This is a genomic window from Candidatus Frackibacter sp. WG13 (assembly GCF_900114655.1).
Taxonomy (GTDB): Bacteria; Bacillota; Halanaerobiia; order Halobacteroidales; family Acetohalobiaceae; genus Frackibacter.
In genome coordinates, this window is the sequence record NZ_FOTT01000025.1 from 1 (window position 1) to 47,616 (window position 47,616).

At 35.5% G+C, this 47,616-nt stretch carries 43 protein-coding genes and 1 pseudogene; 41 read left to right on the top strand and 3 right to left on the bottom strand.

The annotated features are described in order from the left end of the window. From BM077_RS11595 to BM077_RS11640, 10 genes are all read left to right on the top strand, one after another. Positions 1-336 (top strand): group II intron maturase-specific domain-containing protein (locus BM077_RS11595; RefSeq protein ID WP_304441019.1); only part of this gene is annotated, 336 nt, incomplete at its 5' end. A gap of 165 nt (positions 337-501) precedes the next feature. Continuing rightward, positions 502-2,322 carry a GTP-binding protein gene (locus BM077_RS11600; RefSeq protein WP_089750597.1) on the top strand — a complete coding sequence of 607 codons (1,821 nt, stop codon included), beginning with the start codon at positions 502-504 and terminating at the stop codon, positions 2,320-2,322. Positions 2,323-2,615: 293 nt separating this feature from the next. Beyond that, complete coding sequence (locus tag BM077_RS11605) at positions 2,616-2,864, top strand: DUF2061 domain-containing protein (protein ID WP_218124689.1); 249 nt, start codon at positions 2,616-2,618, stop codon at positions 2,862-2,864. 110 nt (positions 2,865-2,974) lie between these two features. Beyond that, positions 2,975-3,637 (top strand): PilZ domain-containing protein, encoded by a 663-nt coding sequence (locus tag BM077_RS11610; protein WP_089750594.1) that lies wholly within the window; start codon positions 2,975-2,977, stop codon positions 3,635-3,637. Between the two features lie 124 nt (positions 3,638-3,761). Further along, positions 3,762-4,055, top strand: a complete 294-nt coding sequence (locus tag BM077_RS11615; protein ID WP_089750592.1) for a hypothetical protein — start codon at positions 3,762-3,764, stop codon at positions 4,053-4,055. A gap of 73 nt (positions 4,056-4,128) precedes the next feature. Further along, positions 4,129-4,800, top strand: coding sequence for a PrsW family intramembrane metalloprotease (locus BM077_RS11620; RefSeq protein WP_089750590.1), 672 nt, complete (start codon positions 4,129-4,131; stop codon positions 4,798-4,800). A gap of 79 nt (positions 4,801-4,879) precedes the next feature. Continuing rightward, positions 4,880-6,271, top strand: coding sequence for an NAD(P)/FAD-dependent oxidoreductase (locus tag BM077_RS11625; protein ID WP_089750588.1), 1,392 nt, complete (start codon positions 4,880-4,882; stop codon positions 6,269-6,271). A 168-nt stretch (positions 6,272-6,439) separates the two neighbouring features. Next, a complete protein-coding gene (locus tag BM077_RS11630) occupies positions 6,440-8,038 on the top strand; it encodes a spore germination protein (protein ID WP_089750586.1) in 1,599 nt (532 codons plus the stop codon). A 14-nt stretch (positions 8,039-8,052) separates the two neighbouring features. After that, positions 8,053-9,345 (top strand): Ger(x)C family spore germination protein, encoded by a 1,293-nt coding sequence (locus BM077_RS11635; RefSeq protein WP_089750584.1) that lies wholly within the window; start codon positions 8,053-8,055, stop codon positions 9,343-9,345. 30 nt (positions 9,346-9,375) lie between these two features. Then, entirely contained in the window at positions 9,376-9,615 is a 240-nt protein-coding gene (locus tag BM077_RS11640; RefSeq protein WP_089750582.1) for a CLC_0170 family protein, read from the top strand. A 111-nt stretch (positions 9,616-9,726) separates the two neighbouring features. On the opposite strand, the gene BM077_RS11645 is transcribed toward BM077_RS11640, so the two are convergent. Continuing rightward, the gene (locus BM077_RS11645; RefSeq protein WP_089750580.1) at positions 9,727-10,236 is read right to left on the bottom strand and encodes a TlpA family protein disulfide reductase; all 510 of its coding nucleotides are present in this window, start codon (positions 10,234-10,236) and stop codon (positions 9,727-9,729) included. 225 nt (positions 10,237-10,461) lie between these two features. Between BM077_RS11645 and pcrA the strand changes: the two genes are divergently transcribed. The 30 genes from pcrA to BM077_RS11790 all read left to right on the top strand — a co-directional run bounded on the left by pcrA (position 10,462) and on the right by BM077_RS11790 (position 45,409). Continuing rightward, on the top strand, positions 10,462-12,612 hold the full coding sequence (gene pcrA, locus BM077_RS11650; protein ID WP_089750579.1) for a DNA helicase PcrA: 2,151 nt from the start codon (positions 10,462-10,464) through the stop codon (positions 12,610-12,612). 33 nt (positions 12,613-12,645) lie between these two features. Then, positions 12,646-14,283, top strand: a complete 1,638-nt coding sequence (locus tag BM077_RS11655; protein WP_089750577.1) for a putative manganese-dependent inorganic diphosphatase — start codon at positions 12,646-12,648, stop codon at positions 14,281-14,283. Positions 14,284-14,307: 24 nt separating this feature from the next. Next, positions 14,308-16,551 (top strand): sigma 54-interacting transcriptional regulator, encoded by a 2,244-nt coding sequence (locus BM077_RS11660; protein WP_090095266.1) that lies wholly within the window; start codon positions 14,308-14,310, stop codon positions 16,549-16,551. A 383-nt stretch (positions 16,552-16,934) separates the two neighbouring features. Then, positions 16,935-17,381, top strand: coding sequence for an NADH-quinone oxidoreductase subunit NuoE (nuoE, locus tag BM077_RS11665; protein ID WP_089750573.1), 447 nt, complete (start codon positions 16,935-16,937; stop codon positions 17,379-17,381). Between the two features lie 19 nt (positions 17,382-17,400). Beyond that, a complete protein-coding gene (nuoF, locus tag BM077_RS11670; protein WP_176941722.1) occupies positions 17,401-19,062 on the top strand; it encodes an NADH-quinone oxidoreductase subunit NuoF in 1,662 nt (553 codons plus the stop codon). After that, positions 19,059-20,774 carry an NADH-dependent [FeFe] hydrogenase, group A6 gene (locus BM077_RS11675; RefSeq protein WP_090095268.1) on the top strand — a complete coding sequence of 572 codons (1,716 nt, stop codon included), beginning with the start codon at positions 19,059-19,061 and terminating at the stop codon, positions 20,772-20,774. The genes nuoF and BM077_RS11675 overlap by 4 nt, the downstream gene beginning before the upstream one ends. 527 nt (positions 20,775-21,301) lie before the next feature. Beyond that, positions 21,302-21,892 (top strand): 4Fe-4S dicluster domain-containing protein, encoded by a 591-nt coding sequence (locus BM077_RS11680; protein WP_089750567.1) that lies wholly within the window; start codon positions 21,302-21,304, stop codon positions 21,890-21,892. Between the two features lie 3 nt (positions 21,893-21,895). Continuing rightward, positions 21,896-22,771 (top strand): CoB--CoM heterodisulfide reductase iron-sulfur subunit B family protein, encoded by an 876-nt coding sequence (locus tag BM077_RS11685; RefSeq protein WP_089750565.1) that lies wholly within the window; start codon positions 21,896-21,898, stop codon positions 22,769-22,771. A 1-nt stretch (position 22,772) separates the two neighbouring features. Continuing rightward, on the top strand, positions 22,773-24,497 hold the full coding sequence (locus tag BM077_RS11690) for a CoB--CoM heterodisulfide reductase iron-sulfur subunit A family protein (protein ID WP_218149530.1): 1,725 nt from the start codon (positions 22,773-22,775) through the stop codon (positions 24,495-24,497). Between the two features lie 3 nt (positions 24,498-24,500). Beyond that, a complete protein-coding gene (locus tag BM077_RS14230; RefSeq protein WP_218149532.1) occupies positions 24,501-24,707 on the top strand; it encodes a 4Fe-4S dicluster domain-containing protein in 207 nt (68 codons plus the stop codon). Further along, complete coding sequence (locus tag BM077_RS14080; RefSeq protein WP_176941721.1) at positions 24,704-25,150, top strand: hydrogenase iron-sulfur subunit; 447 nt, start codon at positions 24,704-24,706, stop codon at positions 25,148-25,150. Before BM077_RS14230 ends, BM077_RS14080 begins: the two co-directional genes overlap by 4 nt. Beyond that, on the top strand, positions 25,143-26,102 hold the full coding sequence (locus BM077_RS11700; protein WP_089750562.1) for an NADH-quinone oxidoreductase subunit B family protein: 960 nt from the start codon (positions 25,143-25,145) through the stop codon (positions 26,100-26,102). Before BM077_RS14080 ends, BM077_RS11700 begins: the two co-directional genes overlap by 8 nt. Before the next feature lie 15 nt (positions 26,103-26,117). After that, the gene (locus tag BM077_RS11705) at positions 26,118-27,575 is read left to right on the top strand and encodes a Ni/Fe hydrogenase subunit alpha (protein WP_176941720.1); all 1,458 of its coding nucleotides are present in this window, start codon (positions 26,118-26,120) and stop codon (positions 27,573-27,575) included. Beyond that, positions 27,575-28,066, top strand: coding sequence for a hydrogenase maturation protease (locus BM077_RS11710; protein WP_089750559.1), 492 nt, complete (start codon positions 27,575-27,577; stop codon positions 28,064-28,066). The genes BM077_RS11705 and BM077_RS11710 overlap by 1 nt, the downstream gene beginning before the upstream one ends. Beyond that, positions 28,059-28,400 carry a hydrogenase maturation nickel metallochaperone HypA gene (gene hypA, locus BM077_RS11715; protein ID WP_089750557.1) on the top strand — a complete coding sequence of 114 codons (342 nt, stop codon included), beginning with the start codon at positions 28,059-28,061 and terminating at the stop codon, positions 28,398-28,400. The genes BM077_RS11710 and hypA overlap by 8 nt, the downstream gene beginning before the upstream one ends. Positions 28,401-28,805: 405 nt before the next feature. Next, positions 28,806-29,471 (top strand): hydrogenase nickel incorporation protein HypB, encoded by a 666-nt coding sequence (gene hypB, locus BM077_RS11720; protein WP_089750555.1) that lies wholly within the window; start codon positions 28,806-28,808, stop codon positions 29,469-29,471. Further along, the gene (locus BM077_RS11725; RefSeq protein ID WP_089750552.1) at positions 29,462-29,692 is read left to right on the top strand and encodes a HypC/HybG/HupF family hydrogenase formation chaperone; all 231 of its coding nucleotides are present in this window, start codon (positions 29,462-29,464) and stop codon (positions 29,690-29,692) included. Before hypB ends, BM077_RS11725 begins: the two co-directional genes overlap by 10 nt. Further along, on the top strand, positions 29,667-30,785 hold the full coding sequence (gene hypD, locus BM077_RS11730; protein ID WP_089750550.1) for a hydrogenase formation protein HypD: 1,119 nt from the start codon (positions 29,667-29,669) through the stop codon (positions 30,783-30,785). The genes BM077_RS11725 and hypD overlap by 26 nt, the downstream gene beginning before the upstream one ends. Beyond that, positions 30,785-31,795, top strand: coding sequence for a hydrogenase expression/formation protein HypE (gene hypE / locus BM077_RS11735; RefSeq protein WP_445082268.1), 1,011 nt, complete (start codon positions 30,785-30,787; stop codon positions 31,793-31,795). The genes hypD and hypE overlap by 1 nt, the downstream gene beginning before the upstream one ends. Positions 31,796-31,808: 13 nt before the next feature. Continuing rightward, entirely contained in the window at positions 31,809-34,106 is a 2,298-nt protein-coding gene (gene hypF, locus BM077_RS11740) for a carbamoyltransferase HypF (RefSeq protein ID WP_089750546.1), read from the top strand. Positions 34,107-34,280: 174 nt separating this feature from the next. Continuing rightward, complete coding sequence (locus tag BM077_RS11745) at positions 34,281-35,261, top strand: GDP-mannose 4,6-dehydratase (protein ID WP_089750544.1); 981 nt, start codon at positions 34,281-34,283, stop codon at positions 35,259-35,261. 183 nt (positions 35,262-35,444) lie between these two features. Then, the gene (locus BM077_RS11750; RefSeq protein ID WP_089750543.1) at positions 35,445-36,806 is read left to right on the top strand and encodes a glycosyltransferase family 39 protein; all 1,362 of its coding nucleotides are present in this window, start codon (positions 35,445-35,447) and stop codon (positions 36,804-36,806) included. A gap of 144 nt (positions 36,807-36,950) precedes the next feature. Next, positions 36,951-37,994, top strand: a complete 1,044-nt coding sequence (locus BM077_RS11755; protein ID WP_089750541.1) for a Fe(3+) ABC transporter substrate-binding protein — start codon at positions 36,951-36,953, stop codon at positions 37,992-37,994. Positions 37,995-38,068: 74 nt separating this feature from the next. Next, positions 38,069-39,724 (top strand): ABC transporter permease, encoded by a 1,656-nt coding sequence (locus BM077_RS11760; RefSeq protein WP_089750539.1) that lies wholly within the window; start codon positions 38,069-38,071, stop codon positions 39,722-39,724. Next, on the top strand, positions 39,708-40,427 hold the full coding sequence (locus BM077_RS11765; protein WP_089750537.1) for an ABC transporter ATP-binding protein: 720 nt from the start codon (positions 39,708-39,710) through the stop codon (positions 40,425-40,427). Before BM077_RS11760 ends, BM077_RS11765 begins: the two co-directional genes overlap by 17 nt. A 41-nt stretch (positions 40,428-40,468) precedes the next feature. Further along, positions 40,469-41,344 carry a lysylphosphatidylglycerol synthase transmembrane domain-containing protein gene (locus tag BM077_RS11770; protein ID WP_089750535.1) on the top strand — a complete coding sequence of 292 codons (876 nt, stop codon included), beginning with the start codon at positions 40,469-40,471 and terminating at the stop codon, positions 41,342-41,344. Positions 41,345-41,356: 12 nt separating this feature from the next. Next, entirely contained in the window at positions 41,357-42,808 is a 1,452-nt protein-coding gene (locus tag BM077_RS11775; protein ID WP_089750533.1) for an alkaline phosphatase family protein, read from the top strand. 53 nt (positions 42,809-42,861) lie between these two features. Beyond that, the gene (locus BM077_RS11780; RefSeq protein WP_089750600.1) at positions 42,862-43,617 is read left to right on the top strand and encodes a glycosyltransferase family 2 protein; all 756 of its coding nucleotides are present in this window, start codon (positions 42,862-42,864) and stop codon (positions 43,615-43,617) included. A gap of 52 nt (positions 43,618-43,669) precedes the next feature. Continuing rightward, on the top strand, positions 43,670-44,302 hold the full coding sequence (locus tag BM077_RS11785; protein ID WP_089750531.1) for a hypothetical protein: 633 nt from the start codon (positions 43,670-43,672) through the stop codon (positions 44,300-44,302). Positions 44,303-44,314: 12 nt separating this feature from the next. Next, positions 44,315-45,409, top strand: coding sequence for a hypothetical protein (locus BM077_RS11790; RefSeq protein WP_089750529.1), 1,095 nt, complete (start codon positions 44,315-44,317; stop codon positions 45,407-45,409). 137 nt (positions 45,410-45,546) lie between these two features. Here the strand turns inward: BM077_RS11790 and pdxT are convergent, their stop codons facing one another. Both pdxT and pdxS read right to left on the bottom strand, forming a co-directional pair. After that, the gene (gene pdxT / locus BM077_RS11795; protein ID WP_089750527.1) at positions 45,547-46,131 is read right to left on the bottom strand and encodes a pyridoxal 5'-phosphate synthase glutaminase subunit PdxT; all 585 of its coding nucleotides are present in this window, start codon (positions 46,129-46,131) and stop codon (positions 45,547-45,549) included. Positions 46,132-46,153: 22 nt separating this feature from the next. Further along, the gene (gene pdxS / locus BM077_RS11800) at positions 46,154-47,032 is read right to left on the bottom strand and encodes a pyridoxal 5'-phosphate synthase lyase subunit PdxS (RefSeq protein WP_089750525.1); all 879 of its coding nucleotides are present in this window, start codon (positions 47,030-47,032) and stop codon (positions 46,154-46,156) included. Between the two features lie 352 nt (positions 47,033-47,384). On the opposite strand from pdxS, the pseudogene BM077_RS11805 reads away from it, so the two are divergent. Then, positions 47,385-47,616: pseudogene (locus BM077_RS11805) on the top strand (IS110 family transposase); the annotation flags it as partial.

The window sequence follows — 47,616 nt, forward strand, 5'->3', positions numbered from 1 at the left end:
AATGAAGACAAGAGATATTGGAATGTATTCCCGAGTAAGAAATCCCTGAAAAAGTTAAGAAGGAAAATAGGAAGTTATTTAAAGAAATCTGGCCATCTGGTGCCAATGAGAATCGCAAATGAACTAAACTCAAAAATTAGAGGCTGGATAAACTATTTTTCCATAGAAGGGGTAAGTTATCCAAATAAAGCAAAAAGGAATATAGAATGGTACCTAAAGTGTAGGTTAGGCAGGTACTATAAAAGGAAAAGTCAGAGAAGAAGCAAGCTCTATAGTAAAGGAGCATACAAGGTATTAGTTGAGAAATACGGATTAATAAAACCTAGTGCTTATTAAACTGACACTTGTGAAAGCTTTAGATGAAGTCTAAAGGGAAGCCGTATGAGGGAAAATCTCATGTACGGTTTGAAGAGGACTGTCTGATAACTTTAATTAGAGTTATCAGCTTTTACTCGACTGTCAAAAATTGTTTCTTATCAAAATAACAGAGGAGAGTCGTTGATGACTGATATAGTAGATAATCAAAAAGATGATTTAAATATAGTTATTGCTGGTCATGTTGATCATGGGAAGAGTACTATTATTGGGCGGTTATTGGCTGATACTGATTCTTTACCTGATGGTAAGTTGGAGCAGGTTAAGGAGACTTGTCGGCGGAATTCTAAGCCGTTTGAGTATGCATTTCTTTTGGATGCATTGAAGGATGAGCAAGCACAGGGGATTACTATCGATTCGGCGCGATGCTTTTTTGAGACTGATATGAGGCAGTATATTATTATCGATGCGCCGGGACATATTGAGTTTTTGAAGAATATGGTGACGGGGGCATCTAGAGCTGAGGCGGCTTTATTAGTGATTGATGCTAATGAAGGTGTACAGGAGAATTCTCGACGTCACGGTTATATGTTATCGATGTTAGGGATTAAGCAGGTGACGGTTTTAGTTAATAAGATGGATTTAGTTGATTATGAGCAAGAGGTATTTGAAGAGATAGTCGAAGAGTATACTGAATTTTTGCAGCAGATAGATATTGAACCTGATTCTTTTGTGCCGGTTAGTGGTATCGAAGGCGATAATATAGCTAGTCTATCGGATAAGACAGCTTGGTATGAAGATAAGACTGTCTTAGAAGTATTAGATAGCTTTAAAGCTGAAGAATTACCAGCGGATAAGCCGTTTAGAATGCCGGTCCAGGATGTTTATAAGTTTACTAAAGGTGGCGATAATCGACGGATCGTTGCTGGTAAGATAGAAGCTGGTCAAATGAGTGTTGGGGATGAAGTTGTCTTCTATCCATCGGGGAAACGAAGTAAAGTTAAGTCTATCGAAGCCTTTAGTGCGCCGTCACCGGAGAGTATCGGCGTAGGTCATTCGACAGGATTTACTTTAGAGGAACAGATATATGTGACTCGTGGAGAGATGGCTACATTAGCTGATGAACCTCGACCGGAAGCAACCTCACGGATTAGAGCCAATCTCTTTTGGTTAGGTAAGAAACCGATGGAGAAGAAGAAAGACTACTATTTAAAATTAGGGACAGCGAAAGTAAGAGCAAAGATAGAGAAGATAGAACGAGTAATCGATGCTTCGGATTTAAACCAAGACGAGGCTAAAGATGAGATAGAGAGACATGATGTAGCTGAATGTATTCTCAAGCTAGAAAAAGCGATAGCTTTTGATTTAGCTAGTGAGATAGCAGAAACCAGCCGCTTTGTAATCGTAGATGAGTACGAAATAGCAGGCGGAGGTATAATCCAGAAAGCCTTAGAGGATGAACAGAGCTGGGTAAGAGAGAAAGTTATGCTTAGGAATTACAAATGGGAAAAGAGCCATATTACTAATGATGAGCGAGCAGAGAAGTATAATCAGAAGTCAACTCTAGTCTTAATTACTGGCGAAGAAGACGTAGGTAAGAAGCCAACAGCTAAGGCTTTAGAGAAGCGTTTGTTTAACGACGGTAAGATAGTATACTTCTTAGGAATCGGTAATTTACTCTACGGAGTAGATGCTGATATTAAAAGCGAAGAGGATAAGAGTTATAGAGAAGAACATTTAAGAAGACTAGCTGAAGTATCACATATCATGCTTGATGCTGGGGGAATCTTGGCTGTTACAGCTGTAGAGTTGACACAGGAAGACTTAGAGCTAATTAAGACAACGGTTAATCCAGAGAAGATAGAGACTGTTTGGCTTGGTGAGAATGTGACTACGGATATCTCATACGATCTGCATATTCCGAAGTTTGAAACGGCGGAGAAGTCAGCTAATCGGATTAAAGGACTTTTACAGGATAGAGGTATAATATTTAACCCGTGGGAGTAATTTTAGTTGACAGTTGACAATTTACAGTTGACAGTTAAAATAGTTTAAAGAGTTTTCGAATTAAAGTAGTTTATACTTGAAGGTTTTAAAGAAGACGCTTTTGAGTATCAGGAAAGAAGAAAGAATAAGAAAAAATAAACATTTTCAATAATGAATTAATTGTTTTACTCAGCCTAAAAATCAAGGCTGATTATGAGCTTATGATAGTTTACTGCTTTTTAATTTGGGATCTTCTACTTAGCTCCACTGTCAACCGTCAACTGTAAACTGATAAAAGTTGGAGGTAGTTAATAGTGAGTGATAAGTTAAGGCGGATTTTAAAGAGTATTACTTGGCGGATAACTGCTACAAGTACAACGATGGCGATAGTATACTTTTTAACTGGAGAGTTAGAGATAGCAGGATCAGTGGCGTTGATAGAGGTAGTACTAAAGATTTTAATCTATTATTTACATGAAACAATTTGGGATAAAGCAACTATGAAGGGCCAAGAAGAAAATGAATCAAATAATATCGAAATAAGACAGAATGATAGTGTTTAAGTCAAAAATATTTATAACAGAATAATTAGAGAAAAGTAGACAGATTGCAAAGTATCTTATTAAATGATATAATAATATCATACTTTTAACCTAAAAGGTGTTGTGATATTATGCATATTGAGGACTTAAAGGGCAATGAAATTAACTTGAGAAAGCCCAAAGATGATTTTAGTGACTTAACTAAAACCGCAATAGGGCAATTAACTGAAGTAAAAGAAGATGAATTCATCATTAAATTAAAAGGTGATTTAGATTTTAAAATTAGTGATGCTATACAGGTGATTTATATAGATAGTTCTCAAGGAGTTCATTATTTTACTACAGAAATCAAGTCTAGAGAAGAAGAGATAATTAAGTTAAAACTACCTGATATAATTAATAGGCGCCAGCGGAGGCAGTTTGTTAGGGTTGAATATAAGACTGATATTCAGTTCAGTCCGGTCAGTTATCAAGGAGAAAATTTAACTCACTTAGAAGAGAAAAAAGGTGCTGGACAGATGGTAGATATCAGTGGCGGTGGTATCTGTATGCTTTCGGATATTAGATTGTTAAAAGGATTAGTAGTTGAACTTAACTTTAGTCTAAAAGGTGAAGAATTTAAAATTTTAGGAGAAGTAGTAAGAATTATGGATAGAGAAGAGGATTATGAAATGGGAGTTAAATTTGATTTTAGAAGTAGCAAAATTGAGAATCAAATTTCTAATTTTGTTTTAAAACAGCAGATTATTAATCGGCGAAGAGCAAAAATGGCGAAGGAGAAGGGAGAGAATTAATTTTTATTTTAGAAGTCCACTCTTATAGCTAATATTAAAGAATATTAGTAAGTCTATATGGTTATAATAGGTCTAGATAAAGACTTCTTGACTGTTATAGCAACCTAAGAAGGAGTGGATTATAGTGAAAATCAAATTAGAATTTAACAATCCAACAAAGTCAATGATTAAACCAACAGTAGTAGATATGATTGTAAGAAAGAATATGACAATTGGAAGTTTAAAACGTGTATTAGAAGTACCAGGTAAATATATGGCAAAGATAATGGTTAATGGGGTTGAGCGTTCAGAATATTACTCTTTAAATCCTGGGGACCGTGTTATTTTTGAGCCTGAAGTGAATTATGATAGTGAAGATAAGAACAAAGAGGTAGAACAACCAAAAGAAGATGATGCGTTAAAGTCTGAGATAGAATAGATATAGAATTTACTTATTTATAACGGCAGTGCTGCCGTTATCTTTTTATTTCTAAATAAAGAAAGGTGATTAAATGCGAGTATTTTGGTTGTTACTGGTTTCTTTAGTTCCTGGTCTATTGTGGGTTTATTTCTTTTATCGTCAAGATCGGTATGAGCCTGAACCTATAAGAATGATTATAAAAGCTTTTATTTATGGAGCATTAGCGGTAATACCAGTTGGAATTATTGAACTACCTTTTGCTAATCAGATTACTGCTAATACTAATTTAATTAAATTATTTTTATTAACAATCTTAGTTATTGGTCTAACAGAAGAGTTCTTTAAGTTTGCAGCTGTGCGTTATGGAATCTATCCTTCGGAGGAATTTAATGAAGTGATGGATGGAATTATCTACGCAATTAGTGTTGGTTTAGGCTTTGCAGTAGTTGAAAATTTATTATATACCGTTGTTTTTGGTTATCAAGTAGGCATTATTAGGGCATTTATTACTACTTTAGTACATGCTTCTCTTTCTGGAATAGCAGGATATTATTTAGGTTTAGCTAAGATGCAACGTGGTTCAGAAGTTACGTTAATTACTATTGGGTTGGGACAAGTGGTTTTGTTACATGGGATTTATGATTTCTTGGTAGTAGGCAATTTAATCTCTATGACTGTAGTGATGATGATAGTAATTGGATTCTATATATATTTAATTAGATTGATTAGAAGGGCTAATCGGATGTCCCCATTTAAATCATAAAAGAAGAAGGATTTTGTAAATTTAAACAGAATAATAAGTAAAGGAGTGAACATTCAAACAAAAAAGAGGTGGATTGATCATGTCACAACGAACTAAAAATTATGATTTAGTAATTGTAGGAGCTGGACCTGCTGGGATTTTTACTGCTTTAGAATTGATTAAAGAGGAGTCAGGACTTGATATCTTAATTTTAGAGAAAGGACCAGATATTGACCGACGAAGTTGCCCGGCTAAGGATAAGGAGATTAAATGTATTGCTTGTAATAACTGTTCAATTGTTTGTGGCTGGGGTGGTGCTGGTGCTTTTAGTGATGGTAAATTAACATTATCACCAGAGGTAGGTGGTAACTTAGCTAATTATATAGGTAAGGAAAAATTAGTAGAGTTAATCGATTATGTTGACGAAGAGTATTTGAAGTTTGGTGCTCCTGAAGAAGTGTATGGTGCTTCCGCAGAAGTTTTGGATGATATACATCATCAAGCGATTCAAGCTGAATTAAAATTTGTACCTTCTCGTATCCGGCATTTAGGGACGGGATATAGTCAAGAAGTTCTAACTAATATGAAAGAATATCTATTAGATAATGATGTAGAGGTTAGGATAGGTGTCAAAGCAGATGAGCTTATAGTTGAGAATGATCGAATTACGGGAGTGGAATTGGTTGATGGTGAGATTATCAATGCAGATAATGTTGTTGTTGCACCTGGGCGTGAGAATGCAGAATGGTTAAGTAAGGAAGCAGGTAAACTAGGGATAGATATGGCGATTAACCCTGTTGATATTGGGGTAAGAGTAGAGGTGCCATCAGCGGTTCTTGAGAATTTAACTGATGTGATTTATGAATCTAAATTTATTTATCAGACGCCTACTTTTGATGATAAAGTACGAACTTTCTGTATGTGTCCACAAGGTGAAGTTGTTAATGAGAATAATAGTGGCCTAATAACTGTCAATGGGCACAGTCATGCTCATATCAAGACTCAGAATACAAATTTTGCCTTATTAGTTAGTAAGACCTTTACTGAACCATTTAAAGAGCCGATTACTTACGGTAAGGATATTGCTCGTTTAGCTAATCTATTAGGTGGTGGAGTCTTAGTACAACGGTTAGGTGACTTCTTAAGTGGTCGACGCTCTACTGAAAGTAGGATTCAACGTGGTTTAGTGGAACCGACTTTAAAAGAAGCTACACCAGGTGACTTAAGCTTAGTGTTACCTTATCGACACATGACAGCAATTGTAGAGATGTTAGAAGCTTTAGATAGAGTAGCTCCAGGAATCTATTCACGTCATACATTATTATATGGTGTTGAAGTTAAGTTTTACTCTTCAAGATTAAAGGTTAATGATAATCTAGAGACTAAAGTTGAAAATCTATATGTAGCTGGAGATGGTGCAGGTATTACTAGAGGTTTAATTCAAGCTTCAGCCTCGGGAGTTGTTATTGCGCGGAACATTTTGAGTAAATAGATTGATTATATTATTAAAAAACATATTTCATATTTAAATGTCAATAAGCCCTCTTAGGATTCATAGCCTAAGAGGGCTTATTTTTGTATATTTTTTGTAGAAATATTTATACTAACTTTAGGTCATGATTTAATTACCAATTAAAGAGTAATAATTGGAGGGACTTAGATGTGGAAGAGGATAAAAAAGAGGTTTAAAAAATTATTAAAACGTGAATCAGCCGGTGAAAAGAATGATAAGCAAGCACCAAAATTAGCTAAGAAGTTAGCTAAGAATAAAGAATATTTAGAACAGTTGCTCGGAGATAATGCTGATATTAGTTTTAGAGAATTTAATATTGGAGGTAGAGACGACTTAAAAGGGATGTTGTTCTATGTAGATGGTATGATAAAAAAAGCAATTCTTAATGAGCAGATTTTAACTCCATTAATGCATAGAGTAAGAGAAACAGAGTTAGCTTTGGAACTTAAGAAGAGTAATTTGCTTCAAATTGCAGAAAGCTTTATTGTTTCGGTAGATTCAGTTAATAAGACAGATAGTTTTGATGAGCTAGTGCTCTCAGTCTTATCAGGGGATACAGCAGTACTCTTTGATGGGGCCAAGGAGGCATTGATTATTAGTGCTCGTGGTTGGGAGAGTAGAGGTGTGCAAGAGCCACAGACTGAATCGGTTATTCGTGGTCCTAGGGATGGATTTACCGAAACTTTACGAACGAATACTAGTCTGCTACGGCGTAGAATTAGAGATCCTAATTTTAAGATAGAAGCGGTTAAAGTAGGTAGAAGGACTAAGACAGATGTTTCATTAGCCTACATAAAAGGAATAGCAAACGAAACAGTTATTGATGAAGTTAAGGCTCGTTTAGACACTATAGATACTGATGTTATCTTAGAAAGTGGTTATATTGAGCAATTAATTGAGGATAGTCATTATTCTATCTTTCCGCAGATGCAGACTACGGAGCGTCCAGATAAGACAGTTGGGTCATTATTAGAGGGAAGAGTTGCTATCTTAGTAGATAATACACCCTTTGTATTGATAGTACCGGCGACATTTACTCAGCTTTATCATTCGCCGGAGGATTATAATGAACGCTGGATAGCGATGAGTGGTATTCGGTTCTTAAGATTTGTTTCTATTTTCATAGCAACCTTGACGCCGGCACTTTTTGTGGCTTTAACTTCATTTCATCCAGGGATGCTCCCGACAGAGCTAATGGTTAGTCTAGCAGCTACAAGGGAAGGGGTTCCGTTTCCCGCTTTTATAGAGGCCGTTATTATGGAAATAACTATCGAATTATTACGAGAAGCGGGAATTAGACTACCAGGTCCTATCGGTCAGACTATAGGTATTGTTGGTGGTTTGGTAATTGGACAGGCAGCTGTTACAGCTGGAATTGCTAGTCCAGTTATGGTGATTGTAGTGGCAATTACAGCTATTGCTTCCTTTATTACCCCCGACTATAGTGTTTCACTTTCGATTAGATTAATCAGATTTGTATATATGATCTTAGCTGCAGTATTAGGACTATATGGTATTATGTTAGGAATCTTAGCGGTATTAATCCACTTAGTTACTTTAAAGAGCTTTGGAGTTGCTTATTTGAGTCCATTAGCACCTTATCGTATCTCTGATTGGAAGGATGCTTTCATTAGAGGACCAATCCACTTGATGACTAAACGTCCAGAGGAGTTAAAACCTACAGATCCTAATCGTCAAGATATAGAGCGTGAAAATAATAAATGGGGAGAAGAAGATAATGATTAAGGAGAAGGGTGAGTATGCAACGATTATTTAAATTAGCATTAGTTGGATTGATTATCATAATAATTACTGGCATAGTAAGTGGTTGTTGGGACCGTATTGAGATTGATAAACGTTTATTTGTTTTTGGTATTGCAATTGATGAGCCGAAGAGTGTGCAAAAGAAGATAGAAGAGCTAGAAAAGAGAATGAAGAAGGAGCTGAAGCAAAAAGGAAATGAAGAGCCTACTTTGAGTGAAGTAGAGGCTAAGCTAGCTGAATTAGAGGATCCTTCTTTTGAAGAGATAATTGAACGGACAGAGCGAAGGTCTAAAGGACAGGTTCGCTTAACTATTGAAGCGCCAATTGTGCGTAATTTAGCAGGTAGTGATGGTGGTAGTGGAGGCGGAGAACCTAGTTGGAGTCCAGCTACAATTGCTAGTAGTCCTTTTGAAGCTTTGCGCCAGCTAACGACCCGCATTAATCGTCGTGTCTATCTTGGTCATTTGAAAGCGATTATCTTTCATGAAAAGTTGGCTCGCCGCGGAATTCAAGGATTACTAGATTTCTTTGAAAGAGATAATGAAGTTCAGCGACGAGTTAAGATCTTTGTTAGTAAAAAGTCTGCTAAACATATATTAATTCGGAAAATACCAGTAGAACAAGTGACCAGTACATATTTAACCGGTATTTTAAAGAATAAAATAGAAACGTCTCGTTTAGCGGATATAGATATTGGGCAACTGATGATTAACATGCATACTAATGCTGGCTCATTAGTGCCACGAGTACGTGATGGAGGCACTGACCTAAAGGTAGCAGGGTCAGCAGTCTTTAGAGGAGACAAGATGGTAGGCTGGTTAGGCGAAGTAGAGACTAGAGCTGCCTTATGGGTTAGGGGAGATGTACAAGGAGGAGATGTCGTTGTTCAAGATCCAGAAGAACCCGGGAAAGAGACAACTTATGAAATCAGGAATGCACAGACAATGATTAAATCACGGGTAAAAGCAGGTAAACTAATCTTTGAAGTGCAGATAGGAACCGAAGGTAATATAGCAGAGGTAGGCAGCGATACAAATGCTATGAATGATAAATATATTAAAGCGATAGAAGAAAATGTTGAAGAGCATATTGAAGGTAGAGCTCGAGATGTGATTAAGAAGGCTCAACAAGAATTTCAGACTGACTTCTTTGGATTTGGAGAACAGTTACGTCGTCATCAACCGCAATATTGGAAAAAAGTTAAAGAGAGTTGGCATCAGGAGTTTGCTGATGCCCAGGTAATTATTAAAGCAGAAGTTAATATTAGAAGAATTGGTTTAGTTAAATAAATTTTGTAGTAAATAAGGTGGGGTGAGAAGATGGTAATCTTTGGTGAATATTTGAAGTTGTTAATGGAGTATTTAGTCAGTGTTTATACTACATTGCCGGCTATTATAGTAGTCGGGATTGGTGCTTACTCTGCTTTTTATGAGACCCATAACTTAAACGAAGCCAACTTAGAGCGGGAAAGGCTTTTTGCGCAAGTAGTTGGGTGGTTATATATGGTAGGTGGAAGTTTGCTGTTTATAGGGGTTAAAATATATTCATTTTTAAAGTGATTTAACTAAATAAGTCTTATAGTTAGATGTCAAGTATAACTAATATAAAATTTTAGGCGTTAGTAATTAATTATGCAAGAGTCTTAATTATATATCTGTTAATCATTGATTCTATTGAGTCATAGAATTTATAGTTCTTTCTAAATCTTCTTTATTCATCAAACCAACATGTTCTTCTACAATTGTACCTTCGCTATTAATAAAGATCATAGTAGGGATAGCACTGATTAATAACTTCTCTGATAGCTTGGCTTCCCTATCGATTACGAGAGGATAGGTTATGCTATTCTCTTTCTTTATTTTATTTAATTCATCTGATGGGATATTTCCAATAGAAACACCATAAACTTTAATCTCCTTTTGGAGTTTAGTTTTAGTTTCTTCTAAAATTTGAAGTTGTTTTTGGCAGCTATTAGATTTAGGTAACCAAAAAAGCAAGATAGTCTTATTATTGATATCTTTACTAAAGTTAATCTTTTGACCGGTATCAGTTTTAAGGGTTAAATTGGGAAGATTTAGGTCAGTCTTTGGTTTGGTAGATGTCTTAGGAGCAAAGATGAGACTGATAGTTAATCCACTACAAAAGGCTAAGATGAACAGAAACAGAAGTATTCTTTTCATACTATTGACTCCTTTCTATAGAATAAATTTATGATAGATTATTGAGGATTAGAACTTAGTGTTTTATATAAGCGAATTTCATAATTAAATTTCAAGTATAATTAATATGAAATTTTTGACGTCAGCTATGAATTATGTAAGGTCAAGGTTCTCATATAATTAATTGACCATTCTACTTTTATTAGTTATAATGATAGTGATTAGTAAATAAGGAGGAGCTCAAAGATGGAACTTTTGCGTGGCTTAAATCCACAACAGAAAGAAGCAGTACAGTATGTAGAAGGGCCTTTGTTAGTATTGGCAGGGGCTGGCAGTGGAAAGACAAGGGTTTTGACCCATCGGATTGCTTATTTAATTCAAGAAAAAGGGGTTGACCCTTATAATATTTTAGCAGTTACATTTACTAATAAAGCTGCTAGTGAGATGCAAGAAAGAATTGAAAAGTTGATTGCTAAAGATAGTGAAGCATTATGGATGAGTACTTTTCATTCAATTGCAGTAAGAATCTTACGTAGAGAAGCTAATAAATTAGGTTATGATAATAACTTTGTGATTTATGACACTACTGATCAAAAATCGGTAATTAAAGATATCATTAAGAATGAATTAGATTTAGATACTAAACAGTTCAAGCCTAGGTCAATTTTAAATCAGATTAGTAATGCTAAGAATGAACTAGTAGATGTAGATACATATCAAGAACGGGTAGGTAGTTATTTTGAACGAATAGTTGGTGAAGTTTATGAATTGTACCAAACCCGTTTGAAGAATAATAATGCGTTCGATTTTGATGATTTGATTATGAAGACAGTCGAACTATTTAGTGAGTATGAACTAGTCTTAGAATACTATCAAGAGCGTTTTAAATATATTCTAATTGATGAGTATCAAGATGTGAACCATGCCCAATATAAATTAGTTAATTTATTGGCCAGAGAGTATCAGAATATCTGTGTAGTAGGTGATGATGACCAGGGGATTTATGGGTTTAGAGGTGCAGATATTAGTAATATTCTAAACTTTGAAAAGGATTATCCAGACGTGAAAGTGGTCAAGCTAGAACAGAATTATCGTTCGACAGAGAAAATATTAGATGCTGCATTTTATGTAGTGCGTAATAATCAAGGGCGTAAACCAAAGAAGCTTTGGACTGATAATGTTGGTGGAGAACCATTACAATTATATAAAGCTCATAATGAAAGAGAAGAAGCACAGTATATTGCTAAAGAGATTTTAAAGAATAGAGCTAATGGAGATTTAGATTATAGTGATTTTGCTATTTTATATCGGACTAATGCTCAATCACGGGTTTTAGAAGATGTTTTGATTAAGGAAGGTATACCTTATCGGATGGTAGGTGGTTTGAAGTTCTATGACCGTAAAGAGATTAAGGATATCTTAGGTTATTTAAGGTTGATATATAATCCTGCGGATGATGTTAGCCTGCAAAGAATAATTAATGTACCTAAACGTGGGGTTGGGGCAACTACAGTACAAAGGTTAAATGAGTTTGCTAATGACAATAATATTAGTCTATATGAGGCGGTACAGAGAGTCGATGAGATTAGTACGATTAGTAGTCGCTTTAGTGCTAAGGTTAGTAAGTTTGGAGCGATAATATCTTATTTACGTCAACAAGCAGATGAAGTAGATGCTTTAGAATTAGCGAGAAAACTATTAGATGAGACAGGTTATTTGAGAATGTTACAGGAAGAAGGGACTGATCAAGCTAGAAGTCGCGTCGAGAATATAAAAGAACTATTGACTGTTATTGAGGAATATGTCAATGAAGGAGACGACACAAGTATAGGTGGTTTTCTAGAAGAGGTAGCTTTAGTTGCTGACATAGATAATTTAGAAGATGATGCCGATGCGATAATAATGATGACCTTGCATAGCGCTAAAGGTTTAGAGTTTCCAGTAGTCTTTTTGAGTGGAATGGAAGAAGGATTATTTCCTCATTCACGTTCATTAGATGCTACGGAGGATATAGAAGAAGAGAGAAGACTCTGCTATGTAGGTATGACTAGGGCTGAAGAAAAATTGTATTTAACTCATGCGGTAGCAAGGAGAGTCTATGGTAAAGATTCTTATAATCCACCTTCTAGGTTTTTAAGTGAGATTCCTGACGATCTATTTGCTAATCAAAAGAAAGAGAGTCAAAAGAAGAAGCTTAATAAAGAAGAAAAGAGTTCGAAAGAGAATTCAGAGAAAGAATATCAAGTAGGAGAAGAGGTAGAACATCCTAAATGGGGGCTTGGCAGAATAGTTAGTACCACTAGTAGCGGGAAAGACTTACAGGTTTCAGTTGCTTTTCCGAATAAAGGAGTTAAGAAGTTGTTAGTTGACTATGCCCCCTTGAAGAAAGTAAATTAATCTAATATATATCGTAGGAGAGTGAATATGTGAATGTTTAAGGAAAAGTTGGTTATCGGTCATCAGAACCCGGATACTGATTCTATCTGTTCAGCAATTGGTTATGCTGAGTTAAAGCAGAAGCAAGGTGAGAATGTTGTTGCAGCTAGATGTGGGAAATTGAATCCGGAGACTGAATTTGTATTAGATTATTTTGATCTACCAGCACCTAAGTTAGTTACTGATGTTTATACTAGAGTCAGTGATATTATGGAAAAGAGTAATTTGAAGTCGGTTCTGCCTAGCACCCCAATTAAAGAAGTGGGGGAGTTATTAGAACAAGAAGCGATTAAAGTAATCCCGGTAGTAGATAAGGACAATAAGTTATTAGGTATAGTGACTGCTAGTGATATTGCTCATAGGTATTTACAAGAATTGGCTGTTGAATCGTTACGTGAAGTGCCAACTTCATTAGAAAATATAATTCAAACTTTAGATGGGGAGTTAATTAATAATCAACAGGACTTAAGTTCAGAGGTTACTGGTAATATCTTCACAGGTGCTATGGATACTGAAACTATGTGTGAGTATATTAACCCTGGTGATATAGTCTTATTAGGGAACCGTATTAAAGCACAGGAAGCAGTTTTAGAAAGAGAGATCTCATGTTTGATCGTTACTGGAAATTTAGAGATTAAATCTGAAGTTAAGGATTTAGCTATTGAAAAAGGGATTACAGTTATTCGTGTGCCATATGATACTTTTGCAGCGGCAAGATTAATTAATATGAGTATTCCTATTTCTAAGGTACTGAGTACAGAGGTTGAAAAGTTCTATCCTGATGAATTAGTTGAAGATGTAAAAGAAGAGATTATTAATTCTGCTCATCGTAGTTATCCGGTAACTGATCGCCAAAATAGGTTATTAGGTTTAGTTTCAGCTCGTAATTTGATTGATGTAGAGACTAAAGAGGTAATTTTAGTTGACCACAATGAAAAGAGTCAGGCCGTAGATGGAATCGAAGAAGCAACTTTAGTTGAAGTTATTGATCATCATCGATTAGGAGATTTAGAGACTTTAGAGCCGATATTAGTTAGAAATGAGCCAGTAGGAAGCACGGCAACTATTATTGCTAAGCTCTATTTCGAATATGGAGTTGAGTTATCGGTAGAGATAGCTGGCGTTTTACTATCGGCTATTCTGTCAGATACAGTTATCTTCCGTTCTCCCACTTGCACTGGGGTTGACAAAATGATTGCTGAAAAGTTAGCAGAAATTGTAGAAGTGGAAATTGAAAAGTTTGGGCGACGGTTATTTAAAGCAGGTTCTGTTTTGAATAAATTAGAGCCAAGAGAATTAATCTTAAATGATTACAAAGAATATAAGTTTGATGAAATAAAGATTGGAGTCGGTCAAATTGAAATTATGGATTTAGCTGAGTTTAAAGAGATGCAGCATAATATTTTAAATGTTATGAATGAAGTTAAGAAGGAGTCAGGTAATGATTATCTTTTCTTATTAGTGACTGATGTTTTAAATGAAGGTAGCCTATTATTATATAATCAAACTGCTACAAGTTTGGTAAAACGGAATTTTGTCGGTGAGGAAGAAGAAGTTGGCTTCTATTTACCAGGAGTTATGTCGAGAAAGAAACAGGTAATTCCGGTTCTTTCTAAGGCGTTAATAGACTAAAAAGATTTTAAGGAAGTGATCTAAGTGGCTACAATAATAGATATTGACGGAACTAAATGTCAAAAGTGTTATGCGTGTGTTCGGCAATGTGTTGCTAAAGCAATTAAAGTAGAAGATAGTCAAGCTAAAGTAGTTGAAGAGCGGTGTATTAATTGTGGTCGTTGTCTTGATGTATGTGCAAGAGATGCTCGAGAAGTAAAAAGTTATCGCACAGAAGTTAAAAGTTGGCAACAACATCAAGAAGAAGTAGTAGCTTGTTTGGCGCCATCATTTGTCGCTTCTTTTAATGATTGTAGTCCAGGGCAGTTAGTTACTGCCCTGCATCAATTGGGTTTTAGTCAAGTCTATCGAGTAGCTTTGGGGGCAAATTTAGTAGCTGAAAGATATGATGAATACTTAGCTGATTCTAAAGAAAAAAATTTAATTAGTACTGCTTGTCCAACAATAGTTAATTTGGTCGAAAAACATTATCCTCAATTGGCTTCTAAATTACTTCCTTTTGCTTCACCGATGGTGGTTACAGGGATGTTGATTAAAGAACAGAATCCAGAAGCTAAAGTAGTCTTTGTTGGACCTTGTACCGCTAAAAAGGCTGAGATGGAGCAAGAAAAGTCAAAAGATAGTATCGATGCGGTCTTGACTTTTAAAGAGGTTAAGGAAATGTGTATCGAAGAAGATATAGAATTATCGACTCTATCTGTGACTGAATTTACGCAAGGGAACTTTGAGCATAGTGATGATTTTGCTCTATCGGGAGGATTAGCTGCTAACTTAAAGAGTTTTAATGATGACGAAGTATTGATTACAGAAGGGAGTCATAATTGTAAAGAGTTAATCAATGGTGTATTAAATAATGAGATTGAGGTTAAGTTATTAGATATATTATTCTGTGCAGGATGTATAGATGGACCACAAATAGATAGTCAATTATCTTTATTTGCAAGGGAAAAGTTGGTTAAAGATTATTTAGAAGAGGAAGAGAAGCAAGTTAATGATATAGTGAATGATGATAATGATGATTCTGTTATTGAATTAAAAGGTATGGATTTTAATCGAGAATTTAATCCTTCGACCTTGGAGTTAGAGACTCCGACTGAACAAGAAATTAAAGAGATCCTAACTTATATGAATAAGGTTACACCTAGCGATGAGTTAAATTGCGGCGCTTGTGGTTATGATTCATGTCGTGAAAAGGCTGTGGCGGTTTATCAAGAATTGGATGAGATTGAGATGTGTTTGCCTTATCTATTAGACCAGACGCGTGAAGAAGCAGACTATTATAAAGATAAGCTTTCTCAGGACCAACAGACTAAGTATACTTTTAATGATATTAAAGGCAAGAGCGTAGAGGTCAAAGAAGCTAAGATTAAAGCCCAACAGGCAGCACAGACGAAGTCAACTATTTTGATTCTTGGTGAAAGTGGAACTGGGAAAGAGATGTTTGCTCATGCAATCCATAATGCCAGCCATCGTAAAAACGGACCTTTCATTAAAGTAAACTGTGCAGCAATTACAGAAAGTCTATTGGAAGCTGAATTATTTGGTTATGAAGAAGGTGCTTTTACTGGTGCTAAAAAGGGAGGCAAAGCCGGTAAGTTTGAATTAGCCGACCAAGGGACTATCTTTTTAGATGAGGTAGGAGATATGTCTTTGCGGATGCAGTCTAAGTTATTACGTGTCCTACAAGAAGAAGAAATAGAACGAGTAGGTGGTAATCATACTCAAAATATAGATATACGGGTGATTGCAGCTACTAATCGTAATTTGAAACAGATGGTTAAAGATGGAGATTTTCGTGAAGACCTCTATTATCGTTTAAATGTAATTACGATAAATACTCCTGCCTTACGTAATAGAATTGAAGACTTACCGGTGATCGTTGATCATATTATTACTAAATTAACAGCTGAACAACGACTTCCTCGCAAGCAATTAACAAAAGATGCCTTGAATCAACTAATGCAGTATGATTGGCCTGGGAATGTACGTGAGTTAGAGAATATAATTATGCAGACTTTTAGTTTAACTTATGATGAGGAGATTAAACCTGAAAACTTACCAAACTATATTCTACAAACTGATGGTCATGTACCTACTTTAATTAATGATGAACAGATTCAGCCTTTAGCTGAACTGACGGCAGAAGTAGAAAAACAAGCCGTTCACCAAGCTTTAGAATTAACTAACTGGAATAAGAAACAGGCTGCAGAGTTATTACAGATTTCGCGTTCGACTTTATATCAAAAATTAAGTAAGTATGATATTTGATTAATGATTAGAACACAAAAAATGTATTCTGCCGCGAAAAGTGACCTTTTTATGGTTATAGCATTAATATATTAAAAATTCAAAAGGATTAAACCACTGTATATTTTTCATACATGTATGAAAAATATACAGTTTTTCTGTTTAGGGCGTTAATGATTGTTATAACAGCTGCTTTGGCTAACTGATGACGCTAAATGTATTAATATCAAACACTAATTGTGCGAAAATTCGGATGAATCAAAAAAGAAGAAGAATTAACAAAAAGTCTGTATCCTTTACTAACATAGGGATGGGCTACATTTAATTTCTTTTAAGTAAAAGTATGGAATAAAAATTGCATGTATATATTAGCAAGTGATTATAAATTTTAGGAGGTAGATATTATGGAAGCAGTAATTAAGGAGATTATAGTAGGTTATGAGTCTGAAAAGACTCCTTTGATTTCAATTTTACACAGAGTCCAGGATAAGTTAGGTTATTTAAGTGAAGAAGTTTTAAAGTTAGTGGCTAAATATTTAGACTTACCGTTAAGCAAGGTTTATGGAGTGGCGAGCTTTTATACTTTATTAGATACAGAAGAGAAAGGCGAGAATATAGTTAGAGTCTGTGAGAGTGCACCATGTCATGTTAAGGGTTCGATGAATGTATTGACAGAGCTAAAGAGTGAATTAGGTATTGATATAGGTGAGACAACGAAAGATAATAAATTTAGCTTAGAACTAACTAGTTGTTTAGGTGTCTGTGGAGTTGCGCCAGCGATTATGGTTAATGATCAGGTTTATGGTAACTTAACTGCTAAGAAGTTAGAGGAGATTTTGGAGAAGTATTAAAGAAGAAGGAGGTTAAATGATGGCTTTTTATAGGGGACATATTCTAGTCTGTACTGGCCAGGAATGCAAACAGAAAGGCGGTAAAGAAGTAGAGCGAATTTTAGTTAAGGAACTGAAGAGGTTTGGGCTCAATGATGAAATAAAGGTAATTAGTACTGATTGTTTAGGTGCTTGTGAAGCGGGACCGCTGATGGTTATTTATCCAGAAGGAGTCTATTATGGCGGGGTGCAGATAGAAGATGTAAGAGAAATTGTAGAAGAACATTTATTAAAAGGGCGTAGAGTTAATAGATTACTGTATGAAATGGATGAAAGCGAAGAGAATGTTACTGCTCATCACAAGAAGGATATCTTTTCTGATGAGATGCGAATTGTATTAAGGAATTGTGGGCTTATAGACCCAGAGGATATTAAAGATTATATTGGCCGTGACGGTTATCGAGCTTTAGGGATTGCTTTAACTAGATTGACACCTAAAGAAGTAATTACAATGATAGAGGATTCGGGACTTAGAGGTCGAGGAGGGGCTGGCTTTCCTGCGGGGTTGAAGTGGAAGTTTACTCATCAAGCTGATGGGGATGAAAAGTATGTTGTTGCCAATGCTGATGAAGGAGAACCTGGGACTTCTAAGGACCGGTTAATTATGGAAGGTGATCCGCATACATTATTAGAATCCATGGCGATTGCTGGTTATGCTGTTGGTGCGGATACTGGTTATATTTATGTGCGGGGGGAATATCAATTAGCTGTTAGTAGATTGAAGAAGGCTATTGAACAGGCGGAAGAATTAGGGGTGTTAGGCAAAAATCTTTTTGATTCAGATTTCGACTTTGAAATTAAGATTAGAGAAGGGGCTGGGGCTTATGTTTGTGGTGAAGAAACAGCCTTACTCCGTTCTATCGAAGGTGAACGAGGTGAACCGCAGATTAAACCTCCTTATCCTCCTAACGAAGGTTTATGGGGGCAGCCAACTCTGATTAATAATGTGGAGACCTTGGCCAATATTCCGGTTATTATCCAAAAGGGCGCTGATTGGTTTAGTAAGATTGGCATCGAGAACTGTACTGGAACCAAGGTCTTTACTCTAAGTGGTGATGTAATGAATGAAGGTTTGGTTGAAGTACCGATGGGTACTACTTTAAGGGAGATTATTGAAGGTTTTGGTGGTGGAATGGCTGACGGTAGAGAGTTTAAAGTAGCTCAGACTGGAGGAACTTCAGGAGGATGTATTCCGAAAGAGCTATTGGATACACCGATGGATTATGATTCTTTAGCTGAAGTAGGAAGTGCTTTAGGTTCTGGAGCATTATTAATTATGGATGAGTCCCATTGTATTGTCGACATTGCAAAGTGTTTTATGCATTTCTTTGAACATGAATCTTGTGGAAAGTGTACTCCATGTCGAGAAGGGAATACACGCATGTATGAAATGTTAGATCGGATCTCTAAAGGGGAAAGTAACTTAAAGGATTTAGATAAATTACGTGACTTGGCTAATGTTATGTCTAAAACAGCACTTTGTGGTTTAGGGCAGGCAGCGCCAACATCTATTTATAGTACTTTAGACTACTTTAAAGATGAATACTTAGCTCACATTACGGCTAAAGTCTGCATAACCGGTGATTGTCAAGAGTTAGTCACACAGAGAGAAGAAGGCGAGCGGAAGGGTGAAACAGCATGAAAGTTAAAATTAATGGTGAAGAGTTAGAAGCAACGGCTGGGCAAACGGTTTTAGAAGTAGCAAAGAAGGCAGGAATAGAGATCCCAACGCTTTGTTATTTAAAAGACAAGAATGAGATTGGCGTCTGTAGAATCTGTATGGTCAAAGTAGAAGGAGGAGGAGGAGGGTATGAACCGGCTTTTGTGTTGCAAGTAAGTGATGGATTAGAAATTGAGACTAATACACCTGAGGTTAGAGAGTTAAGACGATTAAATTTAGAACTAATCTTAGCTAATCATCCTCAAGATTGTTTAAGCTGTGAGCGAAGTTTGAACTGTGAATTACAGGGTCTCTCTAAAGAGTTAGGGGTAGACGGAAGTAGGTTTGCTGGTAAGAGGATAGAACATCAATTGGATGAATCGACGCCATCACTTATTCGTGATCCTAATAAATGTGTTAAGTGTCGTCGTTGTGTCAGTGTTTGTAACGATAGTCAAGGTGTTAAAGTTCTCTTCCCTAATAATCGTGGCTTTGAGACCTTAATTGCTCCTTTCTTTAATAAAGACTTAGATGAAGTAGCATGCTCGTTATGTGGTCAATGTTTACATGCTTGTCCTGTAGCGGCAATTAAAGAGAATGATGCTATTGATAACGTGTGGGAGGCGTTAAATGATGACAATCAACATGTTGTTGTGCAGATAGCGCCTGCGGTAAGAGTCTCTATTGGAGAGGAATTTGGAGTAGAACCTGGTACACCCATGACTAATAAATTAGTAACCGCTTGCCGCAAATTAGGCTTTGATAAGGTATTTGATACTGATTTTACAGCTGATTTAACAATTATGGAGGAAGGACATGAGTTATTATCTAGGCTAAAAGAAGGTGGGCCTTTTCCATTATTAACTTCTTGTAGTCCTGGATGGATTAAGTATGTTGAACATTTTCATAATGATTTCTTGCCGAATCTATCTAGTTGCAAATCTCCACAACAGATGTTTGGAGCGTTAGCTAAAAGTTATTATGCAGATATTGAGAATCTTTCACGAGAAGAGATTACAGTAGTCTCAGTTATGCCTTGTACTGCTAAAAAGTTCGAGGCAACACGTGAAGAGATGATGAAAGATGGTAGTCAGGATGTAGATTTAGTGCTTACAACACGTGAATTAGCTAGAATGTTAAAGATGACAGGGGTAGATTTTTTAAATCTATCTGGAAGTGATTTTGATGACCCACTAGGGATTAGTACTGGAGCCGCTGATATCTTTGGAGTAACAGGAGGAGTAATGGAGGCAGCTTTACGAACGGTTTATGAAAAGTTAACTGGAGAAGAATTAAGTGGACTACGACTTACAGAAGCTAAAGGATTAACTGGAGTAAGAGAAGCTAAGATTGAATTATCTAATCAGACAATTAAAGTCGCGGTTGTCAGTGGTTTAGGTAATGCTAGTAAGGTTTTAGAAGCTGTAAAACGAGGAGAGAAAGAGTATCACTTTATAGAAGCCATGGCGTGTCCAGGCGGATGTGTAGGTGGAGGAGGACAACCGATTCCTACCAATGAAGAGATTGTAATGAAGCGAGGGCAAGGTTTATATAACATTAATAATAGTAAATCTCTTAGAAAATCTCATGAGAATCCGGTTATTCAAGAGTTGTATGAAGAGTATTTAGAGGGGGTTGGAAATAAAAAGGCTCATCAATTATTGCATACTACTTATCAGAAAAGAGCGAAGTAAAATGAAGATGTTTCTCAGCAAACCCTTATTTATATAATATATGGGTAATTAACCTTTTTAGGTGTATAGTTTCCGAACATGTCCGGGAACTATACATTTTTTATTTTTCAAGGTCCATTAACCAGCATAGCAGCAAGCGTATTTCTTCACATTTAAAAGTGTACAAAAAATGAACATAATTTTATATAAAATTCAGAAAATTATAATTTGTCCAAAAAGATTGTGAAAAATTGTATTTACTGTCAATGTAGTCCTTGTGGCATTTTTCAGACATTTTCAGAAAAATTGGCACAATAGTTGCATTTATATATTAATGACAGTAAGAGAGTGTTGAAGTTAAGATTGAGGTTAAGGCTAAGGTAAAGACTAAGGTTAAGTAAATTAACTTCTTGTAATATAGGAACCTTATTTAGTCGATAACATTCTTATTAGTAAGAAAGGGGGGAGCACGAAAATTTTAGGTATTTGGGTAGCTGTATTTTAAAATTTAAATTATTTTCGGAGAGTAGAAAGGAGTGTAATTTATTGTGAATCAGACAGCTGTGGCTGCGAGTTCTTTATTAGTGGAACAGAAGGTGGATTCTAATTTTTTTCAACAGGTTAAGGAAGCTTCAGGAGAGAATATAGGTGCTTGTATGCAGTGTGGTACTTGTTCTGGCTCTTGTCCAACGAGTTATCAGATGGATTATACACCACGGAAGATAATTTCTTTAATTAGAGCTGGATATAAAGATAAAGTCTTAAAGAGCAAGACAATTTGGATGTGTGCTTCTTGTTATGCATGTGCAGTGAGGTGTCCGAGAGGAATTAAGTTTACTGATGTTATGTATGCTTTAAAGACGATCGCGATTGAGGAAGGTACTTATAATCAAAAAGATTATTCACCAACTTTTTATAAAGAGTTTACTAATGTGATTAAAAAGTATGGTCGGTTATCAGAAAGAGATCTAATCACTCGTTATTCATTAAAGACGAACTTTATGAATCTATTTAAGTTTGCTCCGTTAGGGCTGAAATTATTACAGCGAGGTAGGTTAACATTTGTTAATGATAAGATAGAGCATCAAGATGAATTAGAGGCTATGTTGGATAAGATAGAAGAGATGAAGGGGGCGTAAAGATTGAAATATAGTTATTATCCCGGTTGTAGTTTGCATGCTTCGGCTAGTGATTATGATGAATCGGTAAAAGAAGTCTGTAAGGTATTAGGAATTGAATTAGAAGAAGTAGAGGATTGGAACTGTTGTGGAGCTACGGCAGCTTCATCTACTGATAGATTAGTTTCGCTTTCATTACCAGCAAGAAATTTAGCCAGGAGTGAGGAGCAAGGTTTAGACATGACAGTACCGTGTAACTCTTGTTATGTAGCTCATAAGAATGTTAATCAGACATATGATAAGAAACCGGATTTAAGAGGAAAAGTAGATGAGGTTTTAGAAGCAGCTGATCTAAGTTATTCGGGAGAGGTTAAGGTAAAGCATTTATTAGATGTTTTAGTCAATGATTATGGTTTAGACCAGATTATCTGTCAAGTACTCGAAGAGTTAGAAGGAGTAAAGGCGGTGCCATACTATGGATGTCAGATTGTAAGACCAGACCATAGCTTCGATGATCCAGAGATGCCGACTACCTTAGATGAGTTATTAGAAGGACTAGGTGTTGAGGTAAAAGATTTCAATATGAAGACTAAGTGCTGTGGCGGAGCGTTGATGACTACTAAAAAAGAGATGGCTTTAGAGTTGAACTATTTCTTGTTAAAAGCAGCAGTAGACACTGGGGCAGAAATGATGGTAGTTACTTGTCCTCTTTGTCAGATGAATTTAGATGCTTTTCAAGATGAGATTAATCAAAAGTATGGCACTAATTTTGAGATGCCAATAGTCTATTTCACTCAATTATTAGGACTAGCCTTAGGAATCGAGCCAGATGATTTAGGTTTAGAAAAGTGTATTGTACAGCCAACTGAATTAATTCAAAAGTATGCGGGGGTGAGATAAGTTGACAGAAGAAGCGAGAGTAGGTGTCTATGTCTGCCATTGTGGTTCTAATATTGCTGATAAAGTAGATGTAGAAGATGTTAGAGATTATGCAAAGGATTTACCAAATGTAGTATTATCAAGAGATTATAAGTATATGTGTTCTGATCCAGGGCAGGACTTATTAAAGAAAGATATTGCAGAGCATAACTTAGATAGAATAGTAGTTGCTTCCTGTTCGCCACGAATGCACGAACCAACCTTTAGATATGCTTTAGAAGATGGTGGTCTGAACGGTTACTTTTTAGAAATGGCTAATATTCGGGAGCACTGTTCTTGGGTAACTGAAGATGAAGGCGAGGCAACTGAAAAGTCCAAGGCATTGGTTTCTTCAGCAGTTAATCGTGTGCCTTATCATGAACCGTTAGAAGAGAAAGAAGTAGATATTAATCCGGCTACATTAGTAGTTGGGGGTGGAATTAGTGGTATTCAGGCAGCACTAAAGATTGCTGATAGTGGTCAAGAAGTATATTTAGTTGAGAAGAAGCCTTCGATTGGTGGTAAGATGGCTAAATTAGATAAGACTTTTCCAACTTTAGACTGTGCAGCCTGTATTTTGACTCCTAAGATGGTAGAAGTAGCGCGTAAAGAGGAAGTACATCTTTTAACTAATAGTCAAGTAACAGAGGTTTCAGGATATATTGGGAACTTTGATGTGACGGTTACCGAAACACCGCGTTATGTAGATTTAGATGATTGTACTAGCTGTGGGGACTGTAGTGAGGTCTGTCCAATTACTACCGAGGATGAGTTTGAAGAGGGCTTAGTAGACCGGAAGGCTATTTATAGATCGTTTCCTCAGGCAGTTCCTAATTCATATTTAATTGATGGAGACACATGTGTTAAGTGTGGAAAGTGTGTAGAAGTTTGTGAAGCCAAGGCTATTGATTTAGAGATGGGACCGCAAGAGCATCAAATAGAAGTAGGAAATATAATTATGGCGACAGGTTATGAAGTCTTTGATCCATCTGGAGCTGCACAGTGGGGTTATGGACTTTATGATAATGTAGTTACCGGGCTTGAATTTGAACGATTGACAAATGCTTCCGGGCCAACTGGAGGTAAGGTTAAGCTAGAAGATGGTAGTGAGCCAGAAGCAGTCGCTGTATTGCACTGTATTGGTAGTCGTGATGAGAACTATAAAAAGTACTGTTCACGAGTCTGTTGTATGAGCTCAGTTAAATTCTCTCATTTAGCTAAGGAAAAGACGGATGCTGAGGTTTATGAGTTCTATATTGATATGAGAACCTTTGGTAAACAGTATGAAGAGTTCTATAATAGAGTACAAAAGGAAGGTATCAACTTTATACGCGGTAAAGGTTCAGAAATAATTAAGCGTGATGATAAATTAATAGTTAGAGCTGAGAATACTTTAATTGGTGAGTTTGTGGAGATTCCAGTAGATATGGTCGTTTTAAATACGGCATTGATTCCACAGGCTAGTCAGACTGAAGTTGGTCAGACGTTTGGTATTCAGACTAGCAATGATGGGTTCTTCTTAGAATCACATATTAAGCTTGATCCATTCCGAACAGCTACCGAAGGAATCTATTTAGCAGGGTGTTGTCAGAGTCCAAAGGATATTCCTGATTCGGTTGCTCAGGGGTCAGGGGCAGCAGCAGAAGTCTTATCTGTTATTACTAAAGGTAAAGTTTCAGTTTCGCCGATTTCTGCTCATGTTAATTAAGAAATCTGTTCTGGTTGTAAGGTCTGTATTCCATTATGTCCATATAGTGCAATCAGTTATGATGAAGAATTAGGAGCTTGTACAGTTAATGAAGTATTATGCGAAGGTTGTGGAACTTGTGTTGGTGGCTGTCCATCCGGAGCTTTAAGAGTTCGTAACTTCGATAATGAACAAATATTTGCTCAGATTGAGGGGGTTTGTGGAGCATGACAGAAAGTAAAGAGTTCGAACCAAATATAGTAGGCTTTTTATGTAATTGGTGTTCTTATGCAGGAGCAGATTTAGCTGGTATTTCTCGAATTAAATATCCGTCTAACATCAAAATTATTCGTGTGATGTGCTCAGGGCGAGTTGAGCCATCCCATATTTTGAAAGCATTCAAAGAAGGTGCCGATGGCATCTTAGTTAGTGGCTGACACCCTCGTGACTGCCACTATGTTAGTGGTAACTATAAAGCAGCACGTAGGTCTGAAGTATTGAAGGCTATGCTACCGCAGTTTGGTATTGAGCCAGAAAGATTTATGTTAACTTGGGTTTCGGCTAACGAAGGAGAAAAGTTTGCTGAAGTCGTTAAGGATTTAGTAGCAAAAGTAAAATTAGTTGGTCCGTTAGGAAAAGTTTCTGAGCGGACAGGAGGTGAGTTAATTGGGTGATAAATTAAATTTTGCCTTCTACTGGACAGCAGGATGTGGTGGTTGTGAAGTAGCCACTTTAGATATAGATGAAAAGATATTAGATGTGGCTGAATTGGCTAATATAGTACTTTGGCCGATAGCTATGGACTTTAAATATGAAGATATAGAGAATATGGATGATGATAATATCGATGTTTCGTTCATTAATGGAGCTATCAGAAATACAGAACAGAGAGAGATAGCTGAGCTTCTTCGTGAGAAGAGTAAAGTGGTAGTTGCTTTTGGAGCCTGTGCTTGTCATGGGGGAATTCCAAGCTTAGGTAACTTCCATAATAAAGATGAAATCTTTCAGGAAGCTTATGTAGATACGATTTCTACTAATAATCCAGATAATAATTTACCAACGCCGAAGACGGAAGTGGCTGAGGGAGAGTTAACTATTCCGGAGTTTTTTGATACAGTCTATAAGCTAGATGACTTAATCGAAGTAGAGTATTATCTACCAGGTTGCCCACCATCGACTGATTTGATTATTAAAGCCGTAGAAGCGATTGCTAATGATAATCTACCACCGGTTGGTAGTGTGATTGCTAGTAAGAAGACGGTCTGTGATGAATGTGATCGTGAGAAGAAAGAGAAGAAGGTTAAAGAGTTTAGAAGACCTTACGAAGTAGATGTAGATCCAGAACTTTGTTTATTAGAACAAGGTATTATCTGCTGTGGTTCAGCTACTACTGGTGGCTGTGGGGCTAACTGTCCAACGGTAAATATGCCGTGTCGTGGTTGTTATGGACCGACATCTGAAGTGGCTGACCAAGGTGCAAAGCTGCTTAGTGCTGTGGCTTCGGTAATTGATAGTGACGATCAAGAAGAGATAGCTAAGATAGCTAAAGATATTTTAGATCCTGGTGGTACTTTCTATCGCTTTGGCATGTCTAATTCATTATTAAAAAGAAAGAAGTTAGGTTAGAGAGGGGGATAAATAATGGAACGAATTACAATAGATCCAGTAACTCGTCTAGAAGGTCATGGTAAGATCGAGATATTTTTAAATGATGAAGGTAACGTAGAAAACGCATATTTTCAGGTTCCAGAGTTAAGAGGTTTTGAAAAGTTCTGTCAAGATCGGCCAATAGAAGAGGTGCCACGAATTGTACCACGAATATGTGGAGTCTGTCCAGAGGCTCACCATATGGCAGCGACTAAGGCTTTAGATGGTGTCTTTTCAGTAGAACCGCCAGCGGCAGGGCATAAATTGAGAGAACTATTTTATGTAGCTCATATTATTCATTCGCATATAGCCCATTTCTATGCTTTAGCGGCTCCTGACTTTGTAGTAGGGCCAGATGCTGATCCAGAAGATAGAAATATTCTAGGGGTAATAGCTAAGGTAGGAGTAGACACCGGAGAAGAAGTAATCAAACATCGTTCTTATGCCCAGAAGATTCAAGCGATGCTTGGTGGAAAAGCAACACATCCAGTCTGTGGTTTACCAGGAGGGATGAGCAAGTCATTAACGGAAGAGGAACGACAAGAAGTCGAAGAGATGGCTAAATCCTTAGTTGAATTTAGTGAACTTTCACTTGGTATCTTTGAAGATGTTGTTTTAGATAATGAGGACTATTTAGAACTAATTAAAGAAGATTTTTATGCCCATGAGACTAATTATATGGGGATGATAGATAAAAATGGACATGTTAACTTCTATGATGGTCAATTAAGAGTAGTCAGTCCTACTGGTGAGCAAGTAGTAGAGTTTGATGCAGATGACTACTTAGATTATGTTGAAGAAAGAGTAGAAGAATGGACCTATATTAAGTTCCCATATTTGAAGGATATCGGTTGGAAAGGCTTTGTTGATGGTGCAGATAGTGGTATCTATCGCGTGGGACCATTGGCTAGATTAAATGTAGCTGAGGGGATGGCAACTCCTAAGGCCCAAGAGGCTTATGAGAATATGTATTCTGCTTTAGGTGGTGGACCAATCCATGCTACTTTAGCAAATCACTGGGCTAGATTAATTGAATTAATCTATGCTTCCGAAAGATTATTAGAATTAAGTCAAGATGATGAAATTACTAGTGAAGATATTAGAAATATTCCAACAGAGACTCCAGATGAAGGGGTAGGCGTAGTAGAAGCACCACGAGGCACCCTTTTCCATCATTATAAAGCTAACGACCAGGGGATGACAGAAAAGGTAAACTTAATTGTAGCTACTACTAATAATCATGCTCCAATCTGTATGTCAATTAAGAAGGCAGCCCAAGGGCTAATTACGAATGGTGAAGTTAATGATGGGCTATTAAATATGGTAGAGATGGCCTTTAGAGCTTATGATCCATGTCTATCTTGTGCAACTCACTCTTTGCCAGGGCAGATGCCGATGCAGATTAATATTCATGATGAAGATGGAGAAGTAATAAAAAGGATGGAGAAGTAATGAAGACTATTATCCTAGGAATGGGTAATACTATTGTTTCTGATGACGGCGTAGGTCTCTATGTTGTACGTGAATTAGAAGCAAGGATAAATAAAGAGAATATTGACTTTCAAGAAAGTTCTTTAGCAGGCTTTAGGTTACTTGATCTCCTCTCAGGCTATGACCGGGTGATAGTTGTTGATTCTATAAAAACCAGCAAGGTAGAGCCCGGTCAAGTCTATAAATTAGATGTTGATAGCTTAAAGTCGACATTTAGATTAGCCTCAGCTCATGATATTAACTTTGCAACTGCATTAGAGTTTGGAGAGATGATGGAGATGAAGATGCCTGATCAGATAGATATTTATGCTATAGAAGTAGTAGATAATCAGACATTTCATGAAGGATGTACCCCGAAGGTAGAAGCAGCAATTCCAAGAATAGTAGATGAAATTATTGAAGATTTAGGATTAGGTGATACAAATAAGGCAGGTGAAGTAGTCAATGCATGAAATGTCTTTAATGCAGTCCATCTTTGAACAACTAGAGACAGAGATTAAGAAACGAGAGTTGACTAAAGTTTCAGCCGTCAAATTGGCCGTCGGTCAATTGACGGCTGCTGTCCCTAGTGCTTTAGAATTCTGTTTTGAGTACTTTGCTAAAGACACAGTCTGTGAAGGTGCAGAATTAATTATAGAGGAAGTACCAGCTAAAGGGTACTGCCATGATTGCGAGCAGGAATTTGCGATAGATAAAAGGTTTATCTGTCCTAAATGTAATTCAACTAATACAGAAACCATATCCGGACGGGAATTATATATAGACTATATTACAGTTGACAGTTGATAGTTGACAGTGAAGCCCAGAAAAGAGCCTTCGAATTAAAAGCAGAGTCTATCGTAGGTTTGCGCAGAATTTATTCACGTCAGCTTTTGGGTTTTAAAGCTGTAAGGAGCCTTGATTTAGGCTGGGCGAGACAGTGAAGCCCAGAAAAGAGCCTTCGAATTAAAAGCAGAGTCTATCGTAGGCTGCGGCAGAATTTATTCACGTCAGCTTTTGGGTTTTAAAGCTGTAAGGAGCCTTGATTTGTAGGCTGGGCGAGACAGTGAAGCCCAGAAAAGAGCCTTCGAATTAAAAGCAGAGTCTATTATAAATATAAGGTTAAGGCTAAGGTTAAGATTTTTAATGATTGTAATTGTTAATCGTTAATCGTCAATTGTCAATTGAACTAAAAAAGGGAGGAAATTATATATGGCAAAGATAAAAGTTGTTTCGGATGTTTTACAGGCTAATGATGTATTGGCTGATTGTAACCAAAGATTATTGAGGGAGAAGAATATTTGGTCTATCAATTTTATGGGATCACCAGGTGCGGGGAAGACGACTGTTTTGGAGAAGACGGTTAAGGAATTAAGGAATACATTGGATATAGGTGTTATTGAAGGTGATATCTATACTGCTAAAGATGCGGAACGGATTGAGAAGTATGATATTCCGGTGATTCAGATTAATACTGATGGTGGTTGTCATTTAGATGCTAATATGGTGCAAAAAGCTTTAGAAGATTTTGATCTTAATCTGTTAAATTTAATGGTTATCGAAAATGTAGGAAACCTAGTCTGTCCATCTGATTTTGCCTTAGGTGAGGAAGCTAAGGTGATGGCGATGAGTATTACTGAAGGCGCTGATAAACCGTTAAAGTATCCATCTATGTTTAGAAATTCAGAGGTTTTATTACTAAATAAGATGGATTTATTACCGGCTTGTGACTTTGATATGGATGCTTTTGAAGAAGATGTCTATAGTATTAATCCAGGAATAGAGATAATTAAGGTTTCTGCAATCAAAGAAGAAGGTTTAGAAGAATGGTATCAGTGGCTAATAGCTAAAGTAGAGGAGGTCCAAGAATGTGCTTAGCGGTACCGGCAGAGGTGATTGCGATAGATGGTAAGCATGCTGTAGTTGATTTAAATGGTAATCGAACTGAAGTGGGAATTAAGTTGGTCCCTGATGTTGAAGTTGGAGAGTACCTTTTAATTCATGCCGGTTATGCGATTAACAAGATTGATGCTCAGGAAGCTAAAGAAAGAATAGAGTTATTGGAGGAATTCTATGCAGGTCTTGAAGAAATATCGTAATCCAGAATTAATTAAGCCAATGCTCAATGAAATTAGTGAATTATCTCAAAAATTAGACGAGGAATTAAAGCTAATGGAAGTTTGCGGGACACATACGATGGCTATCTCTAAGTATGGTCTTAGGTCTCTTTTACCGAAGAATATTAAATTATTATCTGGGCCAGGGTGTCCAGTCTGTGTTACTTCTCAACAAGAGATTGATGAGATGATAGCACTTAGTAAGATGCCGGAAGTAATTGTTACAACTTTTGGTGATATGATAAAGGTACCGGGAAGTAATAGTTCTTTAGAGAAAGAGAAGTCACGAGGAGCAGACATAAGGATTGTTTATTCTCCTTTGGCTGCTGTAGAGATTGCTAAAGAGAATCCAGAAAAAATAGTAGTCTTTTTAGCTGTCGGTTTTGAAACAACAATTCCAGTAATAGCAGCTGCTTTAGAAGAAGCGATTGAGGAAGGGATAGATAATTTTAAACTATTTGTAGCTCATAAATTGATCCCTCCGGCTTTAGAAGCACTATTAAATGATAATGAAGTGAAGATTGACGGGCTAATCTGTCCGGGGCATGTTAGTATTATGATTGGAAGTAAAGCTTACGAGGAAGTCGTTAATAGGTATGATTTACCGGCGATAGTGGCTGGTTTTGAGCCGTTGGATATTTTGGATGGAGTTAAAGGTGCTTTGAAGCAGAAGGTTGAGGCTCAGGTTGAGGTTGAGGATAAGGTTAAGGCTAAGGTTGAGAATAGGTATGGGCGTGTGGTGAAAGATGAAGGAAATCAGATAGCCCAGGATTTGATTAGGCGATTGTATCAAGTGGTTGATACTGCTTGGCGAGGAATCGGAATTATTCCTAATAGTGGTTTAGAATTGAGAGATGAATACGCAGAATATGAGATTAGAAATGTGATAGATTTAGATGTTGGAGATAGTAATGAGCCTCAAGGTTGTAGTTGTGGTGAAATCTTGAAAGGGATTAAGTTACCTTATGACTGCCAGTTATTTGGTGATGTTTGTAATCCACAACATCCAGTTGGGCCGTGTATGGTTTCTAGTGAAGGCTCTTGTGCTGCCTATTATAAATATGATAGGAGATGATAGGAATGGAAGAGATATTATTAAGCCACGGTAGTGGTGGTAAGTTGACACAGAACTTAATTGATGAAATATTTATTAAAGAGCTTGATAATGAAATATTAAGGTCAAAAAATGATGCAGCAATCTTAGATTTAGAGGGAGAGCGATTAGCTTTTACTACTGATTCTTTCGTAATCAATCCTATCTTCTTTCCTGGTGGTAATATTGGTGAATTAGCAGTCTGTGGAACAGTTAATGATTTAGCTACTAGTGGAGCCATACCGAAGTATTTGAGTCTTTCTTTGATTATTGAAGAAGGATTACCGATAACTGAATTAAAGCAGGTGATTAAGTCCGTTAGTGAAACAGCAAAGAAAGCTGGAGTTAAGATTGTAACTGGTGATACAAAAGTAGTAGCTAAAGGAGAAGCTGACAAACTTTATATTAATACTACTGGTGTTGGAAGTCTATCAACTAAACTTAATATTTCTGCTGACCGAGCAAAGCCTGGAGATATGATTTTGGTTAACGGTAACTTAGGAGAACACGGAATTGCTGTTTTATCAGAAAGAAAAGGTCTAGAATTCGAAACTATAGTCAAGAGTGATACAGCTCCTTTATCTGGTTTAGTCTCTGATATCTTAGAAGTTACGGATCAAGTTAAAGTATTAAGGGATCCTACTCGCGGCGGGTTAGCTACGACATTAAATGAAATAGCCGAAGCCTCTCAAGTAGGTATTAAATTACAAGAAGATAAATTGCCTATTTCTGAAACAGTAGAAGCAGCTAGTCAGATGTTAGGTCTCGACCCACTCTATCTAGCTAATGAAGGTAAATTAATAGTTATCGTACCTGAAGAAGAAGTTGAAGATGTATTAGAAGCAATGCAAAAATCGGAATATGGTGTTAAATCAGCAATTATTGGTCAAGTGACAGCTGACGAGCCGGGTAGAGTAGTTTTAGAAAATAATTTTGGAGCAAGTAGAGTCTTAGATATGTTAACAGGAGAGATGTTACCGCGGATTTGTTAAGGAGAGGATAACTATGTCACTACCTAAAGCAGAACAGAAAGTAAGAGCCAAAATCAAAATAAACGGAATAGTTCAGGGAGTAGGATTTAGACCTTTCATCTATCGTTTAGCTAAAAAATATCAGTTATTCGGTTGGGTATTGAATTCAGTCAAGGGAGTTGAGATTGAGGTTGAAGGCAAGCAGAAGTTAATTGAAGATTTCTATTTAGCTATTGAAGAGCAGGCACCTCCCTTAGCTCGAATTAAAGAAAAAGCACTAAACTTCACTTCAGAACTTTTAGATTATGATGATTTCTTGATTAAAAGGAGTAATAGCAATGGGGAAGAAAGAGTCTTAATTACTCCAGATGTAGCTATCTGTGATGACTGCCGTGCTGAAATGAAGGATAGAGGTGACAGACGTTATAACTATCCCTTTATTAATTGTACGAACTGTGGTCCGCGTTTCACAATTATCGAAGGGACTCCTTATGATCGTCCGTTAACTACTATGAAAGAATTTAATATGTGCTCTAATTGTCAGGATGAATATAATACTCCATTAGATCGTCGCTTTCATGCTCAGCCAAATGCTTGTGAAAAATGTGGACCTAGTGTAAAATTGCTTAACAGTAAAGGTGACATAATAGAAGGTGCCCCGATAAAGAAAACAACAGAACTTTTGTTGGACGGTAAAATTGTTGCTATTAAGGGTTTAGGTGGTTATCATTTAGCTTGTGATGCGACTAAACCAAAAGCGGTAAGGAGATTAAGAAAGATTAAGCATCGTCCTAGTAAGCCGTTAGCAGTTATGGCTAAAAATTTGGAAGTGATAGAAAAGATTTGTGATTTAGATAAGATAGAAGTTGAAGAGTTAACTTCACCTGCAGCACCAATAGTTCTTTTAGAGACTAAGCAGATAACGGATGTTAACTTTAAGGTAGCTAATGAGGTTAATCCAGATACTGATAAATTAGGGATGATGCTACCTTATACTCCTATTCATGAACTTCTTTTAACAGATGAGTTGCCTTTAATTGTCTTGACTAGTGCTAATCTTAGTGGACAGCCATTAATGACATCTAGTAAGGAAGTATACAATAAATTAGATGTGAAGATTGATGCTATCTTAGCTAATGACCGGCAGATCGCTAACCGCGTTGATGATTCAGTGGTGTATAAATTAGGCGACGAGATGGTGCCGATAAGAAGATCGCGAGGATATGTACCATTTCCAATTAGAATGGATATGGAAGCAGAGAAAAATATTTTAGCTTGTGGAGCACAACAGAAGAATACTTTTGCTTTAGTTAGAGAACAGAACATATTTTTGAGTCAACATATTGGGAATCTGAATAACTTAGCGACTTATAACTTTTATCAAGAGAGTATTAACAAGTTGCAGTATTTATTACAGGTTAACCCAGAAGTAGTAGTTACTGATTTGCATCCAGATTATTTGAGCACTAGGTATGGTAAAATTTTAGATAGCATAGAATTAGTTGAAGTACAGCATCATCAGGCTCATATTGCTAGTTGTATGGTAGAACATCAATTAGATGAGGAAGTTATTGGAGTAGCTTTTGATGGAACTGGATATGGCTTAGACGAAGAGGTTTGGGGCGGTGAATTCTTTGTTGGTGGCTTAGATAGTTTGGAGCGAGTTGGACATTTAGAATATGTGCCTTTGCCAGGCGGAGAAGTTTCAGTTAAAAATCCATATCGAATGGCCTTTTCCTATCTGTATCATCATTTCGAAGATATAGGAATCGAACTAGCTAAAAAATTTCTGCCTGATTTAGAACAAACTGAACGTCAGATTATTAAAGCTCAGATTGAAGAGAAAATTAATACTCCGTTAACATCTAGTATGGGTCGTTTATTTGCAGCAGTGTCAGCCTTGTTAGGAATCTGTACTGTTACTGATTATACTGGTCAAGCAGCAATTAAACTAGAATCAATAATAAAGCCGCAGGTAAATGAATGTTATAATTTTGCGATTACAGAACAGGGGATTATTAAGACTGAGTCTTTATGGGCAGAGATGATTGTAGATTTAGAGTCAGGTATAGCGAAGGAGAAAATAGCAACTAAGTTTCATAATACAGTAGTTGAATTTACTTTAGATTTAGTTGGACGATTATCTAAAGAATATAATTTTAATAAGATTGTTCTTAGTGGTGGAGTAATGCAGAATAGATATTTGGTGAAGAAGTTGAAGAAAGGAGCCAAAGGTGTTTTAGACTTATACTTTCATGAAAAAGTGCCACCTAATGACGGTGGACTTGCTTTAGGGCAAGCGGTGATTGGTAGTAAAAAATTGAATGATTGAATGATTTTTTAAACCTCCTTTATTATAGTGAAGGAGGTTTTTCTATTTGCTCTTGACATTGAGAATGATTTTTATTATAATTAATTAAAATGATATTGAAAACGATTTTCAATTACTTAATACAAATACATAGTGCAAAGAAGAAAGAAGTAAAATTTAAAAGCAGGTGATAAGATGAAAGTTTTAGTAACTGGAGGAGCCGGATTTATCGGTTCTAATTTAGTAAAGAGTTTATTGAAGGTGGGGCATCAAGTAGTTGTTATTGATAATTTTAATGATTACTATGACCCAAAGATTAAGGAGAATAATATTAAACAATTTATAAAACATGGTAATTTTAAATTATATCGAACAGATATTTTAAACCAAATTCGCTTAGCTGAAATTTTTAAAAAAGAAGAAATTGATAAAGTGATTCATTTAGCAGCTATGGCTGGAGTACGTAATTCCATCGATAAACCAAACTTATATGTCGATGTTGATGTGAAGGGGACAATTAATTTATTAGATTTGGCTGTCAAATATAATATAAAACAGTTTGTATTTGCTTCTTCTTCCTCGGTTTATGGGGAAAGAAAGGATCTTCCTTTTAGTGAAGATATGAAACTTGATTCACAAGCATCACCTTATGCTACAGCTAAAAGATCGGCCGAATTATTTTGCAGGAATTATCATAATTTATATGACTTAAATATATCTATTTTACGTTTCTTCACTGTTTTTGGACCACGACAGAGACCCAATATGGCAATTAGTAAATTTACTAAATTAATTGCTCAAGGGCAACCTGTCCCGATGTTTGGAGATGGTTCTACTACTAGAGATTATACTTATATTAGTGATATAGTTAGAGGTATTAAATTAGTTCTAGAAGTTAATCCAAGGTTTGAAATCTTTAATCTAGGTTCCGGAAGACAAGTTAAGTTACTAACCTTGATTGAGGTAATTGGTAATAGCTTAGGAAAGAAGTCTAAAATTAAAGAATTGCCCGCACAGCCTGGAGATGTGCCAGTTACTTATGCCGATATTACTAAGGCTAAAGATAGATTAAATTACCAACCTCAAATTGATATCAGAAGAGGGGTTGCAAAATTTACACAGTGGTATATGAAAGAGAAGTCAAATGGCGGACATATAAATAGAAAAGTTATTTAAAGTAAAAGAAATATTAATGATTTAAAATTATTCTTTAGTGTTTTTTAGGAGGGGGTCATCATTTATGGTTCAATTCTAATATTTATTGCAATTGGGGTTAGGTTATTCTTCCTAAGTCCCTATCCTCATGGCTGGGATGCTGTAGACTTTATTTTAGGGATTAGATACTATGATTTATCATTAATGCAACCACATTTTCCTGGTTACCCGGTTTATATTTGGTTGGGAAAGTTTATTAATCAGTGGGTGGGCAATGAAGAGTTGTCTTTAGCTTTAATAAGTGCGATATGTGGTGGTTTATCGGTAGTTCCATTTTATTTATTAGTTAATAGAATTTTTAATAAAAGATTTGCTTTATTAGCAGGATTATATTTGATATTTAGTCCACTACATTTAATTTTAAGTGCTAAGATTATGTCTGATATGATGGGTACTTTGTCTATCTTATTATTCTTATATTTAACTTATTTAAGTTGGCAAAAGACTCAGTATAGAAAATGGCACTTAATAAGTGGTGCAGTCGTTTTAGGGTTAGGTTTAGGAGTTAGGATCTCCTATTTTCCTTATTCTATAGTATTATTAATTAGTTTAATTTTATGGTATAAAGAAAAGAAAGAGCTTAAAACTATAATTCTGACTCTAATAAGTTTTATAAGTGCATTCTTCCTTTGGTTAAGCTGGCAGACCGTTAGAGCAGGAGGTTTATTAGACTTTCTTAAGATAGCAATTGACTTTACTGTGGGTCATTTTAACGATTGGGGAGGAACCTTAGTTACAGATAGTTCTTTGGGGTTAAGGTTAATTAAGTTAATTTATGATAATATCTTAGTGGCCGGATTAGGGTTTTATCAATCTGGTGATTCAATATTTAAATTAATATTATCTGGATTTATTCTATTAGGAATGATTAGTTTTATTTTAAAAGTTAAATTGACTAATAAAGATAAATTATTTTTGGCTAGTTGGTTTGTTCCATATTTTTTATGGGTGATCTTTGGACAGAATGTAGCTAAGCCTAGGCATATAATTACTTTAGTACCGTTATTCATAATTTTAATAGTGGCAGGATTAGATTATATTTTGGATTATTTGGGAAATAGGATATATTATTTAAGCTATGGCCTTCTAGTCTTAATATTAATTATGACTTCTGTACCACTAATAGGAACTTACAATAAGAGTTCTCCTCCGGTGATAAAATTAAGCCATTATTTGAACAAAAACTTTGATTCTACTGAGACTATAGTTTATACGTTTGAAGAGGAGCGGGTAATTGATTATTATCATCCGGAATTTATAGTTGGCCGAGTTAGGAGAGTGGAGGACTTTTATGTTAAGCTATTATCATTGCCTAATAAGCCAAAGAACATTTTAATGACTAATGCAGTATATAATAGTTTAATTAGTCAAGAAAGTGATCTAAAAAAATATTTGCAGCCCATTAAGCAATGGGAGAAAGATAAACTATTGTATCCTGTATATAATAAAGTGATTCTTTACAAAGGTCAGGAAGGAATTTATGATTATATTCAGGCCTATGATTAAAAATAAAACAAATTAGCTCAAATGGTATTTTTAATTAATAATTGAAAATTAACCTTGACAGTGAGAGTGATTTTCATTATAATTACTTACAGACAATTATGAAAATCATTATCAATAAGATTTTAGGAGGAGATTACTATTAAAATGAAAAAGTCATTATTTATTTTAACTGTAGCTTTAGTTTTGAGTATTGCTACTGTTTCTACAGCTTCGGCTGGTTTTTTTGATGCTTTCTTTGGTTCGGATAAGGGAGAAGTTAATCTTTATACTAACAGACATTATGAAGCTGATGAAAAGTTACTTGAAAAGTTTGAAGAGAAGACAGGTATTAAAGTGAATGTTTTGAAAGGTACTTCAGATGAGTTAATCGAAAGAATCGAAAGAGAGGGAGAAGATACACCGGCTGATCTATTAATTACAGCTGATGCTGGTAGATTGTACCGTGCTAAGGAAAAAGGTTTATTACAATCGGTTAAGAGTGATATATTATTTAATAATATACCAGCTAATTTAAGGGATAAAGAAAATTATTGGTTCGGCTTGACTGTTCGCGCTAGAATTATAGTTTATGCTAAGAATAGGGTAGATGAGTCAGCATTATCTACATATGCAGATTTAACAGATGATAGATGGAGAGGAAGAATATTAGCAAGAACTTCATTGAATATCTATAATCAGTCTTTATTAGCTTCATTTATCGCCTTAGAAGGAGAAGAGTTTGCTAGAGATTGGGCAGCGGGAATTGTAAATAATATGGCAAGAAGACCCAAAGGTAATGATACAGCACAGGCTATAGCAGTAGCTTCAGGTGTTGGTGATTTAACAATTATGAATACTTACTATCTGGGAAGAATGTTGAATTCATCAGATCCACAAGAAGTAAAGTTAGCTAAACGATTGGGAGTCTTTTTTCCTGACAAGACTCATATCAATATAAGTGGAATTGGTCTTACTAAGCATGCTAAGAATAAGGAGAATGCTATTAAATTAATGGAATTCTTATCAAGTGAAGCAGCACAAAAATTCTTTGCTAGTGCTAATTATGAATATCCTGTTAATCCAAATGTAGAACCGGCACCTCTATTAAAATCATGGGGTAGATTTGAAGCACAAGATATTAACTTAGCTAAACTAGGAAAATATAATCAAAGAGCAGTCGAGATCTTTAATGAAGTAGGATGGCAGTAATTAAGATATTAATTAAGTTTAATGGAAGCAGTCAATTAATTGACCGCTTCCAGATAAGAGGTAGGTGATTCTATTTGTTGAAAAGAAGAAATTTGAAGTCGTTATTCAATATATGGTCTATTTCAAGTTTTATCATTATACTCTTTATTTTAATTCCAAATATTAATATCTTATTGAATATATTTAATCCAGTAACAGATAATTGGGAGCATATACAGAAGTATCTTTTAAAAGATTATATAGTGAATTCAACGATTCTTATTTCATTTACAGGTGTTCTTTCTATTTTAATAGGTTTGACATTAGCGTGGCTTATTAGTCAGTTTGAGTTTCCTTTTCGTGATTTTTTTAAATGGGCGCTAGTGCTGCCTTTAGCAATATCTCCTTATATTGGTGCCTATACATATAATGGATTATTGAATTATACCGGAGTTATTCAAACGACCTTAAGAGGCTTTGGTGTCGATGTTAATCCATCTTATTTTGATATTATGACTATGCCTGGTGCAATATTCATCTATACCATCTTTTTGTTTCCTTATGTCTATATCATAACCAGGTCATTTCTATCAAAGCAATCTGCTTCTTTAGTGGAAGCTTCAAGGACTTTAGGTAGAAGTTATTTTGAAACGTTTTGGTATGTTATTTTACCGGTTTCTAAAGGAGCTATTGTTGCTGGAAGTAGCTTAGTAATTTTAGAAGTTCTAAATGATTATGGAGTTGTAAAATATTTTGGGATACCAACTTTTAGTACAGCAATTTTTAAGACATGGTTTGCGATGGGAGATGCAAATTCTGCAATTAGATTATCTGCTTTACTGATGGCGTTTGTTTTTGGTGTGTTGCTAGTAGAGAAATTCTCTCGAGGTGGTAAGCGATTTAGCTATAGTACTACTAAGATAAGGCCTATTTCTAGAAAAAAGTTATCAGGAATCAAGGCTTTCATGACTTCTGGATTCTGTTTTTCAGTTTTTAGTATTGGATTTTTAATTCCTACATTGCAGTTACTTCATTGGAGTTGGTTAAGTTATGATGATGTATTAGATATGGAATTTATACTCTTTGCTATTAATTCTTTGTTTGTAGCTTTACTTGCTTCTGCACTTATCATTATTATAGCGGTCATTATTGCCAATACAGTAAGAATTAATGATAATATAATTTCAAAAATATATTCGAAGATTGCAATTCTTGGTTATTCAATTCCAGGAGCTGTTATAGCCATTGGAATTTTAACATTCTTTATCACTTTAGATAATCAGATAGAAGTCATATATAAGTTATTGGATCTTGGCACAAGTGGATTAGTCTTAAAGTCGAGCATAATAATGCTTATCTTTGCTTATATAATAAGGTTCTTAGGTATAGGCTATAATTCTGTCGAATCAGGATTTGATAGAGTAGGTAGTAGTTTCTTTGAAGCATCACGAACTCTTGGTGTTGGAATAACTGAGACCTTCTTTAAAGTCGACTTACCTATGATTAAACCTGCAGTTAAGAGTGGGTTCTTGCTTGTGCTTATTGAAGTATTAAAGGAACTACCTTTGACGTTGATTTTAAGACCCTTCAATTTTGACACATTAGCTAGTAAGGCTTTCGAATATGCAGGAAATGAGATGATACATGAAGCTGCTATCTCATCTATGATTATAATTTTAGTTTGTGGCATTGCTATATATCGTATTAATACAGTTGGAAGTAAGGGGGGTAAAAATGCTCGTTCAAATTAAAGATTTAGATTTTAGATATAAAAATTCCGATGAATATGTCCTTAAAAACTTTAATTTAGATATAGAAAAAGGTGATATAGTCTGTATTTTAGGAGAGAGTGGCAGTGGTAAGAGCACAGTTTTAAGATTAATTGCTGGGCTTGAGGTGCCACATAAAGGTATTATTAAGATTGATGATGAGGTAATGGTTAATGAAAGTACTTTTGTCTATCCTGAAGAAAGAGAAATAGGGGTTTTATTTCAGGACTATGCCTTATTTCCCCATATGACAGTAGCAGAGAATATATTATTTGGTGTGAGAAATAAGGAGAAAGGATACAAAGAACAGAGGTTACAAGAACTATTAAAATTGATCGGTTTGGAAGAGTTAAGAGAACGTTATCCGCATCAAATTAGTGGAGGACAGCAACAACGAGTAGCTTTAGTTCGAGCTTTAGCAATCGACCCATGGTTAATATTAATGGATGAACCATTTAGCAATCTTGATGCTAATTTACAATCCAGGATCAGACAAGAATTAAAAGGGATTATTAAGAAGACAGGAATAACTTCGGTCTTTGTTTCTCATGATAAAGATGATGCTATAGATATAGCTGATAAAATAGTAGTCTTAAAGGATGGGGATATTATCCAGCAAGGCGTTACTGAAAATATTGTTTCTAAACCAAGTTCTAAATATGTAGCGGGGCTTTTCGCGTCATAATTTTGTGTAGTTTTTTGTATCAATAGAAATAGGTGAGATAATTGAATTTAGATGAGATACTTAAAGCAGGTAAATTATTATTTAATCCTAAATTATTATTAATCTTTGGTTTAGGGTATTCTTTAGCATTCTGGTTAAGATCAATAGCTTGGTTAGAGTTATTTAAAAAAAGAAATATGGAGACAAAGGATTTATTTTCTTTACAAATGGTCTCCTTACTGTTTAACCATATATTTCCTGCTAAAATGGGTGAAGTGGCAAAAATATATCTTTTACACAGAAGGGATTACTCGGTTGCAAAAGCGACCTCTACAGTAGTATATAGCAGAGTTATAGATATAATTTCACTAATAATTAATGTAATGATATTTAGTCTATTATCAATTAGTTATATCAGTTTTGATTGGAAATTACTACTACTTCCTTTGATCTTAATCACGATTATTTTAATAGGAATACTTATATTTAGTCGTTGGAGTTTAATTTCTAAAATTCAAAATAAGTTATTCGATTATTTATTGCAGTTGCAACAAGCATTTAAGGAGATAAGCTTTAAACAACTAGTTAAGGCAGTATTAATTACAATTCCTAGTTGGATTTTAGAGGTAAGTGCTATTATGGTAGTGGTTAGTGCTTTAGGTTTGGATTTAGGTTTAATTCCTTTAGTAGTTGTTAATAGTTTTACAATTATGACCCAAGTATTCCATATTACTCCTGGAGGCGTCGGAACTTATGAAGCTAGTATGGCTTTTATTTTAGGATTATATGGAGTAGATTTGGAATTAGCTTTATCTATTGCTGTTTTAACTCATAGTCTAAAGTTTATCTATTCTTATTTGATTGGCGGAATCTTTACCTTGCGTGAATCAGTTAAATTAGTAGATATAGTCAGATTTAAAGAAAAGGTCATAGGTTAGGAAGGAGATATGATGAAAGAAGCATCACAATTTGAAGTTTGGGCAGCTAGATGTTGGAATCTATTAAATGAAGGGAAATCATTTTATACTATCTTTTCAATCGCTATATTCTTAATGTATCATGTAAAGGCTTGGGGGAGCATAGGATTTTGGAAGGCTGCGTTATTTTCTGTAATTTTGAATTTGCCATTATTGATTACTTATATTCGTTATGACTTTCCGCTTCACTTACGTAGTTTTTTATGGTTACCAGTTTTAATCTTTATAACTACTTTAAACTATTGGAATTGGAATTTGGTCTTATTTGATTTGGGAATTTATTTATTCTTTACAGTTATTTTTTGGGGTACAATCTATTATCACTTAAGAATTGGTACTACTTTAACTAACTTTACTCGCTTTTGGAAATTAGTTTTAGAACATAGTGACTCTACTAGTGGGAACTTTCAAGAACAAGTGCCTAAGACTATAGTTACATTATTAAGTTTAAACTATCTATATTTGAACTTAACAGGAGAGATACAAGCGTCAGAACTATTGAATAATTATAGTTTCTTTTTTATTGGGACAATCTTATTAGCAGTCATAGTACATAAGAGTTTGTTCAATTGGAAGCCAGAGCAGTATCAAGAATTAACTAATAATGTCGAAGTTAAGGAGAAGATTACTGACCGAGTTATTATGATTATCATTGATGGCTGTCGTAAGGATAAATTAGCTGAAGCTGACACTCCTTTTATTGATCAACTACTAAAAAAAGGAACCGAGTATACTCAGATGGAGACGATTTATCCTGCTAGAACAGTAACCTGCTTTTCTTCGTTATTTACTGGAACTTATCCTTGGGAGCATGGGATCAAAAGTAATCTAGTCTTAGATTTAGGAATTAAGACTGAGAGCATCTTTGATAAGTTAAGAGAAAAAGATAAGAAAGGTAAGTTATTAGGAATTGCTCATTTAATTGATGCTTTTGGTGAGGAAGATGTAGAAGCAATAACAGCAGTAATGGATAATGATGAGGCAGATGCTAATATAATTAGGCGGGCTAAAAAGATTATGAAGCAAGAAGATCCTGAATTATTAATTACACAGCTAATTAGTGTTGATCAGACAGGTCATAGCCGTGGTCCTCATTACTCTGAATATCTCGAAAAGATTGAAGAAGCTGACAGACATATTGAAGGTTTTGTAAAATGGTTAACAGCAGAAGGCTATATGGATGACACTACCCTAATTATTGCTGCTGATCATGGGCAAAGTCGGGGTATTGGTGCACATGGTCATTTAGATGAGGGCGAAAGGTATGTACCTCTTATTATTCAGGGGCCACAAGTTAAGCAAGGTTACAAAGTTACTGATAGACATAGTATTGTATCAGTTGCTCCAACGATTAGCTATTTATTAGGAGTAAATTATCCAAATGCTTCGCGAGGACCAGTTCTGATTGAAGCATTTAAAGAATAGTGAAGAATTGTTAATTATACAAGATCCTTAATTATTAATTGGTTGCAAGGAGGATAAAGATGAAAAAAGTAATGATAATTATCCCGGCATTAAATGAAGAAGAGGCTATTGGGAAGGTAATAGCAAAGGTTCCACGAAACCAGGTTGAAGGAGTCAAATTTGAAGTATTAGTTATCGATGATGGGTCAACTGATAGAACTATAGAGGTAGCAAAAGAACATGGAGCTGACTACATTATTTCTCATGCTGACAACTGGGGCTTAGGAGCTACAATCCGCCAGGGATTAGAATGGGCTTATGAACAAGGAGCAGATATCGGAGTCATGATTGATTCTGATAATGAGTATCCTGCTGATGAAATTGATAATTTAATTAATCCTATTTTAAAAGATAAAGCCGATTATGTTCTTGGCTCTAGGTTTATGAAAAAGGTTAGAGGGATGACAGTAATGAGAAGGCTAGGCAATTATGTATTTACTTTATTACAATCTATTTTGTTAGGCAGATGGATTACTGATGGTCAGACTGGAATGAGAGCTTTTAGCCGAGAAGTTATGAGAGATTTTCGTATCATTCATGATTATAATTATGCCCAGGTGATTACATTGAATATTTTGAGACAAGGATATAGATTAGGACAAGTTCCAATCAATTATTCTGTAAGAGAAACAGGAGACTCTTTTATTAAATTTAGAGAATATATGACGCAAGTTCTTCCAGCTATTTGGGAAGAGATGACTAATAGTCCTGAAGAAAATATTAAGATTATTAGAAAGGAGGGGTTATCAACGAGTGTACGAGTATGTTAGGATTAATTTTTAACTATTTAAATATTAGTGACTAAATAAAGGAGCTGATAAGATGTTAAAAAATAAGAAAGTATTAAGTAGCTTTGTGATGGTACTGGCTTTGGTGGTAGCATTCTCAGGGGTTAGCTTTGCCTATTCTTATGGATCTAGTGTGAAAGAACCAATGGCTGAGGCTTATAAAGATGTAGTATTTAATCTAAATAAGTCTCCACAGAATTGGGATAAAGTAGCTGAAAAAGTTGGAGAGGTAAAGGATAAATTAGAGTATTTAACTAAAGAACTAAATGAGATTAATAATCAAAGTCAGTTTTTGGCTGATTATGCAACTGAAATTGAAGAAGCTATTGCAAGAAAAGATAAAGAGGCTGTTATTTATAATTTTCAATTAGCTTTAGCAGGTAATATTGAAAGAAGATTAGAATCTGCTGAAAAAGAGATTAATGAATATAAGACAGCTAAAACCTTAATCAAGAAGGCTAAAGCCTTTTATGAAGCGTTAGAAATAGTTGTTAAAGCTGATTCTCAGGAGGCTAATGAAAGAGCTGAGAAAGCATTAACAAGAGCATTAAGTTCTTTAGGGAATCCAGGAGCGTTTGGATTTGGAGCACAACCACCTAAAGTAGAAGAATATAAAGAACATAAGAATACAGTTATTAATGTATTAGAAGATGTTATTATTAAATAGGAGGTCTAGAAAATGAATAAGAATTTAAGTAAATTAATAACGGTTTTGGTATTATTTTCAGTGATAGTTCTAGGAACTAGCAGTGTTTTTGCTGCTTATCTACCACTTAAGACTGATGTGTCAAAACAGCAAGCAAGAATAGATGCTTATAAAGAGATTAATCGACTAAGACATAAAGAAGAGATTGACTTTGATAAGATTGAAAATATCTATACTGATGTCTTACAAGGCACAGTACAGGCTAGAGACGAAGAGTTTGGTACAACTATGGATCAGTATATTCAAGCTGCCTTTTATGGGGTAGAAAATGGTCAAGACCCTGCTTTAGCCGCACAGATTGTTGATAAGACCTTGAAGAGAGCTTTTTACTTATCAGTAAAGCATGAGTTAGACGAAGCCATTAAAGAGTTTGCTAATAAAGAAGAAGCTCATCATAAGTTAGACGAAGCTGTTGTTTATTATGAAGCAATTGCAGGAACAGCTAAGAAGCGTTCTGAAGATTTACATGAAGGTATTTTATCCGGGCTAAAGAGTGCTCGAAGAGCAATTGAAAATGATAAATTAATTGATCTAAAGATAGCAGATCAGATTATAGGTAAGACGATCATTAAAGTATTCTATGCTTCGGTTTTACATGAAGCAGAAGAGGTTGAAGAATATATAGCTGAAAATCCTGCAAAAGCTAAAGTTAAGCAGATGGAAGGATTAGTTTATTATCAGACTATTAAAGGGAAAGTTAAGCCTAACAATAAGATAGGTCATATTATAGTAGGAGATATGTTAAGTGGAGATATTAGTGAATTTGATTATGATGTTATCTTAGAAGAAATAAGTCGAGGTTTTGTTGGTAAGCCTCTAGGTTACTTAGAAGAAGTTAAAGAGAACTGGGGTACTGATAAAGCGCTAGTTGAAGCATGGGAAGCTCTAGTATACTATAATGTCTTTGCAGAAGACGTGGAAGCAAGACTAGGCGTTGAAGCTGGAGAAGAACTATTAACTAATCTACGTTCATATGTAGGTGCTGTAAAGCAAGAAGACCGAGCTAAAGTAGATGCTTTAGAAAAGAAGATTAAGAAGACACTTAGAGAGTATATTAGCAAATTATAAGAAGTTGTTACAGAAGGTTGTCTGGAATATTTTCAGGCAACCTTTTTTGAGAGCAATTTGAATTTTTTAGAAAGATTAAAAACCCCTAAAGTAGATGAAGTTTAAAGAATCTACCTAGGGGTTTTGTTATTGAAATTTTAATCAATATTCTGCCTTACTTTCTCTACAAAATATCGATGCATTGTTAAATCTTGGTCTAATTCAGGATGAAAGGAAGTAACTAAGAGATTATTCTGTTCTGCAGCTACAATTTTATCATCTAATTTCAATAATACTTCAACATTAGCCCTTACTTCACTAATATAAGGAGCTCGAATAAAGACTAAAGGTATTTTTTGTTTAGCAATTTTAGGGATTACTGCTTCGGTCTTAAAGCTGGCTAATTGGTTACCATAACCATTGCGTTTAACGGTAATATCCATTAAATTAAGATGGCTATTATCTTGTCCCTTAATCTCCTTTGCCATCAGAATCATACCGGCACAAGTCCCCCAAATTGGAAGTCCTTGCTTGGCTAATTCAATAATAGGTTCTTTAATTTTAAAGATATTAAGTAACTTATTAAGAGTTGTACTTTCGCCACCAGGTAAGATTAAACCATCTAAATCTGCAAACTCTTCTTTTTTCTTAACTGGTAGAGGAGTGATTTTTGGAATTTGGTTTAATAAATCCAAATGTTCCTCAACTCCTCCTTGTAACGATAAAACTCCAATTTTAATCATGTCTAAACCACCTTTGTAGAGATTACCAGCCGCGATCAGCTAATTTTTCATTATCAGGTAAAGTGCTGATATTAATTCCGACCATTGCCTCGCCGATATTTTCGGATACTTCAGTAATGATTTGTGGGTCATCATAGTGAGCAGTAGCTTTAACAATTGCATCAGCTCGTTTAGCAGGACTACCAGATTTAAAGATTCCTGAACCAACAAAGACACCATCACAGCCTAACTGCATCATAAGAGCTGCATCAGCAGGAGTAGCAACTCCACCGGCTGCAAAGTTAACTACAGGCAATCTTCCGTTTTCTGCTACATACTTGATTAATTCAAAAGGTGCTCTATGTTCTTTAGCAGCAGCCATTAATTCTTCACTATCTAGAGTAGTTAACTGTCTCATTTCTGCATTTATAGTTCGCATATGGCGGACTGCTTCAACGACATTACCGGTACCAGCTTCTCCTTTAGTTCTGATCATACTGGCTCCTTCACCAATACGGCGTAAAGCTTCTGCTAGGCTAGTAGCTCCGCAGACAAAAGGAACCTCAAATTTAGTCTTATCAATATGGTTATCCTCATCAGCAGGAGTTAGAACTTCGCTTTCATCTATGTAATCAACACCTAGAGCTTCTAAGACTTGAGCTTCAACAAAATGACCGATTCGTGCTTTAGCCATCACAGGAATAGAGACAGCTTCAATAATTCCTTTAATCATTGCTGGGTCTGAAGCGCGAGATACACCACCTTGCTTACGTATATCTGCTGGAACTCTTTCTAAAGCCATCACAGCAACGGCTCCCGCTTCCTCAGCAATCTTTGCTTCTTTAGGATTTGTCACATCCATAATGACTCCGCCTTTTAACATCTGGGCTAAATTCTTATTTAGTTCATATCTTTCATTCATATTAAGCATCTCCTTTACATTAATTTTAATTTAAGATATAATAATTGTATGGGTGCAATCGTCTAATAAGTACTATTGTACCCATTGATTATTATATAAAAACTGAAATGTATTGTCAAGAGGGGTACACTGAATAATTATAATTCATAATGCACCGTTACAATTCTAAGTTTGCATTAATTGTTACTACTATAATATTAATTTTTAACTAAATATTATGTGTTGTTAAGTATATTAAGGAGCATTCCTGTAATGAATAAATATCAGGGTCGACAAAAAAATACCCCCTTGGTATAATACGGAGTATCAGAGGTCGAGTCTGATCTCTAAAAAAACCAAGGAGGTATCTAATATGTATTATACTCAAAATGACAAGATAAAGCAAGTAAAAAATTCAACATTAGTAGTGGGAGTAGACATAGCAAAAAACAAACACGCAGCAAGAGCATTTAATTATCGAGGTATCGAATATGATAAGGCAATATTCTTTCTAAACACAGAAGAAGGTTTTAAAAAATTTCTACACTGGATTAAGAAAATAAGTGAGAAAGAAAATAAAACTGATGTAATTGTGGGAATGGAGC

Excerpts from the sequence above, each read along its gene's own strand:
- BM077_RS11745 (WP_089750544.1), top strand. The coding sequence starts at position 34,281 with ATGAAAGTTTTAGTAACTGGAGGAGCCGGATTTATCGGTTCTAATTTA.
- hypA (WP_089750557.1), top strand. The coding sequence starts at position 28,059 with ATGCATGAAATGTCTTTAATGCAGTCCATCTTTGAACAACTAGAGACA.
- pdxT (WP_089750527.1), bottom strand. The coding sequence starts at position 46,131 with ATGATTAAAATTGGAGTTTTATCGTTACAAGGAGGAGTTGAGGAACAT.
- BM077_RS11625 (WP_089750588.1), top strand. The coding sequence starts at position 4,880 with ATGTCACAACGAACTAAAAATTATGATTTAGTAATTGTAGGAGCTGGA.
- BM077_RS11655 (WP_089750577.1), top strand. The coding sequence starts at position 12,646 with ATGTTTAAGGAAAAGTTGGTTATCGGTCATCAGAACCCGGATACTGAT.
- nuoF (WP_176941722.1), top strand. The coding sequence starts at position 17,401 with ATGGCTTTTTATAGGGGACATATTCTAGTCTGTACTGGCCAGGAATGC.
- BM077_RS11630 (WP_089750586.1), top strand. The coding sequence starts at position 6,440 with ATGTGGAAGAGGATAAAAAAGAGGTTTAAAAAATTATTAAAACGTGAA.
- BM077_RS11640 (WP_089750582.1), top strand. The coding sequence starts at position 9,376 with ATGGTAATCTTTGGTGAATATTTGAAGTTGTTAATGGAGTATTTAGTC.
- BM077_RS11725 (WP_089750552.1), top strand. The coding sequence starts at position 29,462 with ATGTGCTTAGCGGTACCGGCAGAGGTGATTGCGATAGATGGTAAGCAT.
- BM077_RS11620 (WP_089750590.1), top strand. The coding sequence starts at position 4,129 with ATGCGAGTATTTTGGTTGTTACTGGTTTCTTTAGTTCCTGGTCTATTG.
- BM077_RS11610 (WP_089750594.1), top strand. The coding sequence starts at position 2,975 with ATGCATATTGAGGACTTAAAGGGCAATGAAATTAACTTGAGAAAGCCC.
- BM077_RS11635 (WP_089750584.1), top strand. The coding sequence starts at position 8,053 with ATGCAACGATTATTTAAATTAGCATTAGTTGGATTGATTATCATAATA.
- hypF (WP_089750546.1), top strand. The coding sequence starts at position 31,809 with ATGTCACTACCTAAAGCAGAACAGAAAGTAAGAGCCAAAATCAAAATA.
- hypD (WP_089750550.1), top strand. The coding sequence starts at position 29,667 with ATGCAGGTCTTGAAGAAATATCGTAATCCAGAATTAATTAAGCCAATG.
- pdxS (WP_089750525.1), bottom strand. The coding sequence starts at position 47,032 with ATGAATGAAAGATATGAACTAAATAAGAATTTAGCCCAGATGTTAAAA.
- BM077_RS11750 (WP_089750543.1), top strand. The coding sequence starts at position 35,445 with ATGCAACCACATTTTCCTGGTTACCCGGTTTATATTTGGTTGGGAAAG.
- BM077_RS11790 (WP_089750529.1), top strand. The coding sequence starts at position 44,315 with ATGAATAAGAATTTAAGTAAATTAATAACGGTTTTGGTATTATTTTCA.
- hypB (WP_089750555.1), top strand. The coding sequence starts at position 28,806 with ATGGCAAAGATAAAAGTTGTTTCGGATGTTTTACAGGCTAATGATGTA.
- BM077_RS11765 (WP_089750537.1), top strand. The coding sequence starts at position 39,708 with ATGCTCGTTCAAATTAAAGATTTAGATTTTAGATATAAAAATTCCGAT.
- BM077_RS11775 (WP_089750533.1), top strand. The coding sequence starts at position 41,357 with ATGAAAGAAGCATCACAATTTGAAGTTTGGGCAGCTAGATGTTGGAAT.
- BM077_RS11600 (WP_089750597.1), top strand. The coding sequence starts at position 502 with ATGACTGATATAGTAGATAATCAAAAAGATGATTTAAATATAGTTATT.
- nuoE (WP_089750573.1), top strand. The coding sequence starts at position 16,935 with ATGGAAGCAGTAATTAAGGAGATTATAGTAGGTTATGAGTCTGAAAAG.
- BM077_RS11705 (WP_176941720.1), top strand. The coding sequence starts at position 26,118 with ATGGAACGAATTACAATAGATCCAGTAACTCGTCTAGAAGGTCATGGT.
- BM077_RS11755 (WP_089750541.1), top strand. The coding sequence starts at position 36,951 with ATGAAAAAGTCATTATTTATTTTAACTGTAGCTTTAGTTTTGAGTATT.
- BM077_RS11645 (WP_089750580.1), bottom strand. The coding sequence starts at position 10,236 with ATGAAAAGAATACTTCTGTTTCTGTTCATCTTAGCCTTTTGTAGTGGA.
- BM077_RS11675 (WP_090095268.1), top strand. The coding sequence starts at position 19,059 with ATGAAAGTTAAAATTAATGGTGAAGAGTTAGAAGCAACGGCTGGGCAA.
- BM077_RS11710 (WP_089750559.1), top strand. The coding sequence starts at position 27,575 with ATGAAGACTATTATCCTAGGAATGGGTAATACTATTGTTTCTGATGAC.
- BM077_RS11785 (WP_089750531.1), top strand. The coding sequence starts at position 43,670 with ATGTTAAAAAATAAGAAAGTATTAAGTAGCTTTGTGATGGTACTGGCT.
- pcrA (WP_089750579.1), top strand. The coding sequence starts at position 10,462 with ATGGAACTTTTGCGTGGCTTAAATCCACAACAGAAAGAAGCAGTACAG.